At 43.2% G+C, this 57671-nt stretch carries 45 protein-coding genes, 3 tRNA genes and 2 pseudogenes (2 of these 50 only partly in view); 37 read left to right on the forward strand and 13 right to left on the reverse strand.

Translation table 11 applies throughout. From position 1 onward, the window contains the following. Together F973_RS05285 and ompR are read right to left on the reverse strand one after the other, a co-directional pair. On the reverse strand, positions 1 to 181 hold the 5' end (the start) of the coding sequence (locus tag F973_RS05285) for an ATP-binding protein (RefSeq protein ID WP_004760497.1). The gene continues 1271 nt to the left of window position 1, outside the view; 181 of the gene's 1452 nt are visible here — the first part of the coding sequence; it begins with the start codon at positions 179 to 181; its stop codon lies off the left edge, out of view. A 17-nt stretch (positions 182 to 198) separates the two neighbouring features. Next, positions 199 to 963, reverse strand: a complete 765-nt coding sequence (gene ompR / locus F973_RS05290; protein ID WP_004678831.1) for an osmolarity response regulator transcription factor OmpR — start codon at positions 961 to 963, stop codon at positions 199 to 201. A gap of 340 nt (positions 964 to 1303) precedes the next feature. On the opposite strand from ompR, the gene F973_RS05295 reads away from it, so the two are divergent. The 3 genes and pseudogenes from F973_RS05295 to F973_RS14535 all read left to right on the forward strand — a co-directional run. Then, the gene (locus F973_RS05295) at positions 1304 to 3661 is read left to right on the forward strand and encodes a Tex family protein (protein ID WP_004760498.1); all 2358 of its coding nucleotides are present in this window, start codon (positions 1304 to 1306) and stop codon (positions 3659 to 3661) included. A 362-nt stretch (positions 3662 to 4023) separates the two neighbouring features. Next, the gene (locus F973_RS14175; RefSeq protein ID WP_051062106.1) at positions 4024 to 5784 is read left to right on the forward strand and encodes a hypothetical protein; all 1761 of its coding nucleotides are present in this window, start codon (positions 4024 to 4026) and stop codon (positions 5782 to 5784) included. A 92-nt stretch (positions 5785 to 5876) separates the two neighbouring features. Then, positions 5877 to 6076, forward strand: a pseudogene (locus F973_RS14535) (BrnA antitoxin family protein); the annotation flags it as partial. A 125-nt stretch (positions 6077 to 6201) separates the two neighbouring features. Here the strand turns inward: F973_RS14535 and F973_RS05305 are convergent. Both F973_RS05305 and F973_RS05310 read right to left on the reverse strand, forming a co-directional pair. Continuing rightward, the gene (locus tag F973_RS05305; RefSeq protein ID WP_004760502.1) at positions 6202 to 7089 is read right to left on the reverse strand and encodes an SDR family NAD(P)-dependent oxidoreductase; all 888 of its coding nucleotides are present in this window, start codon (positions 7087 to 7089) and stop codon (positions 6202 to 6204) included. 247 nt (positions 7090 to 7336) lie between these two features. Continuing rightward, the gene (locus F973_RS05310) at positions 7337 to 8614 is read right to left on the reverse strand and encodes an O-acetylhomoserine aminocarboxypropyltransferase/cysteine synthase family protein (protein ID WP_004678824.1); all 1278 of its coding nucleotides are present in this window, start codon (positions 8612 to 8614) and stop codon (positions 7337 to 7339) included. 301 nt (positions 8615 to 8915) lie between these two features. On the opposite strand from F973_RS05310, the gene ettA reads away from it, so the two are divergent. The 9 genes from ettA (at position 8916) to F973_RS05350 (ending at position 19905) form a co-directional block, all read left to right on the forward strand. After that, positions 8916 to 10577 carry an energy-dependent translational throttle protein EttA gene (gene ettA, locus F973_RS05315; protein WP_004760504.1) on the forward strand — a complete coding sequence of 554 codons (1662 nt, stop codon included), beginning with the start codon at positions 8916 to 8918 and terminating at the stop codon, positions 10575 to 10577. A 186-nt stretch (positions 10578 to 10763) separates the two neighbouring features. Next, the gene (locus tag F973_RS05320; protein ID WP_367682870.1) at positions 10764 to 11171 is read left to right on the forward strand and encodes a cation efflux protein, CzcI-like; all 408 of its coding nucleotides are present in this window, start codon (positions 10764 to 10766) and stop codon (positions 11169 to 11171) included. Between the two features lie 303 nt (positions 11172 to 11474). Continuing rightward, positions 11475 to 12086, forward strand: a complete 612-nt coding sequence (locus F973_RS05325; RefSeq protein ID WP_004683451.1) for a methyltransferase family protein — start codon at positions 11475 to 11477, stop codon at positions 12084 to 12086. Between the two features lie 140 nt (positions 12087 to 12226). Then, entirely contained in the window at positions 12227 to 12397 is a 171-nt protein-coding gene (locus F973_RS15210) for a hypothetical protein (protein ID WP_004683450.1), read from the forward strand. Between the two features lie 142 nt (positions 12398 to 12539). Then, the gene (locus tag F973_RS05330; RefSeq protein ID WP_004683448.1) at positions 12540 to 12944 is read left to right on the forward strand and encodes a cation efflux protein, CzcI-like; all 405 of its coding nucleotides are present in this window, start codon (positions 12540 to 12542) and stop codon (positions 12942 to 12944) included. A gap of 56 nt (positions 12945 to 13000) precedes the next feature. After that, a complete protein-coding gene (locus F973_RS05335; RefSeq protein WP_004756960.1) occupies positions 13001 to 14428 on the forward strand; it encodes a TolC family protein in 1428 nt (475 codons plus the stop codon). A gap of 3 nt (positions 14429 to 14431) precedes the next feature. Beyond that, the gene (locus F973_RS05340; RefSeq protein WP_004760506.1) at positions 14432 to 15679 is read left to right on the forward strand and encodes an efflux RND transporter periplasmic adaptor subunit; all 1248 of its coding nucleotides are present in this window, start codon (positions 14432 to 14434) and stop codon (positions 15677 to 15679) included. Continuing rightward, positions 15669 to 18833, forward strand: a complete 3165-nt coding sequence (locus F973_RS05345; protein WP_004760508.1) for an efflux RND transporter permease subunit — start codon at positions 15669 to 15671, stop codon at positions 18831 to 18833. The genes F973_RS05340 and F973_RS05345 overlap by 11 nt, the downstream gene beginning before the upstream one ends. 127 nt (positions 18834 to 18960) lie before the next feature. Continuing rightward, positions 18961 to 19905: a cation diffusion facilitator family transporter gene (locus F973_RS05350; RefSeq protein ID WP_004760509.1), complete on the forward strand. Its 945-nt coding sequence runs from the start codon at positions 18961 to 18963 to the stop codon at positions 19903 to 19905. 31 nt (positions 19906 to 19936) lie between these two features. Here F973_RS05350 and F973_RS05355 read toward each other — a convergent pair whose 3' ends face one another. Next, positions 19937 to 20275 carry a hypothetical protein gene (locus F973_RS05355; protein ID WP_004760510.1) on the reverse strand — a complete coding sequence of 113 codons (339 nt, stop codon included), beginning with the start codon at positions 20273 to 20275 and terminating at the stop codon, positions 19937 to 19939. A 65-nt stretch (positions 20276 to 20340) separates the two neighbouring features. Further along, positions 20341 to 20616: pseudogene (locus F973_RS15590) on the reverse strand (helix-turn-helix domain-containing protein); the annotation flags it as partial. A 159-nt stretch (positions 20617 to 20775) separates the two neighbouring features. On the opposite strand from F973_RS15590, the gene F973_RS05365 reads away from it, so the two are divergent. From F973_RS05365 to F973_RS05375, 3 genes are all read left to right on the forward strand, one after another. Continuing rightward, positions 20776 to 21006, forward strand: a complete 231-nt coding sequence (locus tag F973_RS05365; RefSeq protein WP_034432345.1) for a hypothetical protein — start codon at positions 20776 to 20778, stop codon at positions 21004 to 21006. Between the two features lie 267 nt (positions 21007 to 21273). Further along, entirely contained in the window at positions 21274 to 22893 is a 1620-nt protein-coding gene (locus tag F973_RS05370; RefSeq protein ID WP_004760512.1) for a hypothetical protein, read from the forward strand. Positions 22894 to 23069: 176 nt separating this feature from the next. Further along, a complete protein-coding gene (locus F973_RS05375; protein ID WP_004760513.1) occupies positions 23070 to 23996 on the forward strand; it encodes a hypothetical protein in 927 nt (308 codons plus the stop codon). Positions 23997 to 24079: 83 nt separating this feature from the next. Here F973_RS05375 and F973_RS05380 read toward each other — a convergent pair. The 6 genes from F973_RS05380 to F973_RS05405 form a co-directional block, all read right to left on the reverse strand. Then, positions 24080 to 24155, reverse strand: a tRNA-Glu gene (locus F973_RS05380). Between the two features lie 244 nt (positions 24156 to 24399). Then, entirely contained in the window at positions 24400 to 25806 is a 1407-nt protein-coding gene (locus F973_RS05385; RefSeq protein ID WP_004760514.1) for an amino acid permease, read from the reverse strand. Between the two features lie 113 nt (positions 25807 to 25919). Next, positions 25920 to 25995: transfer RNA gene (locus tag F973_RS05390), tRNA-Glu, on the reverse strand. A 55-nt stretch (positions 25996 to 26050) separates the two neighbouring features. Beyond that, a tRNA-Ala gene (locus tag F973_RS05395) sits at positions 26051 to 26126 on the reverse strand. Between the two features lie 58 nt (positions 26127 to 26184). Continuing rightward, positions 26185 to 27693: a glutamate--tRNA ligase gene (gene gltX, locus F973_RS05400; RefSeq protein WP_034432349.1), complete on the reverse strand. Its 1509-nt coding sequence runs from the start codon at positions 27691 to 27693 to the stop codon at positions 26185 to 26187. A gap of 107 nt (positions 27694 to 27800) precedes the next feature. Then, positions 27801 to 28109 (reverse strand): hypothetical protein, encoded by a 309-nt coding sequence (locus F973_RS05405; protein WP_004683432.1) that lies wholly within the window; start codon positions 28107 to 28109, stop codon positions 27801 to 27803. Between the two features lie 409 nt (positions 28110 to 28518). Between F973_RS05405 and F973_RS05410 the strand changes: the two genes are divergently transcribed. From F973_RS05410 to F973_RS05445, 8 genes are all read left to right on the forward strand, one after another. Beyond that, positions 28519 to 29514 (forward strand): sulfate ABC transporter substrate-binding protein, encoded by a 996-nt coding sequence (locus F973_RS05410; RefSeq protein ID WP_004760516.1) that lies wholly within the window; start codon positions 28519 to 28521, stop codon positions 29512 to 29514. A 194-nt stretch (positions 29515 to 29708) separates the two neighbouring features. Continuing rightward, entirely contained in the window at positions 29709 to 30635 is a 927-nt protein-coding gene (gene rsmH / locus F973_RS05415) for a 16S rRNA (cytosine(1402)-N(4))-methyltransferase RsmH (protein ID WP_004678793.1), read from the forward strand. Further along, the gene (gene ftsL, locus F973_RS05420) at positions 30632 to 30970 is read left to right on the forward strand and encodes a cell division protein FtsL (protein WP_004678792.1); all 339 of its coding nucleotides are present in this window, start codon (positions 30632 to 30634) and stop codon (positions 30968 to 30970) included. Before rsmH ends, ftsL begins: the two co-directional genes overlap by 4 nt. Positions 30971 to 30980: 10 nt before the next feature. Next, complete coding sequence (ftsI, locus tag F973_RS05425) at positions 30981 to 32813, forward strand: penicillin-binding protein PBP3 (protein WP_004678791.1); 1833 nt, start codon at positions 30981 to 30983, stop codon at positions 32811 to 32813. A 3-nt stretch (positions 32814 to 32816) separates the two neighbouring features. After that, positions 32817 to 34316: a UDP-N-acetylmuramoyl-L-alanyl-D-glutamate--2,6-diaminopimelate ligase gene (locus tag F973_RS05430; RefSeq protein WP_004760517.1), complete on the forward strand. Its 1500-nt coding sequence runs from the start codon at positions 32817 to 32819 to the stop codon at positions 34314 to 34316. Positions 34317 to 34338: 22 nt separating this feature from the next. Further along, positions 34339 to 35736, forward strand: coding sequence for a UDP-N-acetylmuramoyl-tripeptide--D-alanyl-D-alanine ligase (locus tag F973_RS05435; RefSeq protein ID WP_004760518.1), 1398 nt, complete (start codon positions 34339 to 34341; stop codon positions 35734 to 35736). Beyond that, the gene (gene mraY / locus F973_RS05440; RefSeq protein WP_004678787.1) at positions 35737 to 36855 is read left to right on the forward strand and encodes a phospho-N-acetylmuramoyl-pentapeptide-transferase; all 1119 of its coding nucleotides are present in this window, start codon (positions 35737 to 35739) and stop codon (positions 36853 to 36855) included. A gap of 59 nt (positions 36856 to 36914) precedes the next feature. Then, positions 36915 to 37733 carry a putative RNA methyltransferase gene (locus F973_RS05445; protein WP_004760519.1) on the forward strand — a complete coding sequence of 273 codons (819 nt, stop codon included), beginning with the start codon at positions 36915 to 36917 and terminating at the stop codon, positions 37731 to 37733. Positions 37734 to 37746: 13 nt separating this feature from the next. Here F973_RS05445 and ponA read toward each other — a convergent pair whose 3' ends face one another. After that, entirely contained in the window at positions 37747 to 40329 is a 2583-nt protein-coding gene (ponA, locus tag F973_RS05450; RefSeq protein WP_081399902.1) for a penicillin-binding protein PBP1a, read from the reverse strand. A 162-nt stretch (positions 40330 to 40491) separates the two neighbouring features. Between ponA and F973_RS05455 the strand changes: the two genes are divergently transcribed. From F973_RS05455 to F973_RS05520, 14 genes are all read left to right on the forward strand, one after another. Continuing rightward, positions 40492 to 41550: a pilus assembly protein PilM gene (locus F973_RS05455; protein ID WP_004678784.1), complete on the forward strand. Its 1059-nt coding sequence runs from the start codon at positions 40492 to 40494 to the stop codon at positions 41548 to 41550. Further along, positions 41550 to 42173: a PilN domain-containing protein gene (locus F973_RS05460; protein WP_004683413.1), complete on the forward strand. Its 624-nt coding sequence runs from the start codon at positions 41550 to 41552 to the stop codon at positions 42171 to 42173. The genes F973_RS05455 and F973_RS05460 overlap by 1 nt, the downstream gene beginning before the upstream one ends. Next, positions 42170 to 42898, forward strand: coding sequence for a type IV pilus inner membrane component PilO (locus F973_RS05465; RefSeq protein WP_004760521.1), 729 nt, complete (start codon positions 42170 to 42172; stop codon positions 42896 to 42898). Before F973_RS05460 ends, F973_RS05465 begins: the two co-directional genes overlap by 4 nt. Further along, a complete protein-coding gene (locus F973_RS05470; RefSeq protein ID WP_004760522.1) occupies positions 42898 to 43425 on the forward strand; it encodes a pilus assembly protein PilP in 528 nt (175 codons plus the stop codon). Before F973_RS05465 ends, F973_RS05470 begins: the two co-directional genes overlap by 1 nt. A gap of 60 nt (positions 43426 to 43485) precedes the next feature. Beyond that, the gene (gene pilQ, locus F973_RS05475; RefSeq protein ID WP_171062319.1) at positions 43486 to 45615 is read left to right on the forward strand and encodes a type IV pilus secretin PilQ; all 2130 of its coding nucleotides are present in this window, start codon (positions 43486 to 43488) and stop codon (positions 45613 to 45615) included. A gap of 19 nt (positions 45616 to 45634) precedes the next feature. Continuing rightward, positions 45635 to 46195 (forward strand): shikimate kinase AroK, encoded by a 561-nt coding sequence (gene aroK / locus F973_RS05480; RefSeq protein WP_004678779.1) that lies wholly within the window; start codon positions 45635 to 45637, stop codon positions 46193 to 46195. Positions 46196 to 46216: 21 nt separating this feature from the next. Beyond that, positions 46217 to 47299, forward strand: a complete 1083-nt coding sequence (aroB, locus tag F973_RS05485) for a 3-dehydroquinate synthase (protein WP_004760524.1) — start codon at positions 46217 to 46219, stop codon at positions 47297 to 47299. A 19-nt stretch (positions 47300 to 47318) separates the two neighbouring features. Beyond that, the gene (locus F973_RS05490; protein WP_004760526.1) at positions 47319 to 48197 is read left to right on the forward strand and encodes a hypothetical protein; all 879 of its coding nucleotides are present in this window, start codon (positions 47319 to 47321) and stop codon (positions 48195 to 48197) included. Positions 48198 to 48663: 466 nt separating this feature from the next. After that, complete coding sequence (gene gltB, locus F973_RS05495; protein ID WP_171062308.1) at positions 48664 to 53142, forward strand: glutamate synthase large subunit; 4479 nt, start codon at positions 48664 to 48666, stop codon at positions 53140 to 53142. A gap of 71 nt (positions 53143 to 53213) precedes the next feature. Continuing rightward, entirely contained in the window at positions 53214 to 54635 is a 1422-nt protein-coding gene (locus F973_RS05500) for an FAD-dependent oxidoreductase (RefSeq protein ID WP_004760530.1), read from the forward strand. Positions 54636 to 54991: 356 nt separating this feature from the next. After that, positions 54992 to 55582: a LemA family protein gene (locus F973_RS05505; RefSeq protein WP_004678771.1), complete on the forward strand. Its 591-nt coding sequence runs from the start codon at positions 54992 to 54994 to the stop codon at positions 55580 to 55582. Positions 55583 to 55615: 33 nt separating this feature from the next. Further along, positions 55616 to 56665, forward strand: a complete 1050-nt coding sequence (locus F973_RS05510) for a TPM domain-containing protein (RefSeq protein ID WP_004760531.1) — start codon at positions 55616 to 55618, stop codon at positions 56663 to 56665. Next, positions 56659 to 57219 (forward strand): TPM domain-containing protein, encoded by a 561-nt coding sequence (locus F973_RS05515; RefSeq protein WP_004760532.1) that lies wholly within the window; start codon positions 56659 to 56661, stop codon positions 57217 to 57219. Before F973_RS05510 ends, F973_RS05515 begins: the two co-directional genes overlap by 7 nt. A 58-nt stretch (positions 57220 to 57277) precedes the next feature. Continuing rightward, positions 57278 to 57671 carry the start of an AAA family ATPase gene (locus F973_RS05520; RefSeq protein WP_004678766.1) on the forward strand. It continues 656 nt past the right edge of the window, so only the first 394 of its 1050 coding nucleotides appear in the window; the start codon lies at positions 57278 to 57280; its stop codon lies off the right edge, out of view.

Here is a 57671-nt window from a genome sequence, read left to right on the forward strand (position 1 = left end):
AAAAGAACCACAAGGACATGAATAGGCTAAAGAACACCGTAAACAGTACCAGTACGGTGGTACGCATTGCGGCAGACCGTGGCTTGATCTTGTCTAAAAAACGTTCCCACTGGGTCCGTGGCTTTTCAGAGTAGGTCTCAAAGTCGGTAAATTCTTGTGGATCAATCGGTTCAAGCTTCAAGGTTGAGTTTCCCGCACTTACTCAGCACCATCTGGAACAAAAACGTAGCCCACGCCCCAAACGGTCTGGATGTAGCGGGCACGGGCAGGATTGTCCTCAATTAAGCGGCGTAAACGGGAAACCTGTACGTCAATCGAGCGTTCCATTGCCCCCCATTCACGGCCACGTGCTAAATTCATTAATTTATCACGCGTTAATGGTTCACGTGGATGTTGAACTAAGGCTTTGAGTACAGCAAACTCACCTGTGGTTAATGTGACCACCTGTCCCTCACGGGTTAAAGTACGTGTAGACAAATCCAGTGCCCACGGCCCAAAACTGACCACTTCAACCTGCTGGCTTGGCGCGCCTGGCACCTCGCGAACCTGACGGCGCAGTACCGCACGGATACGGGCCAACAGTTCATTCGGGTTGAATGGCTTTGGCAGATAGTCATCTGCACCTGCTTCCAGACCTGCAATACGGTCAGAGTCACTGCCACGTGCGGTCAGCATGATGATTGGGGTGTCGATATTAGATTGACGTAAACGACGGCAAATACTTAAACCATCTTCAACAGGCAACATAAAATCTAAAACGATAAGCGAAAATAATTCACGTTGTAGCAAACGGTCCATCTGGGTGGCGTCATGTGCGGTTTTTACCACAAAGCCCTTGTCTTCAAGAAAACGTTGTAACAGTGTACGCAAGCGCACATCATCATCGACGACTAGGATGCGTTCGACCCGATCGGTTTCATGGTGTACGGTTTCCGTTGATTCGGCAGGTACAACTAAACTCATGATGTGCTCCTTTTATCGTTTATTGTCATCGTCTTTATGCAATGCGATTGTGAAATGTCAATAGACCCTGAAGTATACGATTCATTGCACAGTTTTGGCTATGTTATAAAGCAACAAATATTGCCAATAAAATCAAGAGATAGATACCAAATATATACAGGCAAAATGATGACAATCAACCTATTTTTTAATATTTAGCCTAAAAAACGCCGTTATTTTAGAAACATTGACGGATTTGCAAAAACTACTGATTAAATATTCAAAAAAACAATAGTGGATTTTATGGCCATGAACTTTATAATCAGTGCTTTTAGACTTAACCCTTGTGGAATCAATCACGATGACTGACTTAGTTCAGCAGTTGGCAAATGAACTTGCCGTACGTCCAAACCAAGTAGAAGCTGCTATTCGTTTAATTGATGAAGGCGCTAGCGTTCCTTTTATTGCACGTTACCGTAAAGAGGTCACGCAAGGCTTGGACGATACCCAATTACGTCAACTTGATACACGTTTGACTTACTTACGTGATTTATACGAACGTCGTGAGAAAGTGATCCAGTCTTTACAAGAACAAGATAAATTAAGTGATGATTTATTGGCGCGTGTCAATGCCGCAGAAACCAAGAACGCACTGGAAGAAATTTACGCACCTTACCGTCCAAAACGGACCAGCAAATCATTTAAGGCGAAAGAGGCGGGTTTAGGACCAATTGCTGAAAAAATTATTGCAGATCAAATTGATCCAACTGAGGCATTGGCTGGTTTTAGCCATGAAGACTATCCAGATGTTGAAAGCCAGCTTGATGCAATCCAGCATATTCTGATTGATGACTGGGCGCAAAACATTGCCTTGACCACTGAGTTAAAGCAAAGCTTTGCCAAAACCGCAGTGTTGAAAAGTGCGGTTGCTTCTGAAGATAAAAAAGAAGTGGGCAAAAAATTCCGTGATTATTTCGAGTTTTCTGAAAACTTGAACAAAGTACCATCACACCGTTTATTGGCGATGTTACGTGGTCGTCAAGAAAATGTATTAGGTTTAAAAGTGGACGGCGAAGATGATACGCCGTTAGCTCGTATTGAAACTGAATATAATCTTGATCAAATTCAGCCTCAAAGCCGTCAAGATTATTTAAAACAAACTGCAAAATTATTTTGGCTTGGTAAGATTCGTCCGCAAATCGAACATTCATTATTGACTGATAAGCGTTTAGCTGCTGAAGCTGAAGCCATGGATGTGTTCGCTGAGAACCTGCGCCATCTACTGCTATCTGCACCAGCAGGCAGCCGTACTACTCTGGGTGTTGACCCTGGTATCCGTACAGGCGTAAAGCTTGCTGTTGTCAGCAATGCAGGCGATGTTCTAGCACATAGCACGATTTACCCGTTTGCACCGAAAGAAGATAAAGAGGGTTCAATTGCTGAGTTAGCTCGTTTATGCAGAGAGTTCCACGTGGAACTTATTGCAATTGGTAATGGTACAGCGAGTCGTGAAACCGAAGCTGTGGTTGCAGAAATGATGGCAGCCAATACCGATCTGAAACTGACACGTATCACAGTGAGTGAGGCAGGTGCATCAGTTTATTCAGCAAGTGAACTCGCTTCGCAAGAATTGCCAGAGCTTGATGTGTCGATTCGTGGTGCAGTGTCGATTGCACGCCGTTTGCAGGACCCGTTGGCCGAACTTGTGAAGATTGATCCAAAATCCATTGGTGTGGGCCAGTACCAGCATGATGTGAACCAGACAGGTTTGGCAAAAACACTGGATGCCGTGGTGGAAGACTGTGTGAACGCGGTGGGTGTTGATGTAAATACCGCTTCTCCAGCAATCCTTGCCTATATTGCAGGTTTAAACAAGGCCATTGCCCAGCAAATTGTTGAATACCGTAAAGAACATGGTCGTTTTGACAACCGTCAGGCATTGAAGAAAGTACCACGTTTGGGCGAACGTACGTTTGAGCAGTCAGCAGGTTTCTTGCGTATTCAGAATGGTTCAGAGCCATTGGATGCATCTGCTGTTCACCCTGAAAGCTATGGTTTGGTGGAAAAAATTGTTGCGGCAAAAGCAACAACGGTAAAAGATATCATTGGCAATACTGAAATCATTCGCCAAGTCAAAGCGGATGAATTTGTGGATGACAAATTCGGCTTACCCACCATTCAGGATGTTTTAGCAGAACTGGAAAAACCAGGCCGTGATCCACGTCCAGAGTTCCGCACTGCCAAATTCCGTGAGGATATCACTGAAGTTGCCCAGCTTACTGAGGGTATGCAGCTTGAGGGTGTGGTGACCAATGTCACCAACTTTGGTGCTTTCGTCGATGTGGGTGTACATCAGGATGGTCTAGTTCATATCTCTGAGCTGGCGAATGAATTTGTTTCTGATCCGCATAAAGTGGTGAAACCAGGTCAAATCGTGCAGGTGCGTGTGATGCAGGTGGATGTGGAACGTAACCGCGTCAACCTGAGTATGCGTGCTGAGGGTTCTGCACCTGCAAAAGCGCCTCGCCAACAGCAGCGTCCACAGCAAGACCGTGCGGAACGTTCAGAACCTAAGCCACAGGGACAGCGTCCACCACGTAAAGAAGGTGACTTTAAGCGTCCACAACAGAGCAAGCCAAAAACTGAAAAACCACAAGAGCAAAAAATTGGTGGTTTAGGTGCCTTGTTGTTGCAAGCGGGTGTGAAAGGCTCGAAGTGATTGTGTAGTCGTTAATACATAAGCCTTCTAAATATGAACTGCACCCTGAAAGTTGGACACATTTGGTCTAATTTGAAGGGTGCTTTTTTTGGGCTTGAAAATCATTAAAAACGCAAGGTTAGCGCTAGTAATGGTAGTTGGCAATTTATGGTTGTAAGTATTAAGGATGTAATGATGGATTGAGATAAATTTAATGCAGAGTTGTGATTAGAGTAAGTTTATACATTGGAGTTGAAATAAACACTTACAAGTAAAGGCAGCAAAAGCGAGCTTTACTGGTTTTGGTATCCCTATTTGTGGATGGTAAAGTCATTCGGCTTTCTATATATTCAAAGCTGTTTGTTTTTTTTGGGGTACCACAAATGAAGAAATTAACCTTGGCGATGCTGTGTGGAAGCTTGATGATGGGGCTTGGCGCTTGTAATTCAAGTGATGATAGCAACGAGAGTAATGCACCAAGTGTACAACAACCATCTACAAAACAAGAAATTTCAGGTACTGCGGCAGCAGGTGCACCCATCGTCGGGAAAGTGACGGTAAAAGATGCCAAAGGAGTGCAAAAAACAGTTGATATTGCAGCCGATGGTAAATACAGCGTAGATGTGTCAGGCATGACAGCGCCTTTTGTTTTTCATGCCTATGGAAAAGTGGGTGGGCGGGATGTCAGTTTAGTCTCAGCGGCAACCAGTGAAGATATCAACAAAACTATTAATATTACGCCATTTACCGATTTAATCGTGGCGAATATTGCTGGGCAAGCTGCGGTTAAATATTTTGATAGCCCTCAATTTGATAAGTTAACGACAGACGAATTAAATCTTGCCAAAACGGCTTTAACCAATCGACTGTTGCCAATACTCAAAGATTTAAATATTGCCGATGGGTTTGATTTATTGCGTTCTGCGTTTAAAGCAGATCACTCTGGTTTTGATGCCGTTATGGATGCTGTGCAGGTATCTGTAGATGAAAATACCAATAAAGCATTAATTAAAGATATGATTAATCAGACTCAAATTGAGGATGATTTGACCAGTAAAGTTGACAATAGTATTTTGCCTAGCCCAGTTGTACCTTTAGCTGGAGCGACCTCCGATTTACAGGCAATCAGCGCACAACTACAAGCATTTACAGCATTATTTGCGCAGGGTATACCTAGTGTTGCTAGTTTAAGCCCATTCTTTTTAGGTGACGGTAGCTTTTTGCACGAAGGTATTGATTTAACGACATTTTTAGAGGTCGAGTTATTAAATCCAACCAATAAAGGGCTGGTTTTATCTTCGCCTGTGATTGTTAAACGTATTAGTGATAACGAACTGAATATCCGGGTGCAAATTGCAGACCAATCTGGATGGACCGATTCGGATGAGTGGATTTTCAAAAAAGAGGGTAATCTTTGGAAGATAAAAGGTAACCAAAGCCCTGTAGAGCAAGATATGGAATCGGTCAATGTACGTACAGTGGCAGGAATGTATGGCAATAATGAAACTATTTATGCGAGAAAATTAGAATCTTGGGTGGGTTATGCACCCAATACTGTTGCGTATATTCAAATTAGTGGACCGGGTTTAACAAGTCCTGTACTTATGGCACGCCAGACCAATAATTGGGTCGGATGGGGTTTTGTGAAAAGTGACAACAGTATTGACCCAACAACATGGTTGAGCGAGTGTGGTGAACAAGCATATTTGTCACCCTGTGTGAATTTTAGTCAGGTCGGCAATAATGCCGTGTATACTTTCCAGCCGTTAAATAGTAATAAACAAACGATTTTAACGAGCTACACTAAAACTTTAGAGCGCCCACCTGTTTCCAATGCCGATGCAAAAACCAATGCGGAAAAATGGTTTGCGAACGTAGTGAAAACCACACCACAAAATTATTTGACCATCCAAAATGGAACCAATATTGCGGTTGAAATTATGAAACCAACAGACAGCCGTTATCACTATAGTTCGATCAACTATGGTGTGAATGATGAAGTGATTCAAGTTGATGGATTGGCAGCAGATGGTAAAACGGCAAATGTGACATGGAGTGGCGGCACGCCGAGCTCTCGACCATTTATTAATGTGTGGTCTTATGGTGAATATGGTCGTGCTTTTGTGACACTTACAGGTCATTAAGACAATAAACTTTAAGCGTTCAAAAATGTGCGGCAATTGCTGCGCATTTTTATTGATCATGCAGATTCTTGAGAGGGTGTTTTTTAAACAAAATATCGGATATTGATCAACTTGATGAAATTTTTTGGAAAAATGCCGTCCAAAACCAGTCCTATAAGTCAAAAAAGTGACGACCATACGTATTAATGCCGACGTGATGCAATAGCTAAAAGCCCAAGATAAAGGCTACCAAACACGTATGAATGAAATTTTACGTGATGCAATGCTAAAAGAATTAAAGAACCATCAATAACAATGGGGGCTCGCGTTCTTTTAACATACATATCCGTCATAACGAAGTACATCGCTCAGTTGCAGAATCAAGACGTAAGCACACAAAAAAGCCAGTCAATCGACTGGCTTAAGTTTGTATAGCGTTTACCAATGTTCACCTGGGAACAGGCGGGCATAGGCACGCTGTATGATCGTTAATTTCTCTTGTTCACCAATAGAGGCAGTTGAACTTGGGAACAAGTTAAAGCCAATTGACATCAGGATGTTGTTAATGTCTGGTGCAATTGTATAAGTAATTGAAGCAATACGACCCAGGTTGGTTGCGATTTTCTTTGGACGTTTTACAATGGCAGTCGCAATTAAATCTGCTGCTTCCTCAGGAGATAAGGTTGGAACATATTTATACATCTTGGTTGGTGCGATCATTGGGGTACGCACTAAAGGCATATAAATTGAAGTAATTGCAATCTTGTGTGAATGCACTTCAGCAGATAAACAACGGCTAAATGCATCCAGTGCCGCTTTAGACGCTACATAAGCTGAGAAGCGAGTTGCATTTGCAAGTACGCCAATTGAGCTGATGTTAATGATTTGACCGTCTTTACGTTGCATCATGTGTGGCAAGATATTCAATACCAAACGTACTGCACCGAAGTAATTTAATTGCATTGTACGTTCGAAATCATGGAAACGGTCAATTGATTCATGTACAGCACGGCGAATTGAACGTCCTGCATTGTTGATCAAAATATCAATGTGATCTACGCTTGCCAAAATTTCTTTTGACACAGCATCAATTGATTCCATATCGTTGAGATCGCATGGAAAGACCGATGCCTTGCCACCCTCTGCCTCAATTTCCGCCTTGACTTCATCCAGTTTATCTTTGGTACGTGCAAGCAACAACACATGAGCGCCAGCTTGAGCAAGATATTTTGAAACCGTTAAACCAATACCACTCGATGCACCAGTGACAATGATTGTTTTACCGTTGACTTTTTGCTGAAAAAGTTTTTTAAGTTTTGCGTTCATGTACGTGTCCTACATTAATCAACATGTTGTTTGCATTGCCGTCATGGTTGTGATTAGGCACTGCATTTTATTTTGTATGTATATTAACCGACATTTTTTGTTTGTCTAGTTCAAATGTTTGAAATTTAATAATTTTTAGAGTAAAAACTCTAAAAAAATAAACCTATAGTTGAAAATGATATTATATTTTTTCGAATTTTGCATATAAAAAAAGCCCTATGTTAAGGGCTCATTGATTTTATTGACTTTAAACCTGAGCAAGCGCCTGTTCAAGGTCGGCAATCAGGTCATCAACATGCTCGATACCAATGGACAAGCGAACCAAGTCTTCACTGACCCCTGCCGATTTAAGTTCCTCCTCATTGAGCTGGCGGTGGGTGGTGGTTGCTGGGTGGCAGGCCAGACTTTTGGCATCCCCAATATTCACCAGACGTGTAAATAGCTGTAATGCATCAATAAAGCGAGTGCCGCCCTCCAGACCATCCTGTACCCCAAAGGAAAGGATCGCAGATGGTTTCCCTTTCACATATTTTTGTGCCAAGTCATGCTGTGGATGGTCTTTCAGACCTGCATAGTTCACCCATTTCACTTTTGGATGTTGTTTTAAGTATTCAGCAATTTTGATGGCATTTTCAGTATGGCGCTCCATGCGCAGGTTGAGGGTTTCCAGTCCCTGCAAGATCAGGAATACGCTGAGTGGGCTAATGGCCGCTCCAGTATTGCGTAAAGGCACCACACGGGCGCGAGCAATATAGGCGGCCGCACCCAATGCCTCAACATAGTTGACACCGTGATAGCTGGGATCAGGGGTATTCAGTGCCTTAAAGCGTTCAGGATACTCACCCCAAGGGAACTTGCCGCTGTCAACAATCACACCACCGATACTGTTGCCATGACCACCAATATATTTGGTGAGGGAATGGATCACAATATCTGCACCAAATTCAAATGGCTTAAGCAGGGCAGGCGTTGCTACGGTATTGTCCACAATCACAGGCACACCATATTCATGGGCAATTTTGGCAATCGCTTCCAGATCAATGATATTGCCAAGTGGATTACCAATCGACTCAACGAAAACTAACTTAGTTTTGTCGTCAATGATTGAACGCAGTGCTTCTGGGTTCTGATAATCAAAAAAACGAACTTCGATGCCTTGCTTAGGCAGAGTATGAGCAAACAGGTTGTAAGTGCCGCCATACAGGGTTGAAACCGAGGCAATGTTGTCGCCAGCTTCAGCAATGGTCTGAATGGCATAGGTAATCGCGGCCATGCCCGATGCCACGGCAAGCGCTCCAATACCACCCTCTAGTGCCGCGATCCGCTGCTCCAGTACCGCCGTGGTTGGGTTCATGATACGGGTATAGATATTACCCTGGACCTTTAGGTCAAACAGGTCTGCACCATGCTGTGTGTTATCAAAGGCATAGGAGGTAGTTTGATAGATTGGCACGGCCACTGACTTGGTGGTGGCTTCTGGTGAATATCCTGCATGAATGGCTAAGGTTTCATCTTTATAGGTCATGGTTACATCATCTACGTGAGTTAAATAATCATCGAGTGTAGCTCAAAAGCTATCCAAAATGGTGCATAAATTATGCGATTTTTAGCATTTTTATTCATATAAATGAAATGGCGAGAACGGTACTTTCATCTTTTCTGGCAGGGTCCTTGCAAAGTTGCAATGTCTTGAAAAAGAAAATCCTTTGATTGGATGAAACAAAGATGATCTTAACTTCAAGTTGATCGGGTTTTCAGCGTATAATACGCCCGATTATTCATTCGCTTTTTTGCGATGTATTGGTTTTTCAATTGAGGAGTCCTGCGTGGCCCAATATATTTATACGATGAACCGAGTGTCGAAAATGGTTCCGCCCAAGCGCGAAATCTTAAAAGACATCTCTTTATCATTTTTCCCAGGCGCAAAAATTGGTGTGCTTGGTTTGAACGGTGCAGGTAAATCGACCTTGCTCCGTATTATGGCTGGCGTAGACAAAGATTTCTCAGGTGAAGCACGTGCACAACCAGGAATCAAGATCGGCTATCTGGAACAGGAACCGCCACTTGACCCAAGCAAGGATGTTCGTGGCAACGTTGAAGATGGCGTACGTGAAGCGCTGGACGCTTTAGAGCGTCTTGATCAGGTATTTGCTGAATATGCTGATCCTGATGCTGACTTTGACAAGCTTGCAAAAGAACAGGAAAAACTGGAAGCAATTATCCAGACCTGGGATGCACATAATTTAGATAACCAGTTGGAAATTGCAGCAAATGCCTTGAACCTGCCTGCATGGGATGCTGACGTGTCTTTGCTTTCAGGTGGTGAGCGTCGTCGTGTGGCATTGTGTCGTTTATTGTTGTCCAAGCCAGACATGCTGCTTCTTGACGAACCGACGAACCATTTAGATGCAGAATCAGTGTCCTGGTTGGAACGTTTCCTGAAAGATTTCCCAGGCACCATCGTTGCGATTACGCATGACCGTTATTTCTTGGATAACGTTGCTGAATGGATTCTTGAGCTTGACCGCGGTATGGGTATTCCGTATCAAGGTAACTATTCTTCTTGGTTAGAACAGAAGAATGCGCGTCTAGAGCAAGAAAACAAACAGGAAGAATCTTTTGCTAAAGCATTGAAAAAAGAACTTGAATGGGTTCGTTCAAATGCCAAAGGTCAGCAAAAGAAAAACAAGGCGCGTATGGAGCGTTTTGAAGAACTTAACTCGCGTGAGTTCCAACAGCGTAACGAAACTTCTGAAATTTATATTCCACCTGGTCCACGTTTGGGCAACAAAGTTGTGGAAGTGGAAGGCATTAGTAAATCATTTGACGGTCGCCTATTGTACGAAAACTTGACTTTTACTGTACCACCTACAGCGATTGTCGGGATTGTGGGTCCAAACGGTGCAGGTAAAACCACACTGTTCCGTATGATGACTGGTGAACAACAGCCAGATACAGGTACGGTGACTTTGGGTGAGTCGGTTAAAGTTGCGTATGTCGGTCAGATTCGTGACACCCTGGATAACAACAAAACTGTATGGGAAGAAGTTTCTGGCGGTTTGGATATCTTAAAAATCGGTGATTATGAAATCGCATCACGTGCTTATATCGGTCGCTTTAACTTTAAAGGCCAAGATCAGCAAAAACGCGTAGGTGAACTGTCTGGTGGTGAGCGCAACCGTTTACAACTTGCGAAAATCCTGCAAATGGGCGCGAACGTGATCCTGCTGGATGAACCATCAAACGATCTTGATATTGAAACTTTACGTGCGCTTGAGGATGCAATTCTTGTATTCCCAGGTACGGTAATGGTTGTATCGCATGACCGTTGGTTCCTTGACCGTATTGCAACGCATATCTTGTCGTTTGAAAATGAACAGCCTGAGTTCTACGAAGGTAACTATGCGGAATATGAAGCATACCGTCAGTCACGTTTAGGTGAAGATGCGGCCCAGAAACGCACCAAATATAAGAAGATTACAGGTTAATTGCCCGTAAACTAAAAGAAACCAGCTTTCGGGCTGGTTTTTTTATTGCTTAGATTATCATTTGAAGGACAAAAAATGGATTTATAAGATTGGTTACGTAATTAAAACAATCTCACTTAATAATGTAATTTTATTACATAAGCTTTCGTTGCTATGCTTCAATAAATTTTGAACAGTTGATCAAACGTGCGACGTTCTGCTGTATTTATGACAGTCTTATTGAGTTTGTTCATATTCCAAAGCATTTGGAATGTGGCTGCAGCTTATTGCACGCACGAAAATCCAACTGAACAAATTATCTCAGATTCGCATTTTGGTCATCATTTTTCTGAAAGCTCAACCAAAAATAGCAGTGATGCTGAGGTTGTTTTAAAGGTTTCAGATACATCGAAATCTATTAATGTCACCGATCATCATGATCATCTGCCAACCTGTACGAATGTAGTCTTTTTAGCTTCAGAACAACAACTAAATGAGCCAATTTTCAGAGCACATGAATTAAAACAAAAGTATTATTGGGCAAATTTCTACCAATCCCCTTATTTATCTGAATTTAATCCACCACCTGAATCAACCCCGCTATTAGTGGGGTAGCCAAAAAATAACCCACTAGAAATATATCTATTTCAAAGGGTTATTCTATGCTTAATTATACTTGTAAATACAGTACAACGATCTTCTCTGTAGATTACTCACGGAAACGTCCACATCCTTATGCTGATAAGACGATGCTATCTACAGTTTTATCAAGATTTTGTAAATCTTTACGGAACGTTTCCTTCATTCATGAATCCAATTTGTTCCAGTATTCATCCTCCATTCCTCATCAGCAAAAATATCATTTTAATGAAGTTCCTATTTCATCTTTAATGATTTGCAGTCATTGAGGTTTATAAAATGAATATTTTATTTTCCCCACGTGTTCGGACTGTGAGTTCAAGAGTTATTGGATTTACATTGGCGATTATTCTTGCATTGAGTTCTAGTGAATGGCATTTCCAGTCTTCATTTATAGAACATATTTTATGGTTCTTCGGATGGCTATTTGTAGGCATTGGTGTGATGGGGAGAATATGGTGCAGTCTTTATATTTCAGGATTTAAGAATGCAAAATTAGTGACCGAAGGTCCATATTCTCTTTGTAGAAATCCACTATATCTATTTAGTTATTTAGGCGGCGTTGGCATCATGTTTCTGACAGAGACGTTTGTCTTCCCAATCTTATTTACGATCTATTTTCTTGGTTATTACCATTATGTTATGCGTCAAGAAGAAGTGTTCTTGAGTAAAAAATATGGAACAAGATATTCAGATTATGTAAGCACAACCCCTCGCTTTTTACCAAGCTTCAAAAACTTTAAAGAGCCTGATTTTTATCAAGTATCTCCAAAAAATTTCCGTATTTTCTTGGTGCAGGTAGTTTGGTTCTTTTGGATTGCAGCACTGGTTCAATTATTTGAAAAGCTTCGGCTTTTAGGTGTAATCCCATCTATTTTTAGGTGGTTTTAAACAACTGTTTTTTTAGTTTCATTTTGGTCTTGGTACGAGTTATCTAAGCTTCAGAGCTTACTCAAACTAGGGCTGTTTATCTGATTTGGTTATTGGCGTTTTTCCAATAATTGATGAATTTTTTGAATAGGGTCTGAATTATGTTATCTAAAGTTAATTTAAAGTTATGTGCCGTAGTTTTCTGTCTTTTTGCTGGTACAGCGCACGCTGATGGTGGCTTGATGTTCTTGGAAAAGAATTTACAAGCGCAAAAGGAAACGAAAAACAAGCAAGTCAATCATGGTGAGCAGTTAAGTGCTCAACAAAAATAAGATTGAACATGAATACAGTCGAACTTAGTAGTTAAAGGTCAGCAATGTTGGTTTTTATTTAAACTGACCGAAATGTAATTTTATTACATCGAACTTACTTGCTATAGTTCATCTGTGCAATTTTTATCTAAAAGAGTAACCTTTGCAGCGTTCTAGTATTTTTATTACCGTCTTGCTCAGTTTGTTCATGTTTCAAAGTCTTTGGAACGTGGCGGCTGCGTATTGTGGACATGAAAATATCAATACGACAAATAGCAGCGTGGTTACGCACTTTGGTCATCATGTTCCAGAAAGTTCTATTGCATCTACTCATTATTCAGTGGTTTCCGATCAGGAAGCCTCTGATTTACCGATGTCTTTGAATTTACAGGATCACCATGATCATTTGCCATCCTGTTTTCATGTTGTGATGATTGAAGCACAGCAGCAACTTGATGAACCTTTGCTTAGAGTCAAAGAATTTAAGCAGAATTATATTTGGTCGAATTCCTACCAATCCCCGCATTTATCTAGATTAAACCCACCGCCGCTTTTTACCCCGCTATAGGTGGGGTAGCCGAAAAATAGCCCACCGCAATTTTCCTTTATTTGCGGGGCTTCATTATGTCTTCCAGTTTTAATCAGCGTAGTAATACGCTTAGGTCGTATGCACTAAAACCAAGTGCTTATGCGTTTTCATCAAAATGTTCAGTACTTTTGCTAACACTGGCAATGGTGATTTCTAATCAATCTGTGCAAGCAGAGTCATTGTTGGATGCCAATCAGTCACCCAATCGTGCTATGCAAAGAAATGCTAGTTTTGATCAGATCCTTGAACAGATTCGTAGCTATCAAGCGAATCAGTCGAGTTGGCAAACACAACAACAGATGGCGAGTGCACAGCTCAAACAAAGTGCTTTATGGGCCAATCCAAGTATTTCAGTGGAACAAACAGGCTTACAAAGTAATAAAGATCAAGAGCTCGCAATTGGTGTTTCACAACCTTTGGATCTTTTTGGTCAGCGTCGCGCAGCACAGAAAGTCGCTCAACTTTCGGCAACTCAAGTTGATTTAGAACAGCAACGTTACAATGCAGAGCTTGATTTGATTGTGCAATACGCATGGTCGCAAGTGGCGTTATTCCAATTAGAAAAGTCATTGATCGCAGAACAGTTGCAAGTGAGTCAGCAAAATTTAGATGCCACTTTAAAACGCTATCAGGCCGGTAGTATTGCTCAAGTTGATGTCGAACGTGTGCGTATGGCTCATTTAGAGAATCAGCGTATTTTTCAGCAGGCTGATTTACAGCTGCAAGTCGCACAGAAACAATTAGCCAGTTTCTGGGGCAGTGATGCGAATCAATTTATGATTGCACCAACTGTCAATGAGCTTTGGGCAAGAGCCACAGCTGTGAAGACTGATGAACAAAACATTGAGAATTTGTTTGAGCGTAGTTTGCAATTAGAAACACAACGTCAACAAGCCAATATCGAGCAGCTCAAAGCAAAATCTCGTCCTCAGCCGATTATGACCTTAGGGGTGAATCGGACTCGATCAGCAGATCAAAACACTGAAAATCAAATTCGTTTAGGCGTTGCGATTCCTCTTAATATTTTTAATCCACAAAAATACGGTATTCAGATTGCAGAGGCCAAACAAACACTGATTCAACAGCAACAGCGTTTCTACCGTCAACAAAACCAGATGGATATCGATGTTCGTCTTGCAGAATTACGTGGCTTACACATGCAATTTAAACAACTGAATGATCAGCAGGTGCCCTTGGCAACCCAAGTTCAGCAAAAAACCTTAGAAGGTTTTCGTCTTGGTAAATTTGCTGTGACTGACGTGCAGCAAGCGACCACCCAATTACAAGATGTTCGCTTGCGTAAAGTACAACTCCTTAAACAAGCATGGCAGTTGAGTGTAGAAGTTCAAAGTGCGCGTATGGGTCTTCCTGTCGAGCAAATCACAGCCAAAGATGCACTGATGCAATTGAATCAACGTGTTTGGCAACAAAGTAACGCTTTCCCAAGCCAAGTCGGAGAATAAGAAATGAATATCAAACAAAAAACACCTTCTCAGTGGCTTTGGATTGTGGTGATTGCCGTACTGACGATACTTTTGGCAGTCGGACTATTGTGGAATAACAAGAGCAAAACTGCTGAAAGTGCTGCACAGGGTGAACAAGAACATGCTCATCAGGAAAGTGAAAAAGCTGAATCTGCTCATGATGAAAATGGCGAGGAACATGAGGCTGAAGAAAGCCTTAGTTTAACCGCAGAGCAAATGCAGCAGCATCGTGTCAAATTGGCACAAGTGACATTGGGTGAAGTGAATCAGGTTCAAACGTTTCCTGCAAAACTGGTGGTGAATACCGATCGTCAGGCGCATGTTTCTCCAAGCTTTGCAGGTCGGGTTGAATCGGTCTACGTTGAGTTGGGTCAGCAAGTGAAACGTGGTCAGGCTTTGGCAAATCTGCTTGTTCCTGATTTGGTGGATCAACAGGCCAATTTACAAATTGCCCAGACCAATCTGGAGCTGGCAAAGCAGGATTATGAGCGTGAACGTAGTTTATGGTCTCAAGGTATTTCTGCCAAACAAGATTATCAACGTGCCTACAATGCTTATCGTCAAGCACAGATTCAGGTGCAGGCAGCCCGTTCGCGTCTTAGCGCCTTTGGTGCAGCTTCTGGTTCAAGTGGTCGCTATACGCTAACTGCACCGATCAGTGGTGTGATTAGTAATAAAGACATTGTCATTGGTGAAAATGTTCAACTTGCAGATCAACTATTTACCATTGATCAGTTAGATCAACTTTGGTTGGAATTTGTGTTGCCGACTATGGCAAATATCAATGTACAGCCCAATCAGCAGATTCGATTTAAATCACTGCAAACAGGCAATCTGTTTAATGCCCAAGTCCAAAGTTTAACGACTGAAGCAGATGCACAAACAGGTCGTTTACAGATTCGTGCCAAAGTGCTGTCAAATGCAACTGAATTACGTCCAAACTTGATGGTGAATGTTGAATTGCAAGCAGGTTCAAAAACATCTGCAATTCGCGTAAGTTCTGAAGCGATTCAGCAGGTGGACGGTAAAGATGTCGTTTTCGTTGCCCAACCGAATCAGAAAAAGGGTTTTGATTTCAAAGCGATTCCTGTTCAGATCGGTCAACGTACCCAAGATGGACAATGGGTCGAAATTACCCAAGGTTTGAGTGCGGGCCAGTCTTATGTAGCAACAGGTAGTTTCTTGTTGAAATCAGAACTTGAAAAAGGGGAGGCTGAACATGGGCATTAACTCTCCTCAATTCCCCAAGCCTGAAGGTTTATTTGATCGATTGATTCAATTTTCGATTCGTAATGCCATTTGGGTGATGCTATTTGTGATGACGTGGATTGCAGTTGGTATTTGGAGCTATCAAAAGCTTCCGATAGATGCAGTTCCTGATATTACCAATACTCAAGTACAAATTAATACCCAAGCGAATGGTTATACTGCCTTAGAGGTAGAACAGCGGATTACCTATCCGATTGAAACCGCCATGGCAGGGATTCCAAACTTAGAGCAAACTCGTTCAATTTCACGTTATGGTTTATCGCAAGTCACTATTATTTTCAAAGATGGCACTGATATTTACTGGGCGAGACAGTTAATTAATCAACGTTTGCAAGAAGCCGATGGGCAGTTGCCAGATGCAGTTGATCCACTCATGTCACCTGTTTCTACGGGCTTGGGCGAAATTTACCAGTGGGTGATTAAAGCTAAACCTGATGCCAAAAAAGAAGATGGTACGCCATATACTGCTATGGATTTGCGCGAGATCCAAGACTGGATTGTGCGTCCGCAATTGCAGCGAGTGAAAGGTGTAGCTGAAATCAATAGTATTGGTGGTTACAACAAAACCTATATCGTTTCTCCTGATTTAAAACGTTTGCAGCAGCTTCAAATTTCACTGACAGAGTTTCAAACAGCTCTACAGGAAAATAATGAAAACCGTGGTGCGGGATTTATTGAGGAAAATGGTCAGCAGCTTACTGTCCGTGTTCCGGGCATGTTGAGCACTGTTGAAGATATCCAAAATATTACCGTAAGTGTCAAAAATGGTTTACCTATACGTGTAGCCGATATTGCAACGGTTGCGATTGGGCATGATTTACGTACAGGTGCTGCAACCTATAATGGCGAAGAAACGGTATTAGGTATCGCCATGATGATGATGGGCGAAAACAGTCGTACCGTTGCCCAAGCGGTAGATGCAAAAATTCAAGAAATTCAGCCGACTTTACCCAAAGGGGTTGAAATTGAAACGGTTTATGATCGTACCAGTTTAGTCAATAAAGCCATCAAAACGGTTCAGAAGAACTTGGTTGAAGGTGCGATCCTCGTCATCGTGATTCTCTTTGTGTTCTTAGGTAATTTTCGTGCAGCTTTAATTACTGCCTGTGTCATTCCGCTTTCGATGTTGTTTACATTAACAGGAATGGCTGAGCAAAATATTAGTGCCAATTTGATGAGTCTAGGCGCATTAGACTTCGGGATTATTGTCGATGGTGCGGTAGTGATTGTCGAAAACTGTATTCGACGGCTCGCAGAAGCCCAACATCATGCAGGGCGATTATTAACAAGACAAGAACGCTTTAAAGAAGTCTTTTTGGCAGCCAAGCAAGCACGTAAACCACTCCTGTTTGGTCAGGCCATTATTATGGTGGTGTATCTACCCATTTTTGCTTTGACAGGTGTAGAAGCGAAAATGTTCCATCCAATGGCAATGACGGTGGTAATGGCATTGCTGGGTGCGATGATTTTGTCGGTGACTTTTGTTCCAGCGGCTGTGGCGTTATTTATTACAGGTGAGGTGAAAGAAAAAGAATCTCGTTGGATGCAAGCGCTAAAAAGAAAATATCAACAAATCCTAGATTGGGCATATCAATTTAAGATGGTGGTTGTGACTTTAGCGGTGAGTATTTTAGTTTTGACTGGTGTATTGACCACGCAAATTGGTAGTGAGTTTGCACCACAATTGAGTGAAGGGGATTTTGCTTTACAGCAAATGCGCTCTCCAAGTACAGGTTTGGAACAATCTTTAAGAATGCAGGAAAACACTGAAAAACTAATCTTAAAGAATTTCTCAGAAGTTAAAGCTGTTTTTGCTCGAACAGGTACGGCTGAAGTTGCAACGGATGTAATGCCACCCAATATTTCCGATGCGGTGATTTTATTAAAACCACGAGATCAGTGGGAAAATCCAAAGGAAACTATTGATGAGTTACGGACACGGATGCAGGCATTTCTGGAAAATATTCCAGGCAACAACAGTGAGTTTTCACAACCGATTGAACTACGTTTTAATGAATTGATCTCAGGTGTACGTAGTGATGTCGGGATCAAAGTCTTTGGCGATGATATGGATGTGCTGAATACTCAAGCACAGACAATTGCGCAACAAGTCCAGAAAATCTCGGGAGCGACTGCAGTTAAGGTTGAGCAAACGACGGGCTTGCCTGTACTCAATGTCGATATCAATAATGCACTTGCAGCGCAATATGGCTTATCTGTGAAATCGATTCAAGATGTTGTTGCAGCGAGTGTCGGTGGTCAGAATGTCGGTCAGATTTTACAAGGTGACCGCCGTTTTGATTTTGAAATCCGTTTACCCGATGAACAACGCACAGCACAGAACTTAGCGCAGTTACCTATTCAATTGCCGAATGGTGGTTTGATCCAGTTGCAAGATATTGCCAAGGTGGAAACCATTTCAGGTATGAATCAGGTCGGACGTGAAAATGGTAAACGTCGTGTCATTGTGACTGCCAATGTGGAAGGGCGTGATTTGGGTTCATTTGTCCAAGAGTTACAAGCAACCCTTAAACAACAACCTTTGCCTGCGGGATATTGGTTGGAATATGGTGGGCAGTTTGAGAATTTGGCTTCTGCTGCAGCACGTATGCAGATCGTGATTCCACTCGCGTTAATTACCATCTTTGTTTTATTGATGGCTGTGTTCCATAACTTTAAAGAAAGTTTATTGGTCTTTAGCGGCGTGCCATTCGCATTGTCTGGTGGTTTGGTTGCACTTTGGCTTCGGGATATTCCACTGTCAATGTCGGCAGGTGTGGGATTCATCGCACTGTCAGGTGTCGCTGTATTGAATGGTCTTGTGATGCTGAGTTTTATTAAAGAACTTCGTGAGCAGTTTGATGTGCATAAAGCCACATGGCAGGGAGCAATCTTAAGATTACGTCCTGTATTAATGACGGCTTTTGTTGCTTCGCTTGGCTTTATTCCAATGGCAATTGCGACTGGTACTGGTGCAGAGGTGCAGCGTCCATTGGCAACGGTAGTGATTGGTGGAATTATTTCATCGACTTTGCTGACCTTGCTGATTTTGCCTGTAGTTTATCGCTGGATGAATGAAGCTAAGGAAGCAAAAAGTCAGGAAACCGCAATCTAATCCATTTATGCTATCTTCTTAGTAAAGCATTTTATTAAGAAGAAACTAAACCAGCCAAAGCATTTCAACTTTGGCTGACTTGTAAAACCCCTATGGGTTTTACGCCGATAATGATAAGGAGTCCAACATGAGTGGACATCAAGGGCATGATCATAGTTATGCTGTAGTTACTGAAGGCAACGCAAAAAAATTGACGATTGCGTTGGTGCTGACAACAACATTTTTAATCGTCGAAGTTATTGCGGGTTTAATTACACAAAGTTTGGCATTGCTGTCCGATGCAGCGCATATGTTTACTGATGCGGCAGCACTCGCGATTGCTTTGGCTGCGATTAAAATCGCTAAACGTCCAGCAGATAATAAACGCACATTTGGTTATCAGCGTTTTGAAATCTTGGCGGCATTGTTTAATGCCTCTATGCTGTTTTTTGTGGCGATGTATATTCTTTATGAGGCCTACCAGCGTTTTACCCAGCCGCCTGAAATTCAGAGTTTGGGGATGCTGATTGTTGCATCAATTGGATTGGTGATTAACCTGATCTCAATGAAAATTTTGATGTCGAGTGCAACTGAAAGTTTGAACATGAAAGGTGCTTATTTAGAAGTGCTCAGTGATGCTTTGGGTTCCCTGGGTGTCATTATTGGTGCGGTGATCATCTATTTCACCAACTGGTATTGGGTCGATACCATTATTGCAGTTGCGATTGGTTTCTGGGTGTTGCCAAGAACATGGATTCTGCTTAAGCAAAGTATTAATATTTTGCTGGAGGGTGTGCCTGAAGAGGTGGATATTGAAAAGCTGCGTAATGACTTACTGGCGCTGGATGGGGTTGAAAGTATCCATCAATTGAAAGTCTGGGCGATCACTTCAAAAAATATTCACCTGACTGTACATCTGTTCGCGCCAAATGCTGACCGAAAACAGCTGCATTATGCCGCAGCAGAGATGCTATCGCACGAGCATGGTATTGCCGAGGTGACCTTACAAATTGAAGATGATGCTGAAATGAATTGTCAGCATACGCATCAACATGATGAAGATGAGGAACATGGTCATTCACATCAGCATTAAGCTGATGTGAAACCTACTTCTTTTATGTGGTTTAATTCTGCCATTGGTGATTGCAGTCACGGCATTTCCAGTGCTTTTGTGCCTGCATAAAGGCCTGCATGGAGATTTTAAAATCTGGCAGATCACGCCAGAACAGAACACCTGCAATTACACAGACACCAAATACCGCAACGGTTGCGATTTGCAGTGTTTGTCCTGCACCATTACCAAAAACCCACATCCCAACACTGATCAGCACCAAAACCAGTAAAATAAAAATGGCGGGAACGAGAAGCACCAGGCTTTTTGGTACGTTGGGACGAGGGCTGTTGGCACCCTGACTGACAGGCATAATTTTCACGCTTAGACATTTAGGGCAACGGTATTGCATAGAGGATTCCTATAGTGTTTTGGCTATTTTAACTAAAATTATGCAAAAGCAGAAATGGGAGAATTTTAATTCCCTAAACTGCGTGCAAAGTTCAAAAGCCGCTGCTGTCTCTCATGATCCTGATGATCAAAGATGTTGGTCAATTCAGCGAATTCTTCGGTATCGGCATAAAAATAAGCTAAGGGTACATCCAGAACCTGAGCAATTCTTTCGGCTGTATTGTACTCAATGGTATGGATGCCATTTTCGTAGCGGCTGATTCTAGCACTGGGACAGGATTCATCTAAACCAATGGTAATGCCTAATTGTTCTTGTGAAATTTTTTTGAATTTACGTGTTGTTTTTAATCTTCTACAAAATCATGCTTTTGTATCTTCAATCATTCCAGCATGCCATACATTGTAAAAGTTACGAAATTCGTATATTTAATGTTGAATGTTTTTACGGTTTACGTAAAATTACGATATTCGTATATTTTGTTCCGATTTATGGGGGTTTTGATGAAGGTAAGTATTTTAGCTATTGGCATGATTTTGGCGATGAGTACATTTGTTGGTTGTTCTTCGGCTCAACCGATGTGGCGAAAAGCAGGCATAACTCCATTTGATATGAATAGCACATTGGCAAAATGCCGTTATGAAGTACGAGCTGCCAAAGTAGAGCAAAATGAGAGAAATGCAATGGTCAGCGATTGTATGGAGTCACAAGGATTTCGTTATACAAATTATTGATTTAAACTGATAAAAAGCTATTACTACTCTAGATGTAATGGCTTTTTTATATTAACTGGTCAAAATATCAGGATGTTTATCAATGATATTCATCAACGCCATTGCTGCATCTGTCGAATAGCGGCAGTCTTTTTCTTAATTTTGTAGGGTACGTGGGCTAATATGTACTTTATTAGCAAATCAGCATGACAGTGATCATAAACTTTTGCTGAACTCAGTCAGCTCGTGATATTTTACTTTTATATAAGTACAAAATGTAACAGAACTATGCTCCCAACGAAGCTGTTAAAATTGCGTTTGTCTCGGATTGCAAAGGGAAAGGAACATCTTTCCACTCAGGACAAGTTGATGCTGGTGAGTATGGAAAGTCCTGATCTCAGTGCCAACTTCTTTTTACGGCTCTTTAAGATGTCTTTGCCAAAAGAGTGGAAATTCAGACATGAGACAGAAGAGGACATTCTGTATTCAACACAACTGATTCAATTGGTTGAGGATGAGTTTATTCCTGCCTATGAAAGCCATGCCAGAAAATATGCCTGGTATGAACAGTGCCTGATGTATCGACTAAACTTCATTACGCCACAACCCACTCAGCAGCAAATCAACCTCTATTTGCGTCAACTCGACCTATGTTTGGACCAGCAGCCTAAACTGGATTTGCTTCATCATTTTCAGCAGAAATATCCAAGTGCCCAGCATGCGGTGGCACTGGCGAAGTCCTATGCAGGTGCAGGGCAATATAGGCAGGCCATCACGCAATATGAATGGGCAGCGCAACAATCCACCCAGCGCAATGAAGTTGCCTTTTATGGCTATATCGACTGCCTGCTTAAGCGGAACCAGCCTGAATATAAGCCACAGCTGAGTGATGTGGAATATGCAGTTGAGTTGTTAAACCAATCTGGCAAAGTGATTGACCAGAAAACCCATGCCATGCTGTTGCAACGGGCAGTGGGCCTGTTGTTACCCGCCAACATCTTGCAGACACGGGCAACTGAAACCAATATTCTGGCGGATGTTGGACGTGGTTTAAATTCACTGGGGAAATCCTTGGGAGGAATACTGGGTGGAAGAGAGTTGCATCTTCCTTATAGTCAGGATGTGATTGCCAGTGCGCCCCAGCTTTTAATGGATCAGATCATTGTTGCGAGCCTGGTTTATTCACATAACATGCAGGCAGCGTTAAAACGTATTTTAAATCCTGAAAATGATTCGACAATCACACAGGATAATGCTGAACAACAACTTGGGCGTTTATGGCTTGCTGTTCAGGCCAATCCTGATATTTTGAAATTATTGAACCAACCCGAGCAATTAACAACAACACTGACCAATACAGAGGCATTGCATGAGAGCTGTTTAAATCTCGGTTCAATCCAGACCATTCTGGAGCATGGCTTAATGGCCTATCTAGGCGATATTCGCCTGGATAAACACCATCCTGAAAGAACGGCCTTATATGAGCAGCGGGATGTGGTGGTTGCAGAAATGACTGCATTTGCCCAGTGGTTCCATCAGGATGTGTTAAAGACTTACCTTGAGCAACAAACTAAACGATTGCAGCAGCTACAAGGTTTGTTAAGTGAACAGACGATTGAGGGAGCACTATCAAGTGGGCTGTTTGCCTATCAGTTTGAACAGCAGCAGCGGGCTCAGGGTCTGTTTAACTGGATGCAGCAAAAACTGGAAAAGGGCAATGATTTTTACAGGATGCAGGCTGCATGGGTGGCGCTGAGGGAAATTGTTTATTTTCAGCTTGAGGAGGCGAAAGAAAAGATCGAGTTACTCCAGCAGGCTTTGGAAAAGTATAAAACCATCCGTCTGGAACAGGTGTGGGTACGACCAGAACAGCCTGAAACCACATCTATCAAAGAAGATGAAAAGTAACGTTTTTTTTATTAGAGATTGTATGTCTGGTGCATTAAATAATTTGAAGTTACGCAACAAAAAGACGCAATTTGCCATGCGTTGCATGCTAATCTAGAAAAAACGTTGAATAAGTTTAGAAAGTAGAGTGTAGCCCATAGAAATGGGCCAGTAAGAAAGGGAAGAGGGAGAACATCTTGAATCGACAAGATGATAAAAAGGCAATGTTTGATATTATGCCAGCAGACTCAGATGAATCGGGTGAAAAACCATCGCTGTCACGTCGGCTGATCAACAAGACCCTGCAACACGCGCAGGATGCGGTTGAGTTTGCCACTGACACATCCCGTAACATAGCAGGTGTCGCAGACGCTGCCCTGGATCATGTGACTCACCATACCAAACGGGGAGTGGAGGGAATGCGTAACTCCGTGCGTGACATGGTTTCCGAGACTAGTGAGGCAGCACGTCAGGTTGCACTGGCAATGGCGAGGGCATCTCTGGGTAAGGGGGCAATTACCCTGTATTTGCCTGAAATGTTATTGAACAGCCAATTGCGTAAACGCATCAATCGGGCGGAAATTGATGATATCAAGGTGGAATGTGGCAATGACCGTTTTCACATTGAACTGGACGGGCATTACCGCCGTTTTCTCTATCGTCTTTCACTTGAGTTCAATGTGCTGGAATGTCGCATTGGTCAGGAAAAGTATCTGCGTTTACGCCAGATTGATGAACATCTGGACCTGCAAATCCGTCATGGTGGCACGCTAACCAACTGGGCGGCACGTCGGGTGGGTAATGTCAGCTTTGAAGTCATTAATTCCTTGCCGATTCCCTTTTTAATTAATCACCTGATCCGTGATGTGCCAGGCATCCAGAAAGAGGGGCATCGTTTATGGTATATCGACCTTGAGGAAGCGGGCTTTATTGACTTCATTAACAACCGTTCATGGATGGTTGATAAACTGCTCAGTCTGTCTGATTTTAGCATCCTGCCTGGTTTGAACATTTTGCAGGAAAGCCGTGAGCTGGTACAGCAACTGGTGGACCAGTTTGAGATCCGTGGCTTACGGGTACAGTCAGGACGGCTGGAAGTACAGGTTGGCATCGGAACAGATTAGGGTAGGGGCGTATTGTATACGCCCTGTAAATTGCATATGTCCAATAAAAAAGCCACTGTCAATGCAGTGGCTTTTTTAGAATTTGGCGTCCCTACGGGGATTCGAACCCCGGTTACCGCCGTGAAAGGGCGATGTCCTAGGCCTCTAGACGATAGGGACGTTTCAGAGGTGGGCGTATATTAGGTTGAATTGCATAGGGTGTCAAACACTTTTCTAAAGAAAATCTAAAAAAATCTTGTGGGTGTCTAAAAATAAAGCGTTGTGCGGAATAAATAAGCAAAAATGGTTTTAAGGTCAGTTGTTTCAGCCAAATCACCTTTTATGGAGATAAAAAATGCAACTTGAGCAAGCCAAAGCGATTGAAGCTTTGGCGAAGTGCAAGTGCATTTTTATTGAGCCAATTTTATGTACGGTCACGATAGAAAATATAATGGCTGAGATAACAGGCTGCAATAAACAGTAAACATCCGATAAAGCCAGCCTGCATTTCAGGATCTGCCGCCATACTTAAACCTGTAATAAAGCAGAAGACAAAACCCAAAATCGGAACAATCGGATAAAGTGGCGCAGCAAACTTGAGGTCTTTTGCGGAGTGACCAGCCTTGTACCATGCACGTCTAAAGTTGAACTGACTCCAGCAGATGCTCATCCACACAATCACCATAGTAAAAGCGGCAATACCGAGTAAATTCTTAAAAATGGTTTCAGGGGCAAAATGCTCTGATAATAGTCCTGGAATTGCACCAAACATAGTGACCACCAGCGCGATTATAGGTGTGCCGCTACTTGACAGGCGTGAGAACACCTGTGGAAGCTGGCGCTGGGCGGACAATGACCACATCATCCGTGATGCTGCATACAGACCAGAATTGGCGGCAGACAACAGTGCGGTAATAATCACGAAGCGCATAATGTCATCGGCATAAGGAATACCAATGTAGTTAAACACAGTCACAAAAGGACTGTTGCTTACACTTTCACCACCCAGGCCTGCAACCTGAAATGGCAATAAGGCACTAATCACCACGATGGTGCCGACAAAGAAAATCAGTAACCGCCAGATTGCGGCGTTGATGGCTTTTGGCACATTCACCGCAGGGTCTTTGGTTTCACCTGCTGCCACTCCAATCAGTTCAGTGCCTGAAAAGGCAAAGTTTACAATCAGCATGGTGGTGAAAATTGGAACCAGTCCCTGAGGAAACCAGCCTTGTGCAGTAAGGTTGTGGAATAAGGGGGCAGACTCGGCACCGTGGAAAGGAATCAGGCTGAAAATTGCCAGCAAACCCAGGATAATAAAGGCAACCACAGTCACCACCTTAACCAGTGCCAGCCAAAATTCAGATTCAGCAAAAATACGGGTTGAGCTGAGGTTTAATGCAAAAATGGTGATGGCAAAGATAATGGTCCAGATCCACATGGAAATATGTGGAAACCACTCCTGCATCAGCAAGGCCGCAGCCGTAAATTCGGTCCCTAGGGTTGCGGTCCATGTCAGCCAGTAGACCCAGGAAATCATGTATCCCGTACCTGGACCAATGTATTTTTGCGCATATGCACCAAAGGAACCCGCTACAGGCATGTGTACCGCCAGTTCACCTAGACAGAGCATGACCATATAGGCGATCAGGCCACCTAAAATATAGGCAATGATGGCAGCTACTGGACCTGTTTGGGCGATGACTTCACCAGAACCAAGAAATAGACCTGTACCAATTGCACCACCTAAAGAAAGCATGACTAAATGGCGGGTACTCATCGCACGTTTCAGTGCCTTGGTTTCTGAATTCGCATTTGAGTTGGAAGATTGCATAGCACAATTTGTCCAGGCATGGAGAAGCGGCTATTTTATGGAAAATTCGGAAATGTGCAATCTGAATAATGGAAAGATTGAGAGAAAAGTATAATTATTGGATAAACAGAATATGGCGTCCCTACGGGGATTCGAACCCCGGTTACCGCCGTGAAAGGGCGATGTCCTAGGCCTCTAGACGATAGGGACAGGTGAGGCAGTCATTTATCTGCATGGCGCAGATGAAAAATACACATAAGAAACTTGGTGGAGTCAAGCGGGATCGAACCGCTGACCTCTACAATGCCATTGTAGCGCTCTACCAACTGAGCTATGACCCCAGTATGTGTGACAGCAATCTTAGGGGGATTGCCATCACACGTCAATGATTAGATTGAATTAATTTTCACTGTTTGCATCATTTTTCGGCAATTTCAGCGTTTCATTCAACTTTTCCCAAACTTTCAGTTCTTTCTTGCTTGGAGAGCCAATAATCTCAAGCGCATGGCGTAGACGGGCAAAGGTCAGGTCAGGCCCAATAGTCACCATGGATTGCATGACAGGCGTGGAGCTGGTTGAACCTGCAATCGCAATAAAGAATGCAGGCATGAAGTCACGCAGCTTCACTTCCATCTGGTTTGCCAGGTCCATCAGGGTCTGGCTGACTGTGTCATTGTTCCAGGTGAACTGGCTTTCCAGACGCCAAATGGCAAACTGTAGACTTTGGCGAACCTGTTCTTCAGACAATTTCTTGCTTTCAAACTGCTCCTTGCTAATTTGAGGCATGTGGTTAAAATAGAAACCTGCCCAGTTTACTGCTTCAGACAACAGGTTAATACGTGGCTGAATGGCGGCGGCAATATCTTCCAGCGTTTGACGGTCATTTTTCCATGCCAGTAAACGGTCCAGCAATTGTCCAGGAGTCAGTGCCTTGATCCATTGACCATTCAGCCAGTTGAGTTTTTCAACATCAAAGATTGGACCACCCAGTGAAACACGCTGTACATCAAAGTTTTCCACCATTTCCCCTAAGGTGAACACCTCACGCTCATCTGGCATTGACCAGCCCATACGGCCTAAATAGTTGAGTAGAGCTTCTGGTAACACGCCAATGTCGCGATAATAGTTGATGGAGGTTGGATTTTTGCGTTTAGACAATTTTGATTTGTCTGGGTTACGCAATAAAGGCATGTGGCACAGGGTTGGCATGTCCCAGCCAAAATATTGATACAGTAACTGGTGCTTTGGTGCGGAAGGTAGCCATTCCTCACCACGCAATACATGGGTGATTTCCATCAGGTGATCGTCAACCACATTGGCAAGGTGGTAGGTCGGCAAGCCATCAGTTTTTAACAATACCTGCATGTCCACCTGTGCCCATGGAATCTCCACTTCACCACGCAACAGGTCATTGATCTTACATACACCGTGTTCAGGGACTTTCATGCGGATCACATGGGGCTCGCCCGCAGCAAGACGACGTTCCACTTCTTGCTGAGATAATTTTAGCCCACGACCATCATATTTTGGTGTTTCGCCACGCGCCTGCTGTTCCGCACGCATCTGGTCAAGTTCTTCCGCGGTTGCAAAACAGTAGAAAGCATGACCTTTTTCAATCAATTCCAGAGCATACTGCTTATAGATTCCCATCCGTTCCGACTGGCGGTAAGGCGCATGCGGCCCGCCAACATCAGGACCTTCCGACCAGTTTAGACCCAGCCAGCGCAAAGAGTCCAGAATCATCTTTTCAGATTCTGGTGTTGAGCGAAGCTGGTCAGTATCCTCAATACGGAGAATGAACTCACCACCATGCTGTTTGGCAAAACACAGGTTGAACAGCGCAATATATGCAGTGCCTACATGCGGAAAGCCTGTAGGAGAAGGAGCAATACGGGTACGAACTTTCATAGAGAAATGAGTTTTTAAAATAAAATTGACACTATTATAACGAAAAAGCCTAGTCACGACATGACTAGGCTCATTTAAACATGCAAGGGGACTACATATTTAAAAAATCAGGAATTTTGCTGCTGGAACAGGCTCTGCACAAAACGTGAAAAACGCTGGTTCTGCGTTGCAAAGAAATTCTGTGTTGGCGTGGTGCGGATGGTGTTCAGCATTTTCAATTCATCATCTGTCGCTGGAATCATACTGATGTTGCGTTTTTGCTGATCCAGCGCCTTGCCGATAAGTGAAGATGAGGTCGATTTATCAATCGTTTTTATGTTACTGCTTTCTTTAATTGCAGCAGCATGCCCGAACTGGACTGAACATGCCAAAAATAGACTTAAGCATAGTGTTTTTTTTAATTTTAATGCTCGCATTGATACGCCCCTACATGATTTCGAGTCTAAAAGACTAACTAAGCAAATATACTATTGCTTTAATGATACAATTTAAACATAAATATTAATGAAAAAGTGGAATGGCATCACATTTTTGCAAAAAAAGATAAAGTTCCATTAATTTTATGTCCAATATTTATAGCTGTGTAGCTACTTTGTGTGCAAGTTAAATTTAGCAGGCAAATATGTAGAAAGCGTGAAGAAGTGTCATTATTCTTTATTTTATTAAACTTTATCAATTTTAGCTTTTTTTTTACTAAGTGTAGGCGGTTTTACTATATCTCTAAAACTGGATAGTAAACAAATTATTGGTATAACCATATGATTGTAAAATAATTATAAAGAAATATAGTGGTCGTCAATGGGGCGAAAAACGAGTAATTGGTCAATGAAAAAATTAATTGCGACTGCTGTATTGGCATTGGGCCTGGGTGGAGTGGCACATGCGGCAACAACTTTCCTGAATGTTTCCTATGATCCAACACGCGAGTTCTATCAGGAATACAACCAGGCATTCGGGCAATACTGGAAACAACGTACAGGTCAGGAAGTTGACTTTAAGCAATCTCATGGCGGCTCTGGCAAACAGGCAAGGTCTGTAGTTGATGGTTTGCAGGCGGATGTGGTGACCTTGGCGCTGGCCAATGATATTGATGAAATTGCCAATGCAGGCCTGATTCGAAAGGACTGGCAAAAACAGTTCAAGGATAATTCCGCACCGTATACCTCAACCGTGGTTTTTTTGGTACGTAAAGGTAATCCTAAAAACATCAAGGACTGGAATGACCTGACCAAAGAGGGTGTGGAAATTATTACCCCCAATCCAAAAACAGGGGGTGCGCCACGCTGGATTTATTTATCTGCCTGGGGCTATGCATTGAAGCAGCCAGGTGGGAATGATGCAAAAGCGCGTGATCTGGTGAAAAAGCTGTATCAAAATGTCAAGGTGCTGGACTCTGGTGCGCGTGGTTCATTAACCACCTTTGCTGAGCGTGGCATTGGTGATGTGCTGTTGTCCTGGGAAAATGAGGCTTTATTGGCGACTCAGGGGCTCGGCAAGGATAAATATGAAATTGTTTATCCCTCCATTTCAATTTTGGCAGAACCCTCGGTTGCCATCGTGGATAAGACCGTGGATAAAAATGGAAACCGCCAGTTGGCGCGTGGCTATTTAAATTTCCTGTACTCACCTTTGGGACAGGAGCTGGCGGCGAAACATTATTTCCGTCCCCGTAATCCTCAGGTTGCGACAAAATATGCAGCACAATTCCCAAAAATTAAGCTGTTTAGCATTAATGATGTGTTCGGTGGATGGGCAAAGGCGCAGAAAACCCATTTTGTAAATGGTGCGATCTTCGACCAGATTTATTCAGAGAAGCAATAAACACTCAGAACAAAAGCAGCGTCAATAAACGTGAAAAGCAAATACACAGCATGTATTTGCTTTTTTTGCAAAAAAGATGAAGAAAACGGTTTTATCTATAGAAATTTAAGAATTCTCTACAAAAAGTCGTTTGGTACTGGCATAAAACAAGGTAATAATGTGCAGTTACATTTTTAGCTATTGATCTATTTCTTATGTCGCATATTTCTGTCTTACTTCATGAAACCGTTGATGGCGTATTGGCAGGTCGCGACACAGGCATTTATGTCGATGCCACCTTTGGTCGTGGCGGACATACCCGACTGTTACTTTCAAAGCTGGATCAGAATGCGCGTGTTTACGCATTTGACAAAGATCCCCAAGCGCTTGAGGTTGCGGCACAACTGGAACAGGAAGATTCCCGTTTCAGGATCATCCATGCCAGTTTTGCCGATATTCAGGCGGAGCTTGCCAGAATCGGCATTACTGAAGTCGATGGCATTATGGCGGATTTGGGCGTGTCATCGCCGCAGCTGGATCAGGCAGAGCGTGGCTTTAGCTTTATGCAGGATGGGCCACTGGATATGCGGATGGATAATTCGCAAGGTCCAACAGCAGCACAATGGCTGCTTGAAATCGAAGAAGAAAAACTGGCCAATATTATCTATCAATATGGTGAGGAGCGTTACAGTCGCCGTATCGCCAGGGCGATTAAGCAGGCGGGTGAAATCACCACCACCGCGCAGCTTGCTGAAATTGTCAAAACCGCACATCCAAAATGGGAAAAGCATAAGCATCCCGCAACCCGTAGCTTTCAGGCCATTCGTATTGCCATTAACAAGGAACTGGATGATATTGAGAAATTCCTGCCGCAGGCGGTAGAATTGCTCAAGGCAACAGGGCAGTTGGCGGTGATCAGCTTCCACTCTCTGGAAGACCGTTTAATCAAGCAGTTTATTCAAAAAGAATCGAGTCTGGCTGAAGATTCAGGCTGGGGCATGCCACAGGCACAGGTGGATACCCGACGTTTAAAAAAAGTTTCACGTGTTCGCGCCAGTGAAGCGGAAATCAAGGCAAATCCCCGTTCGCGGAGCGCATGGCTGCGCGTGGCGGAGCGTTTAGAGCAGAAAGGCAAACAATGAATAACAACAATAATGATGATATTTTATCAAGCGGCAGCAAGGGACTAAAAAAGGTCGTTGTTTACGCTGTACTTGTTGCACTGGTGTTTGTCAGTGCAATGATGGTGGTGTTTCAGGTATTTGAGTATCGCCATGATTATCGTGACTTAAGTGCCTACATGCGAGAAAAGGATGACTTAAACGCAGAGTGGGGCCGTTTGCTGATTGAGCAACAAACCTTTGGTGCCACGGCACAGATTGGTTCCCGTGCGGTCACGCAACTGCGCATGTTTTCACCGCCTGCGGCACAAACGGTTGTGATTTCTTTACCTATGACTTCAAAGCAAGACAAATAAGGCATGCTGTATGGCAGATAAGCGAAGCAAACCAATACGAAAAAAACAGCAGTCCATTTCGGAAAGACCCACCCTTGCGCTGGATATGTGGCGATTTTACTTGCTTTGGGGAACCGTGCTGCTGTGCTTTGTGGTGATTGTGGCGCGCGCTTTTTATGTACAGGTGGTCAATAAGGATTTCTTGCAGAACAAGGCCAATGCCAATATTCTGCGGACTGAACGTTTAGAAGCAATGCGTGGAGTGATCAGCGACCGTCATGGTGTGCCACTGGCGATCAGCACCCCGATTATGAAGATTGTCATCGACCCAAGGGATTATTGGGAAGCCAAACAGCTTTATGATGAAACGATGGCTGAACTTAAAAAAGATCCCACCAGTCGTAAATTAAAACGTCAATTGCCTGATAAAAACCTGAATCTGGATGAGTTGGCAGACGCAGTGGGTATCGATCGTCAAAGCCTGAAAAAGCAGATGAATGATCGTCCACGGTCACGTTATCTAGTACTGCAAAAAGAAATTCCACCGCAACAGGCTGACTTAATTGTTAAGCGTAACTTTCAGGGTGTCTACGCGGAAAAAAGTTATAAACGCTACTATCCGCAACCCCAGCCTAATGCCCAGATTATTGGCCTGACCAATAGTGAGGGAACAGGGATTGAGGGACTGGAAATGCAGTTGAACAAGCAACTGGCAGGGCTGGATGGCGAACAAAAAATTATTCGGGATAAAAAAGGCAACCGTTTAAAAGTTTCAGAAGTCATTAAGGAAGTTGAATCGGGCGAAAATATCACCCTGAGTATTGATTCACGTTTGCAGTACATTATGTACCGTGAACTGACCGCCGCTGGGGTGGCGAACAATGCACGTTCAGCAACCGCGATAGCGGTGGATGTGAAAACGGGTGAAATCTTGGCAATGACCAGTTGGCCATCCTATAACCCGAATGATAAAAATGGGCTTTCCAATAAGGACGCGATGCGTAACCGTGGCGCCATTGATATGTTTGAGCCAGGTTCAACCATGAAGCCGTTTACCGTTGCGGCGGCATTAGAAAGTGGCAAATACACGCCGAACAGCATTGTCAACACCTCACCAGGTTCGATGCGTTTGGGTTCACATACAATTCGCGATACCCATAACTATGGTGCATTGACCCTGACAGGCATTATCGTCAAATCTTCGAATGTGGGGTCAGCCAAACTCGCCTTGTCGTTGCCTAAAGATGCCATACCCTCGTTCTTCCGTCGGGTCGGTTTTGGGCATCGTTCAGATGTTAAATTTCCAGGGGAAAGTGCAGGTCTGCTGTACTCAGGTGATAAGTTGAATCTATCACAATTGGGGACTATGGCTTATGGCTATGGTTTAAATGCAACAATTTTGCAGTTGGCGCAAGGTTATGCCGTGTTGGCAAATCATGGGGTGGAAGTACCATTAAGTCTGCATAAACTGGATCAGCCACCTAAGGGTAAACAGGTGCTTGATCCTAAAATTGCCGATCAAGTGTTGATGATGCTGGAACAGGTTACCATGCCAGGCGGAACAGCGACCCAGGCCAATATTCCTGGCTACCGTGTGGGGGGTAAAACAGGTACGGCACACAAGTTGCGTGCTGACCGTAAAGGCTACTCCAATAATGAGTATCGTGCTTTATTTGCAGGGGTTGCACCGATTAGTGATCCACGTTTGGCCATGATTGTGGTGGTGGAAAATCCGCAAGGCCGTTACTACGGAGGTCTGGTTGCCGCGCCTGTGTTTGCACGAATAATGCAGGAGTCTTTACGTCTGCTCAATGTTCCACTGGATAAGCCACTCGATACCCCACAAAACCCAATCCGTAGGTAAATTATGTCGATTAGTTTTCAACAGATACATCAAATCAGCATAGATGCGGCTTGGTATACACAACCGTTTAAAGGCTTCTGTCTGGATAGCCGTAAGCTTGAAGCGGGGCAAATCTTTATTGCCTTAAACAGTTATAGCCAACCTGAAAAAACACGTCTATTTGCTGAGAATGCCTTGAATGCGGGTGCATTGGCGGTGATAAGTGAAACAGATCTAGGTCTTGCAAATGAATGGGTTTGTCCCGAAGTCCGTTATTTAATGGGTGAATGGCAGAAGCAATATTTACAGGTAGTCGATCCTGTAACAGCGCTGCGTGGCATTGCAGTCACAGGAACCAATGGTAAAACCACCATATCACGCCTGATTGCTGAACTGATTAGCTCGCAGCGCCAAGGCTGTGCAGTGATGGGAACAACAGGCAATGGCATTCTGCCAAACCTTACGCCATCAACACATACCACTTTGGACGCCTTACAGTTGCAGAACGCATTGCATGACTATGCCAAACAGGGTGCCAGTTTTGTTGCACTTGAGGCCAGTTCACATGGTCTGGAGCAAGGCCGTTTGAATGGTTGTGAGATTGAAATTGCGGTTTATAGTAATTTAAGCCGTGACCATCTGGATTATCATGGCACACTTGAAGCCTATGCTGCGGCAAAGGCCTTACTGTTCAGGTTTACAAGCTTAAAAGCCGTCATCATTAATCTGGATGATACCCATTCCAGTCTCATGCTGGATGCAGCCAAAGCCAATCCATCCCAGCCAAAAATTTTGACTTATTCCCTGACCCAGACAAATGCCGATTATCATATCGCCGATTTGCAATACCGTTTGAGTGGGGCAAGTTTTACGCTTATTAGCCCAGCGGGTCGTTATACAGTTCAAAGTCCACTCCTTGGGCATTTTAATGTTGAAAACCTATTGGCGAGCCTGATTGCAGCAGAATATGCAGGTTTTGCCCTGGCTGATCTGGTGCAGTTTGTACCACAGCTCAAGGGTGCACCAGGGCGGATGCAGGTGATACAGGATGCCGAGCGTTTATTTGTGGTAGATTATGCGCATACCCCTGATGCCTTGATTCAGGTTTTAACCACTTTAAAACGGCATGTCACTGGACAGCTTTGGGCAGTATTTGGCTGTGGTGGTGATCGTGATCGAGGCAAGCGACCCCTCATGACTCAGGCCGCACTGGATCATGCCAATCCTGTGATTTTAACGTCTGATAATCCACGTACTGAAAATCCTGAACAGATTTTTACAGATATGAAGCAGGGAATTGATTTTGCTGATCATATTGTGCATGAAATCCATGACCGTCGTGAAGCGATTAAATTTGCGGTGGCACATGCACAGGCAGGAGATATTGTGGTGATTGCAGGCAAGGGGCATGAAAACTATCAGGAAATTGATGGGGTTCGTCACTGGTTTGATGATGTGGTGGAAGTACAGTCAGCGCTTGCTGCACAGTCACATTCTGTAGATTCGGCTTATCCTGCACAATAGGGTCAAAAGGTAAATAAAAACCATGCATACCTCAACCACCAGTACCGTTCCACTCACTCCCTGGACCGCAGAGCAACTTCAACAGGCAACTCAGGGTGAATGGCATCAGCATAAGATTCCTCAAGGGGAAATTAAGCGAATTTTGACTGACTCACGTCATGCGGAAGAGGGTGATGTATTTCTTGCGCTGAAAGGTGAGCGTTTTGATGCTCATGATTTTGTGGCTCAGGTTGCGACTCAAGGCTGTCAAATTGCGATTGTAGAACGTCCTATAGATGTTGATATTGCGCAATTGGTTGTAAAAGATACCCGTGTGGCCTTGGGGCAGCTTGGCGCCTATCGCCGTCAGCAGAATCCACAGCTCAAGGTGATTGCCCTCACAGGCAGTAGTGGTAAAACCACCACCAAGGAAATGCTGGGCAGTATCCTATCTCGTTTGGCGCCCACCCTGATCACGCGGGGTAACCTGAATAATGATTTAGGTGTGCCGATGATGTTGCTGGAACTGCGTCCAGAACATCAGTATGCAGTGATGGAGTTGGGAGCCAGTCATCAGGGTGAGATTGATTACACCTCAAATTTGGTACAACCGCATGTGGCTGGGATTCTGAATATTGGAACAGCACATTTGGGTGAGTTTGGTGGACGTGATGGAATTTGCCGTGCCAAGTCAGAAATCTACACACATATCTTGCCAAATGGTAGCGCAGTTGTCCCTGCACATGATGATTTCACGGCCACCATTCGCCAAAATGCAGATAATCACCCCATCCTGAGTTTTGGCGAGGGCGGTGATGTGTATGCAAGCGAAATTCAACTTAATCCACAGTCTGCGCAATTTAACCTGCATACCCCGCAAGGTAGCCGAGCAGTGAGCCTGCCATTTGCAGGGGCGCATAATGTGCAGAATGCAGCGGCGGCAACGGCTTTTGCCTTGGCGATTGGTATCGAACTGGATGATATTGTTCAGGGTTTGGAGCAGGCGCAGGGAGCGAAAGGCCGTCTGAATTTCATTCAGCAGCAACATTGTTTATTTATTGATGACACCTATAATGCCAATCCAACTTCAATGCGTGCCGCAGCACAGGTGTTGTTGCAGCAGCAGGGCTTAAAAGTCATGGTGATGGGAGATATTGGCGAATTGGGTGACAGCAGTTGGCAGGAGCATCATGATCTGGGTCGTGATCTGTCAGCGTTGCCACTCGACCATTTGGTTGTTGTGGGTGAGTTTGCCACGGCAGCCCAGCAGGGTTCGGCGCATTCAGAAAAGTTATGTGCATGTGCAACACAGGCAGAGGCTTTAGCATTTTTAGTTAATTTAGTTCAAACACATCAACACCAGCCGATCAGTTTCCTGTTCAAGGGGTCGCGCTATACCCATATGGAAACGTTGATGGCGGATTTGATGGAGAAAATTTAAATGTTGTTATGGTTATTTGAGCAATTGGCGGACTATAACAGTTCCTTTCAAGTTGTTCGTTATTTAACATTGCGCTCTTTATTGAGCTTACTGACAGCCTTAACAATTGGGCTGGTATTAGGCCCAGTGATGATTCGTAAATTGCAGGCATTAAAATATGGTCAGGCAGTAAGTTCCTTCGCACCTGAAAACCATGCCAAGAAAATGGGTACGCCAACTATGGGGGGAATTTTGATCCTGCTCTCAATTGGCATTAGTACACTGCTTTGGGCAGATTTATCCAATCCTTATGTCTGGATTGTTCTTGGTGTGATGGTGGTATTTGGTGCGGTTGGCTGGGCAGATGACTGGATTAAAGTTCGTTATAAAGACAATGCGGGCTTACCTGCACGTAAAAAGTTCTTTTGGACTTCAGTTGCTTCGCTTGGTGCAGGTATTGCCCTATATATGATTGCCAAACAACAGGATAATCCTGTTTATACTGCGAATATGCTGGACTTGTTGATCCCTTTCTTTAAAAACCTTTCCATCCCACTTTCGGCTGTTCCATTAGGGTTGGCATTTATTGGCTTTACCTATTTGGTGATTAACGGAGCATCCAATGCGGTGAATCTCACCGATGGTCTGGATGGTCTGGCGATTATGCCAATTGTCATGGTTGCGGCAGGTCTGGGTGTGTTTGCCTATCTGTCAGGTGACATCCGTTTTGCCAACTATCTGCATATTCCTTATGTAAAATATACATCGGAACTGGTGGTGATCTGTTCTGCCATGGTGGGTGCTGGTCTGGCATTCCTTTGGTACAATGCACATCCTGCACAGGTATTTATGGGTGATGTGGGGGCATTGGCACTCGGTGCAATGCTGGGAACGATTGCGGTGATGGTTCGCCAGGAAATCGTATTTGCGATTATGGGCGGTGTATTTGTGATGGAAGCGGTTTCGGTGTTCCTGCAAATTGGTTCATTGCGGATGCGGAACAAGCGTGTATTTCTCATGGCGCCTTTGCATCACCATTATGAAAAACAGGGCTGGAAAGAAACCCAGGTGGTGATCCGTTTCTGGATTATTACCATTTTCCTGGTTGTGTTGGGATTAATGACCTTAAAATTACGTTAAGCCATGATTCAAGAGAGAAGCTGGTGAATACCAGCTTTTTTTATGTTTGGAGAAAATAGATGAGTGTATTGATGTGTCCTGTTTGTCGCGAAGCATTGAATTTGGCCGCAAATTCTTGGCAATGTGAAAAAGGGCATCATTATGATGTGGCCAAACAAGGCTATGTCAATCTGCATGTGGTCCAGCATAAACACAGTAAAACACCGGGGGATACGCCAGAGTCGGTACTGGCACGCCGAGAATTTTTACAGGCTGGTTTTTATCAGCCCTTACAGCAGGTGATGGTGGAGTTGCTGCAACAACTCAAGCCAAAAGCGGTTCTGGATATTGGCTGTGGCGAGGGCTACTATACCCATGCCATGCAGCCTTGGACAAAACACTGTGTTGGTGTTGATATTGCCAAAACCGCAGTGCAAAGGGCAGCAAAACTCAATTCACGGGTAGTCTGGGTGGTGGGTACAGGGGCAATATTGCCTGTACAGGATCATTCAATTGATGTCTGTACCAGCCTATTTAGTCCCATTCCTCAGCAGGAAATTACAAGGGTATTGAAAGATGAGGGTTATCTAATCATTGCCACACCTGCACCAAGACATCTTTATGCATTGCGTGAGGCATTATTTGAACAGGTCAAACTGCATGAGCCGCAGAAATTTGTTGAGCAACTGAATGCTGAATTTGAAGTGAAACATGAACAGCTTGTTGAAGCACCCTTGTCATTGGATCAGCAGGCATTAAAGAACCTGATTGCCATGACCCCTTATGCATATAAAGCCAATCCAGAACGGCGAAAGGCGATTGAGCAACAACAGTATTTTGCAGTGACAGCCGCATTTCAAATTTATGTTTTCCAGAAAACAAACAGGCCATCAATTTGATGGCCTGTTTGTTTTACTGAATTTCATTGATGAGGTTTTCAATCTGATCCCTTTGTGGGGGATTCTGTTGAGAGGAACCCATTGTTGGTGGCTGTTTTTGGGTTGGCAGCATGATTTGCTCCTCACCTGAGGTTGAATCAGGTAGGTCTGAGAAGTCATTTTGTGCTGAGCGATCAGGTACTGGTGGTGCTGGACGGTACAATGGACGTGCCAACGGTGGAGAGGCGCGATATTCCTTTTTGTCGTCGCCTTGCTGTAGCTTATCGCGGGAAATAGGCTCTTTTGCCTCCTTATCCAGACGTACCCAGGCAGATGGCGTATCCTTGAGTGAATTGGCCATAAAGTTGGTCCAGATAGGCAAGGCTGCGACACCACCATATTCACGGCGGCCCAGAGTCCGTGGCTGATCAAATCCAACCCAGGCAATTGCAACCAGTTTTCCATTAAACCCAGCGAACCAGGCATCCTTGGCATCATTGGTGGTTCCTGTCTTGCCACCCAGATCATCACGACCAATTTTGAGTGCGGCACGACCTGTACCATGCTGAATCACGTCACGTAAGATATTTGCCATGTCATAGGCCGAGCTTGATTTTAAAATACGTTGTGCCTGACGATAGTCACTGTTGGTTTTGCTTGCTTTATCAGAGTCTGTAGCTGTAATTTGGGTTTCAGAAGCAGCAGTTGCATCATCTAGAGTTTGATTGGTGATTTCCTTAACGTCCCCATCTTGCTGTTTTTCAGCTTCTTCGGGTTGTGGCTCATTATGCGCATTGGGATCATTAATACATGGAATACAGGCATACTCAGGCTTGGTCTCGTAAATCACCTTGCCCGATGCATCTTCAATCCGCTTGATGAAATGGGGCTGGATTCGGTAGCCACCATTGGCAAAGGTGGCATAACCTGTCGCCATTTGTACAGGCAGTACTTGTGGGGTTCCCAGCGCAATGGTGTAGTTACGGGGAATCTGTTCCTCTTCCAGACCAAAATCCATAAACAGTTGGCGTGCACGCTCAATACCCACATTTTGCAACAGTCGGACTGATACGGTATTTCGTGATAAATAGAGTGCACGACGGAGTGGAATCATCCCCAAATAACGTCCATCGGAGTTTTTGGGGGACCACTTGCCAATGGTGATTGGACTATCGTTCACCATGGTGTACGGGGTCATGCCACGTTCTATTGCGAGTGCATAAACGAAAGGTTTAATGGTTGAACCAGGCTGTCTCCAGCCCTGTACAGCACGGTTAAACTTGGATTGATAGAAGTTATAACCGCCAACCACCGCTTCAATTGCCCCGTCATTTGGATTGAGGGCAATCAATTGTCCCTGAACTTTAGGCACTTGAACCAAAGACCAGACGCTCTTGTTCTCATTTGGGCGCAGGCGAATGATATCTTTTACTTTTACAATTTGTGAGGCATTTGAAGGACCGCCACCAACACTGTTGGCATTACGATAAGGTCTTACCCAGGACATGCCTGACCAATTCACCGTAACTGTGGACCCATCCTGCATTAATGCATCAAAGGAATTATTATTGACCTTAATTACTTCTGCTGGATAAGTATTGGCATAGGCCATAAACTGGTTGAGTGGTTTATCATGCGCTTCAGGACCGCGCCAGCCATGACGGCGGTCATATGCTTCCAGACCCTCCTGAACAGCTTCCTCTGCATAACGCTGGCGATTACTGTCAATGGTGGTATAGACCTTATAGCCAGAATCAATTGCCTGTTCACCAAAATGCTCAACCAGCTCGGCCCGTACCATTTCCCCCACATAAGGAAAGACGTTGCTTACGGAACGGTCAATCATGTTGAGGTTAATCGGTTCGGCAACAGCTTTCTGGTATTGGGCTTGATTGATATAACCCAATTGCAGCATGCGACCAAGAATCCAGTTTCTCCGCTCAAGCGCACGTTCTGGGTTGACCACAGGATTGTATTTGGAAGGTGCTTTTGGCAAGCCCGCAATCATTGCCATTTGTGCTGTAGTTAATTCATTAATATTTTTGTTGTAATAGATTCTTGCCGCCGCCGCGATGCCGTAAGCATTTTTGCCTAAAAAGATTTTATTGACATAGGAACTTAAGATTTCCTGCTTGGTCAGGTTTTGCTCTATTTTGCGAGCAAGAAAAACTTCAGTCAGTTTGCGTCTCAGCGTTCTTTCAGGACTTAAATAATAATTTTTTGCCACCTGCATGGTAATGGTTGAACCGCCTGTTTGCACATCCGAACCTGTCACGGATTCAGTTAAGGCTCGGCCCAAGCCCTTGAAGCTAATACCGTTGTGTTCAAAAAAAGAGGAATCCTCAGCAGCCAGAAAAGCATGGATAAAGGTGGTAGGAATTTCCTCATACTTTACGGGAATGGAGAGTTTGCCACCATACTCAGCAATGAGCTTGTTATCCGCCGTATAGACTTGCAATGGTTTTAATAAAGGTGCCTTTTTTAATGAACTCATATCTGGCAATGAGGGTGCTAGATAGAGATACATGCCATAAAATCCCATTGGAAGTGAGACTAAGATAATAATAAGGATCAAAAAAAATGGCCGAACAATACCAGAACTGGATAGCTTTTTCATAATAAGTAAGTTTTAATAAGAGCGAATGGCAAACTAATTGTGGTCAGTATATCCTTTAGACATACGGATTGTTAGATGAGATATTGTATCCGTATCAATTAAAGACCAAAACAGATTAGTGAGTTGTACTTTTGGGGATAAAAAAATAAATAGGAAAGAACTGTGCTCAGGTTATATCGTAAACCAAGTAAGGGGTTAGTAGGGGTCGATATTAGTTCGACAACTGTTAAGTTATTAGAGCTCTCTGTAAAGAACGGTAGATATTGGGTTGAAAGTTATGCCGTGATGCCACTGCCTGAAAATAGTGTGGTGGAAAAAAGCATTCTCAATCCAGAAGCAGTGGCTGACGCACTTGAAAGAGTCGTTAACCTTGCGAACCCTCACACTACTCATGTGGCAATTGCGGTGCCTACCTCAATGGTGATTCATAAAATCATTGAAATGGATGCTGATATGTCGGATGAGGAGCGCGAAGTTCAAATCCGTATGGACGCTGAGCAATATATTCCGTTCCCTTTAGATGAAGTCAGCCTTGATTTTGAGGTTCTGCCCGACCGTCTGGCAAACCCTAACCGAGTTAATGTGCTTTTGGTGGCAACACGAACTGAAAATGTGGATACCCGTGTTGAAGTTTTAGAGCTTGCTGGTCTAGTCGCTAAAGTGGCCGATGTCGAAAGCTATGCTATGGAACGTGCTTTTAGCGTATTTGCCGATACATTGCCAATGGGCGCAAATACCGTTGGTATCTTGGATATTGGTCATACCATGACGACCTTGTCTGTTATGCAGAAAGGCAAGATTATTTATACTCGTGAACAAGTGTTTGGTGGTCGACAATTAACTCAGGATGTTCAGAGTCGCTACGGTTTGTCTTTCGAAGAGGCAGGCCGTGCGAAAAAAGAAAGAACATTGCCAGATGACTATGACACTGAAGTGCTGGAACCATTCCTTGATGCAGTAGTTCAACAGGCCGCTCGTTCACTTCAATTCTTTTTCTCTTCTTCTCAATTCAATGAAATTGATCATATTTTGCTTGCTGGCGGGAATGCGAATATCCCAGGTCTGGCAAAATTACTACAACAAAAACTAGGTTATCGCGTCACGATTGCCAACCCGTTTTTACAAATGGGCTTTTCTCCCCAGATTGACATTAAAAAAATTGAAAATGATGCTTCCTCATTAATGGTGGCATGTGGTCTAGCATTGAGGAGTTTTGATTAATGGCAAAGATTAACCTACTCCCTTGGCGTGATGAGCTAAGAGAACAACGAAAGAAAAAATTTGTTGCATTTTGTGTTGGGGTTGCTGCATTAGGGGTCGCATCAGTCTTTTCTGGTTGGGTGTATTTTGATCAGAAGCTGGATGATCAGGAACAGGCCAACCAATTGATTGTCAGTACCAACCAAAATCTGGATGCCCAGTTAAAATCACTAGACGGTCTGCAAGAGCGCCGTAATGCAATTATCGAGCGTATGAAGCTGATTCAGGGATTGCAGGGGCAACGTCCAATTACCGTGCGTCTGGTTGATGAACTGGTACGTGTGACACCGCCAACCATGTATCTTACTAAATTTACCCGTACAGGGGATAAGTTCACCATTGAAGGAAAGGCGGAAAGTCCAAATACAGTGGCTGAACTGTTGCGTAATCTTGAGGCATCACCTTGGTATCGCAATGCCTTTATGAATTCATTTCTGGCAGCTGAAGAGAAAAAAGATAAAACAGCAGCATCTCTTGTGCCACGTGTTGAAGAAAACTATGGAAGCTTTGTTGTAACCGTGGATTTAGGGGAAATAGGGACAACTGCGGAAGCTGATCCAGCAGCATCAGGAGTGGCGCAATGAACTTAGAGAAGTCAGATGATTTAAATCAAGAGACGGTGGCTATAAAGAAAAAGAAGATGACTGTAGAGCAGTTCTTCCAACAATTTAATACGTTGGATATGAATAATTACGGCAGTTGGCCCCTATCTGTTAAGATTACTTGCTGGATTTTTATCTTCTTGGCTGTACTGGCACTTGGTTATTTTGTGGTCATTAAGTCACAGTTAGAAGCCATTGCAAATGCACAGGCAAAAGAACAAAGTCTATTAAATGAATTTAAGGAAAAAGACTCAAAATTACGTAATCTGCAACAATATCAAACACAATTACAAGAAATGGAAGCAAACTTTAATCAGCAATTAGAACAGTTACCTAAAGAGACTGAAATTCCAAGTCTGGTTGAAGACATTAACTTAACTGGTGTGAACTCTGGCTTGAAGTTTAAAAATATTCGTCTGGAAAATGAAGTTAAGCAAGAGTTTTTCATTGAGCAGCCCATTAGTATTGAAGCTACGGGGGATTATCATGCTTTTGGTGCATTTGCGACAGGTATTGCCGCCCTGCCACGTATTGTGACCCTGCATGATTTTACGGTTGAAGCAAAACAAGATACTGAGAAAAAATCTGATATTCCAGTCATTAATTATACGGTAAAAGCAAAAACTTATCGCTATGTCGGTGCGGATGAGCAAGCAGATGCCAATCCATCTACAAGTACTCCACCTGCACAAGGGGGGCAACATTAATGAATAATTATAAAATTTTCCTGGGATTGATATTCGCTGTTGGATTGATCGGATGTGATTCCCGTATTGATGCAGTCAATCAACAGATGGCAGAAATTCGCAATCAGCCACCTTTACCGATTGAACCTGCACCTATATTTATACCTGTACCATTATTTAACTATGCAGCACATCAGTTAAAAAGCCCGTTTATGCCAAGTTCTCTGGCTGCTGAACTTAAGATTATGGCAGGTAAGCGTGTTTATCCTAATTTTAATCGTCAGCCACAGCCATTAGAGAGTTATGCTTTGGAATCGCTGAATATGAAAGGCAGTATGCGCGGTAAATCCAATAATACAATTGCCTTAATCCAAACGCCTGATGGACAGATTGAGCGTGTTCAGGTAGGTAGTTATCTGGGTATGAATCAGGGACGTATTATTAAAATTAGTCCAACTCAGATTGATTTGGTGGAGATTGTGCCAGATGGGCGAGAGGGTTATGTGGAAAGGCCTAGAACACTCGTTTTAATTGGACCAGCACAGTAGATTAAGGGAATAACAATGAAAAAACAGTTTAAAGATTCTTTATTTGGGGAAGCGAAGACCATGAATCATGCATTCCGTCAGTTTTCTATGGGTGCTGTTGCTATTGCAATCATGCAGGTTGCATCAGCACAAGTGAGTATGACCAATATTGTGCCAATGAATTTGGCCGATCAGGGTACAGAAATTCGTGTCATGTTTAATGGTTTGCCGCCTCAGCCACAGGCCTATCAGCTTGAGCAACCTTCCCGTTTGATCCTTGATTTTGATAAGGCACAACAAAGTTTAAAACAGACCTCGATACCAGTTTCAACCAGCGAGGCAAGTTCCATTGAGGTTGCTGCGGATGATCAACGTTCCCGTGTGATTGTGAATTTAAAAGATGCGGGTGCTTTTACTACACGTATAGAAGGGAATACTTTTGTCCTCAAAATTAATTCAGTTCGACCATCGGCAACGAATACGCCTGCGGTAGCACGTCAGCCTCAACAAGGCGTATCTAATATTGGATTTCAACGAGGCAAGGATGGCGAGGGCTTGGTTGTCATTGACCTTTTGGGAGGTAATACCCCTGTTGATGTGCAGCAACAAGGCAGTAAAATTGTTGTGCGTACAATGGGCAATAAAATTCCAGCTCACTTGGCACGTCGTTTAAATACCAATGACTTTGCTACCCCTGTTGCCAGTGTGGATGCTTATAATGATAAAGGTAATGGTGTTATTACCATTCAGTCTGCAGGCAGTTATGAGTATATGGCTTACCAAGCAGAAAATAAATTAACGATTAGTTTAAAACGTCCAGAGGATAAATCTCCAGCAAAAGCAAAATCACAAATCTATACAGGTAATAAGATTTCTTTAGATTTCCAAGATATTGAAGTACGCCGTGTATTGCAGCTCCTTGCAGACTTTACTGGTATCAATATGGTAGCGGCTGATACTGTACAAGGTAATATTACTCTGCGTTTAAAAGATGTACCTTGGGACCAAGCTTTAGATATCGTACTGAAAACTAAAAATTTGGATAAACGTCGTAATGGAAATGTGATCTGGATTGCACCTGTTTCTGAGTTAATTAAGGCAGAAGAAGAAGAAGCCAAAGCGATTGCACAAAGTGTTAAATTGGCACCTCTTCAAACTGAATATATTCGCTTGAGCTATGCAAAAGCGGCTGATATTGAAAAACTGATTACGCAAGGTAAAAATAGTAGCAATAACAACAATTCATCAGGTATGGCGAATAATGATACTTTGGTAGATGGTCTGTTAAGTCCACGTGGTACAGTATCAACTGATCCGCGTACCAATACTGTCATTATCAATGATACTTCGCAGAAAATTGATCAAATTCGTAAAATGGTCGATTTGCTTGATGTCTCCATCAAACAAGTGATGGTAGAGGCTCGTATTGTGCGTGCAAGTACCGATTTTAGTAAAGAGATGGGGGTGAAGTGGGGCATCTTGTCACAAGGGATCACCCGAAATAATGACTTGCTAGTAGGTGGTAGTGATACTACCTTATGGAACTTACGTAAGCCTGAAAAGAATTCCGAAACAGGTGGTTATAAATATGAAATTGAACGTCCACAAAACTTAAATGTGGATTTAGGTGTCACTAGTCAAGGTGCGAGCCGTATTGCCTTTGGTTTAATTAGCTTGTCTGACTTTATGCTGGATTTGGAACTCTCTGCATTACAAGCAGATGGTTATGGTGAAGTGATTTCTACGCCTAAAGTCCTCACTGCAGATAAGCAAAAAGCAAGTGTGCAATCTGGTGTTGAAGTTCCTTACCAGTCTGCTGAAGGTGGTGGCGCAAATGCTGTATCTAAAACTGAGTTCAAAGAAATTGTATTAAAATTAGATGTAACACCAAGTATTACCCCTGATGGCAAAGTGCAGATGCAACTCGATATTAAAAACGACAGTATTGCGGGGGTAACTCAGCAAGGAGAGTTCTACTTAAATAAAAATATGCTCAATACTAATGTTTTGGTGGATAATGGAGAAACGGTGGTATTGGGTGGTATTTTTGAAGAAGAAAATGTAAACAAACAAACCAAAGTACCTTTCCTTGGGGATTTACCATATGTGGGTAAATTATTCCGTCGTGATTCGAAAACTGAAAATAAACGTGAACTACTTATTTTTGTGACCCCGAGAATTGTTAATGACACCTTGACCAGAAATCATTAATATATTTTCAATAGTTGCAATGAATATAGGTGGCGCGTTGCCAAGCAAAGCGTTTGAAACCCTGCCAAATATTTATTTGGTGGGGCCAATGGGGGCGGGAAAAACAACAGTTGGCCGACATTTAGCCGAGTTATTAGGGCGAGACTTTCTTGACAGTGATCATGAAATTGAGCGGAAAACTGGTGCGACCATTCCCTGGATTTTTGAGAAAGAAGGGGAAGCTGGATTTCGACTACGTGAAACCAATGTCTTGAATGAATTAACGGCTCGCTCCGCACTGGTTTTAGCTACGGGTGGTGGAGCGGTTACTCAATCTGCGAATCGAGAGTTTCTTAAACAACGTGGTATTGTTGTCTATCTTTATACACCTGTAGAACTTCAGCTACAGCGAACCTATCGTGATAAAAACCGTCCATTATTACAAGTCGAAAATCCAGAACAAAAACTACGAGAGTTATTGACTGCGCGTGATCCTTTATATCGTGAAGTTGCACATCATATTATTGAGACAAATCAGGGTGCTGCACGTGATTTAGCACAACGGATTCTCCAAATTATTTTATCGCGTTCCGTCAAGTGATTCTTTTAGTGGTTTAATTATATGCAAACATTATATGTTGAGTTAGGTGAGCGTCGTTATCCGATTTTTATTGGCAGTCATTTAGATCCTGAAAAATTACTTAAACCTTACCTGCATGGTCGACAAGTGATGCTGGTTTCAAATACAACAGTGTCGCCTCTATATATGCAGCATTATGTGGACGCATTGAGTGCTCTGGATAAACAGGTTGCACAATGTATATTGCCTGATGGTGAGCAATATAAAGATATTCAGCATCTAAACCTGATTTTTGATGGATTGCTTGAAGCTGGCTTTAACCGAGATTGCACCGTATTGGCTTTGGGTGGTGGTGTGATTGGAGATATGGCTGGTTTTGCATCGGCCTGTTTCCAGCGTGGGGTAAATTTCGTTCAGGTACCGACCACCTTATTGTCCCAGGTGGATTCCAGTGTAGGCGGTAAGACAGGAATTAATCATCCACTTGGCAAGAATATGTTGGGCGCTTTTCAACAGCCTCAAGTCGTATTGGCAGATATGGCCCAATTGGATACTTTGCCTGACCGTGAACTGTCTGCAGGTTTAGCTGAGGTGATTAAGTATGCCTTGCTGGGTGATGTGGATTTTCTGGTCTGGTTGGAGCAGAACATGGATGCATTGGTAGGACGTGATGCCAACCTGCTGGCGGAGGCGGTATATCGTTCATGCGCCCATAAAGCCAGGATTGTCGCCAATGATGAAAAAGAACAGGGTGAGCGGGCACTATTAAATCTGGGTCATACCTTTGGTCATGCGATTGAGTCCTATCTAGGCTATGGAACCTGGTTGCATGGTGAGGCCGTTGCAACAGGTATGGTGATGGCGGCAGATTTGTCCCATCGCCTGGGCTGGATTTCAGCTGAAGATGTGCAGCGTACAAAAAAAATCATTCAACGTGCCAATTTGCCGATATCATGTCCGAAAATTCCATTAGATGAGTTTCTGGCTTATATGTCACATGATAAAAAAGTCTTAAATGGTCAGTTGCGCCTGGTTTTACTTAAGAAATTGGGGCAGGCTGTCATCACCAAGGACTTTGATATTGAGCTCATGAAGCAATCCATTCTTGCGAATCAATCTGCATAATTAAACATTTGGGAAAAGCATGGCTGTGTCACGATCAATCTGGCAAAATATTCAACAGTACAGTTGGCTGGTTTTTGCGCTGGTTTGTTTAATTGCCGCATTGGTTTTTTGGGCGATTACAGATAATAAAGCGTTGGTAGAGGTTGAGCAGCCAGCTAAAACTGAAGCGCAGGTGCAGATTCAGCCAGAGAAAGTTGCTGCGACCGCCCATTTGGGAGCCTTTTCTGATGAGGTAAAACCATTGGACTTAACCACACGGGTGGTGGTGTCTAATGAGCATGCGCCTGAATTTCGTGGCACAAAGTTTATCAAGGAAAATCAGCGTCAATGGACCATGGAAATTTTCCGTAGTTCAGATGAGGCGATTGTGAAAAACTTCCTGTTAAACCGTGCTGATCGGAAAAAGTTTATCTATTTCCGTTTAAGTGGTCAGGATCAGGCTGAGCAGTATGTTTTGGCTTATGGGGTCTTCTCAAATTCAGAAGAAGCAAACCGCCAGTTTTCACAGTTGAATCTGGTTTTACCCGAATCCATTCAACCCAAAGCACAGCAGTTATCGGCCTACGCCGATTTTGTAAATGATTTGGGTTCTGATGAGTTAAAATCTGCTGCAAACCAATTATATGCAATTCAATTAAAACCAGTAGCCCTTCCAAAAGTTGATGAAACTCTGCTGATTGGTGCCAACACATTACAAAAAACAGTGTTGGCTGGGGGGGAGCGGACATTAAGCGACCCAACGACAACCGTGAAAACGACAGTGATACAACGTGATGCGCAGGGGAATGTTGTAAATGTAAAACAGAGTCAGTCTGCAGCTCAACCTATTTCCAGTTCTGAAAAATTAAAAGAAAATTCAGATTCCGAGAGAAGAGAGGTCAGTGATCCATTCAACTAATTTTGCACCAATATGAAACAATATTGATTCTTTTTATGGCACTGTGATTTTTTTTGGTGCAATTTCATTTCTTGGTGTTTAGGGCTTAGTTTCTATAATTTAAAGTTATTTTAATTTTTTTAATGATTTAGTAAATTTTTATTTTTTTGGCATATTTTTTGCTTTCTTATGATGCTAATTTGTCTACTCATTACCCTTTTTTGTGCGAAAAGATTCATTAATTGAGTGAAATAGAAAGTTTTTTATACTTTACAAGTATTTGTTAAAGTGTAATAACTGAAAACACTTTATATAGTGAAATACGCTGATTCTTGCATAAGAAAGACGTATATTTGCAAATCCGCCAGTGAAAATGTTTTTTTGCGAAGCATTGAACTTTAAATGAGTTAATCGACAATATCGCAGAAAATGAATTGATTGTTTGTTGCTCGAAAGAGCCATGTTGAAAGAAGGGTACGCTATGCACATGCCATCGCCTAATACTGTAGCTCCCGCTCAAGGTCTATATCAGCCTGATGAGTTTAAGGATAACTGTGGTTTTGGTCTGATTGCCCATATGAAGGGTGAATCAAGCCATCATCTGGTCGAAACCGCGATTCACAGTTTAAGTTGCATGACGCACCGTGGTGGTATTGCCGCAGATGGTAAAACGGGAGATGGGTGCGGATTGTTATTAGCAATGCCAAAACAATTTTTCCGTGAAGAAGCTCAGAAGCTAGGCAGTAATCTAACTGAGATTTTTGCTGCGGGTACAGTATTTCTGAATATTGACCCTGCTTTAGCTCAAAATGCAAAGAACATTTTAGATAAAGAAATTGCAGCAGAAGGTTTAACGGTTGCGGCATGGCGTGTTGTACCCACAAATAATGATGCTCTAGGTGAGATTGCTCTGCAATCATTGCCTGCATTTGAACAAATTCTTGTGAATTGCCCAATGGGCTTAACTGAGGTTGAGTTTAACCGTAAACTTTTCCTGGCACGCCGCCGTGCTGAACAACAATTACAAAATGATCCTTTGTTCTATGTCACCACTTTGGCGACCACAGTCATCAGCTATAAAGGCTTGATGATGCCAGCAGCGATTGCTGACTTCTATACCGACTTGGCTGATGAGCGCTTAAAATCACATATCGTGGTATTCCATCAGCGTTTCTCGACCAATACTTTGCCACGCTGGCCATTGGCACAACCATTCCGTTACCTTGCCCATAATGGTGAAATTAATACCATTACAGCAAACCGTAACTGGGCTTTGGCACGTACGCCTAAATTTGAAAACCCATTATTGCCAGGTTTAACTGAGCTTAATCCGATCGTAAACCGTACTGGTTCGGATTCATCAAGCCTAGACAATATGCTTGAAATTCTTGTGGGTGGCGGAATGGACTTATTCCGTGCGCTACGTATGTTGGTTCCACCAGCATGGCAGAATGTTGAAACTTTAGATGCTGATCTACGTGCATTCTATGAATTCAACTCTAAGCACATGGAAGCTTGGGATGGTCCAGCAGGTTTGGTGATTCAAGATGGTCGTCATGCGATCTGTATGCTAGACCGTAATGGCTTGCGTCCAGCGCGTTGGGTCATCACTAAAAATGACTACATCACTTTGGCATCTGAAATCGGCGTGTGGGGTTATGAGCCAGAAGATGTGGTGTCTAAAGGTCGTGTTGGTCCTGGTCAAATCCTAGTGGTTGATACATTGACTGGCAAAGTGCTAGATACCAAAGATGTCAGCAATCATCTTAAGAACATGCGTCCATACCGTGAATGGTTGCGTGATCATGCGATTCGCTTACAGGCCAATCCCCAGCTTGAAGAACAACTTTTGGATCAAGGCCTTACAGGGGATAAGTTAAAAGCAGCACAAAAAATGTTTATGGTAACATTTGAAGAGCGCGATCAACTGTTACGTCCTATCGCAGAAAGCGGTCAGGAAGCTGTCGGCTCAATGGGTGATGATACCCCAATGGCAGTATTGTCTCGTCAAGTGCGCCATGTTTCTGACTATTTCCGTCAGCAGTTTGCTCAGGTCACCAACCCGCCAATCGATCCATTACGTGAATCGATTGTGATGTCATTGGAAACTTGTTTAGGTCGTGAACAGAACGTGTTCGAGCAAGGTCCAGAGCATGCCGACCGCATCATTATTTCCAGTCCTGTATTGTCTAATTCAAAAATGCAGCAGCTTCGCGATGTTGAAAAAGAGCGCGAAGGCTATGGCGTTGTTGATATTGACCTGAACTATGCTGAAGCTGAAGGCTTACAAGCAGCGATTGCCCGTATTTGTGAAGAAACTGCGCAAGCGGTTCGTGATGGCAAAACGCTGATTGTATTAACAGATAAGAACTTCCGTGAAGGTTTCTTGCCTGCAAACTCTGCATTGGCAACAGGTGCGGTACATCATCACTTAATCAAAACGGGTTTGCGTACTGATGCGAACATTTTGGTTGAAACAGGTTTTGCCCGTGATCCGCACCAATTTGCAGTATTACTTGGCTTTGGTGCGACAGCAGTTTATCCCTACTTGGCATACGATGTGATCAATGACCTAGTTGCCAAAGGTGAGTTATTGGGTGACCCAATCCATGCACAAGCGAATTTCCGTAAAGGCATTGAGAAAGGCTTATTGAAAGTACTTTCTAAAATGGGGATCTCAACAGTTGCCTCTTATCGTGGTGGTCAGTTGTTCGAAGCGGTCGGTTTGTCATCTGAAGTGGTTGATAAATGTTTCCTTGGCGTGCCAAGCCGTATCCAAGGGGCTACTTTTGCTGACCTGGAAAATGACCAGAAAAAATTGGCAAGCACAGCTTGGTCAAATCGTAAACCAATTGATCAGGGTGGTTTGCTCAAATTCGTATTCGGTAAAGAGTATCATGCGTTCAACCCTGATGTGATTAACTCATTGCATAAGGCGGTTCGTTCAGGTCAATATCAAGACTTTAAAGAATACGCTGAGCTAGTAAACAACCGTCCAGTTGCTACGATTCGTGACTTATTCAAGTTAAAAACAACCGATTCGATTGCGATTGATCAAGTTGAAACGATTGAAGAGATTCTACCTCGTTTTGACTCTGCGGGCATGTCTTTGGGTGCATTATCTCCAGAAGCACATGAAGCAATTGCAATTGCGATGAATACGATTGGTGGTCGTTCGAACTCTGGTGAGGGCGGTGAAGATCCTGCACGTTACGGCACGATTCGTAACTCAAAAATCAAGCAGATTGCATCGGGTCGTTTTGGTGTAACACCAGCGTACTTAACTTCTGCTGAAGTTTTGCAGATTAAAGTGGCACAAGGTGCAAAACCAGGTGAGGGTGGTCAGTTACCAGGTGGTAAAGTGAATGGCTTAATTGCACGTTTACGTTACTCGGTGCCAGGTGTGACTTTGATTTCACCACCGCCACATCATGACATTTACTCAATTGAAGATTTGTCTCAGTTGATCTTTGACTTGAAGCAAGTCAATCCTCAAGCAATGGTTTCAGTAAAACTAGTATCTGAACCAGGTGTAGGAACAATTGCGGCAGGTGTGGCAAAAGCTTATGCTGACTTCATTACCATTTCTGGTTATGACGGTGGTACAGCAGCATCACCACTTTCATCGATTCACCATGCGGGTTCACCATGGGAATTAGGTTTAAGTGAAGCGCATCAAGCACTTCGTGTAAATGATTTGCGTGGTAAGGTTCGTGTACAAACTGATGGTGGTCTGAAAACTGGTTTAGACGTGATTAAGGCAGCTATTTTAGGTGCGGAAAGCTTTGGTTTCGGTTCTACACCAATGATCGCCTTAGGTTGTAAATATCTTCGTATTTGCCACTTGAATAACTGTGCAACTGGTGTTGCAACTCAGCAAGATCATTTACGTCAAGAACACTATATTGGCGAACCAGAAATGTTGATTAACTTCTTCAAGTTTATTGCTGAAGAAACACGTGAATGGTTGGCTGCTCTAGGTGTGGCATCACTCAAAGATTTGATTGGTCGCGTTGATTTGCTTGAAGTTTTACCAGGAGAAACTGAAAAGCATGCGCATCTTGATCTTAGTGCTTTATTGACTTCACATCCATCTGCTGAAGGTAAAGCTCAGTATTGCCAAGTTCAAGGTAATGCGCCATTTGATAAAGGTGTATTGGCTGAGAAAATGGTTGCTGAAATGCTACCAGCTATTGAAGCAGGTACAGGCGGTTCATTTAATTTCACTGTGGGTAACTGTGACCGTTCGATTGGTGCACGTATTTCAGGTGAAATTGCTCGTCGTTACGGCAACTTGGGTATGGAAAACAGCCCAGTGGTGATGAATCTTGTTGGTACAGCGGGTCAGTCACTTGGTGTTTGGAACGCTGGTGGTCTGCATATCAAACTTGAAGGTGATGCAAACGATTACGTGGGTAAAGGCATGGCGGGTGGTCGTGTGTCGATCTTCCCACCAAAAGGTTCGCCATTCCAAACGCAAAATACTGCAATCATCGGTAACACTTGTTTGTATGGTGCGACTGGCGGTAAGTTATTTGCTGCGGGTACTGCGGGTGAGCGTTTCGCTGTTCGTAACTCAGGTGCTTTTGCGGTAATTGAAGGTGCTGGCGATCACTGCTGTGAATATATGACAGGTGGTGTGGTAACTGTCTTAGGTAAAGTTGGTCATAACTTCGGTGCGGGTATGACAGGCGGTTTCGCTTATGTACTTGACCTTGATAATGATTTTGTAGACTACTACAACCATGAGCTGATTGACCTCAATCGTATCTCTACCGAGTCGATGGAAGATCACAAAGAAAATCTACTGCGTATCCTTGATGAACATATCAAAGAAACAGGTAGTGCTTGGGCATATAAAATCCGTAATGAGTTCGACTTCTATAGTCGTAAGTTCTGGCTTGTAAAACCAAAAGCTGCTAATTTGCAAACGCTTTTGAAAACAACCCAAGCTGATCCACAATAATTCCACGACTGCAAAGACATAGGCAGGTGCAGAGATGAGAGACATCGCTGCGCCTACCCACGGAGAGAGACATGGCAGAACGCCTCAATAATGACTTTCAATTTCTGGATGTACCACGTCAAGATCCAGAGAAAAAAGATATTACTGTCCGCAAAGCAGAGTTTGTGGAAATTTATAAACCTTTTACAGCGGAAGTGGCTGCAAACCAGGCTCACCGCTGTTTAGGGTGTGGTAACCCGTATTGTGAATGGAAATGCCCAGTACATAACTACATTCCAAACTGGTTAAAGCTGATTGCAGAAGGTCAAATTTTCCAAGCGGCTGAACTTTGTCATCAAACCAATACCTTGCCAGAAGTTTGTGGTCGTGTATGTCCACAAGACCGTTTGTGTGAAGGTGCTTGTACTTTAAATGACGGCTTTGGTGCAGTAACGATTGGTAATGCTGAAAAATATATCAATGATACAGCGTTCGCTTTAGGCTGGCGCCCAGATATGTCTGGCGTTAAATGGACCAATAAAAAAGTTGCCATCATTGGTGCGGGTCCAGCAGGTTTAGGCTGTGCTGATATTCTTGCCCGTGGCGGTGTGAAACCAGTGGTATTCGATAAACGCCCTGAAATTGGTGGTTTACTTACATTTGGTATTCCAGAATTTAAAATGGAAAAAGACGTAATGAAACGTCGTCGTGAAATCTTCACGGGGATGGGTATCGAATTCCGCTTAAATACTGAAATTGGTGTTGATGTCACGATTGAACAACTCCTTGCTGAATACGATGCCGTATTTATGGGGATGGGAACTTATACCTACATGAAAGGTGGTTTCCCTGGTGAAGATCTTGATGGTGTTTACGATGCATTAGATTTCTTAATTGCGAATGTAAATCGTTGCCAAGGCTGGGAAAAAGATCCAAGTGAATACATCAGTGTAGATGGCAAAAAGGTGATTGTTCTGGGTGGTGGTGATACTGCGATGGACTGTAACCGTACTTCATTACGCCAAGGTGCACATGACGTGACCTGTGCTTACCGTCGTGACGAAACCAACATGCCGGGTTCTGCGCGCGAAGTGAAAAATGCCTATGAAGAGGGCGTGAAATTCCTGTTCAACCGTCAGCCAATTGAGGTTGTTGGTGAAAATGGTAAGGTGACTGGTGTTAAAGTGGTGACTACACAAATGGGTGAGCCTGATAGCCGTGGTCGTCGTAGCCCTGAGCCAATTCCTGGTTCTGAAGAGGTTTTACCAGCTGATGCAGTATTGCTTGCTTTCGGTTTCCGTCCAAGTCCAGCGGACTGGTTTGGTTCAGCCAATGTAAGTTTAGATGGTTCAGGTCGTGTGATTGCGGCAGAACAGCAAGAATTTAAATTCCAGACCTCTAATCCAAAAATCTTCGCAGGTGGAGATATGGTGCGTGGTTCTGATCTTGTGGTAACTGCTATCTGGGAAGGTCGCCAAGCAGCAGAAGGTATTTTAGATTACTTAGGTGTCTAATTCATCTTTTTGGTTTGATTGCGATAAAGCCTGCTTATGCAGGCTTTATCTTTTTGGTAGTTTTGGCAAACCTTATAAGCTTTTTCGCCTTGTCCCTGATCATTTTTCAGCATGATAATCGAAAACCAATCAGGAAATTGTGTAGGCAATAAAAATGGCTCTTGTAAATGTAAATTCAGAGAAAATTATTTAAATCGCCTCAAGGCATTGGGGATTACCGTACGACGGTTACAGTTCTCCGATGATTCTATGCAATGATATAAAGATTCCAACAAATAAATGTTACACAGCGAACAAAAAATCACATTACAATGAATTATTGAAAAATATAAACAAAAACCTGAGGATAAATTTTTATGAAAGTGATCAAACAAACTGCGCTCGCAACTGTATTGGCAAGCACCTTATTGTTCACAGGCTGTGGCTATAACACCTTGCAGGTGAAAGATGAGGCGGTCAATGCTTCCTGGTCTGAAGTACAAAACCAGTATCAACGCCGTGCTGACCTTGTGCCTAATCTTGTCAATGTAGTGAAAGGCTATGCCAAACATGAAGAGCAAGTCCTTACAGAGGTGACGCAAGCTCGTTCGAATGTTGCGGGTTTAAAAGTAGATAAAGAAGTTTTAGAAGACCCAGCGCTATTTGAAAAATATCAACAAGCACAAAGTCAATTGACAAGTGCATTATCTCGTTTGATTGCTGTTTCTGAAAATTATCCAGATTTAAAAGCCAATGAACAATTCCGTGATTTACAAGCACAATTGGAAGGTACAGAAAATCGAATCGCGGTTGCTCGTAACCGTTATATTACGACAGTGCAAGATTACAATTCATATGTGCGTCAGTTCCCACAAGCAATGACAGCAAAAGTGATTGGGATGAAAACCAAGGAAAACTTTAAGGCAGACTCATCTGCACAACAGGCGCCAACAGTTTCATTTAATTAATCATTGAAATTGTTTTCGGCTTAGGAGGGGCGTATGTTGATCAAGTTAAAGCAAAAATTAAAATATGTTTTAACCATCATTTTTGCAATGCTTTGTTTTCAATATACAACCTGGGCTGAGACCGCCACTGCGACAGATCAAGGTGATCTAGTGGTTGCTGGAAAAATTATTCAGCAACAGCAGCAACAAAATAAGTCATCGACAACCACAGAACAGCCTCCCGTACTAGCTACAGTTGCCAATGATATGGCGGATGGGGAATCTATACGTGGTTTACCCACTTTAAACCAACCTGTGATTGATCAAGCTAAGATATTGAACGAGGCTGAAATACAGCAACTCAATCAAAAAATTCTAACGCTTTATCAACAGGGTAAAGCTCAAATTGGTGTCATTATTGTACCCACCACAGGTCAGGAAGCGATTTTCGATTTTGCTTTAAGGACAGGTGAAAAATGGCAATTAGGTTCTGCTAAACGTGATAATGGTTTGTTAATGGCGATTGCGATCAACGATCGTAAAATCCAGATATTGACAGGTTATGGCTTGGAGGGTGTATTACCTGATGTAGTACTCAGCCGTATTATTCGTGATCAAATTACACCTTATTTTAAACAAGGTCAGTATGCTCAAGGAATTTCAGCTGGGTTGGATGAAATTAGCCGTATCGTTAATCTTGATCCAGAGATCGCTCAGCAATCTGCTCAAGAGCTCAAAGAGCGACATGAGCAGGCAATTCAAGCACAACAAGCCAAAGATAATACGCTTACGATGGCGCTATTTATTTTAATTGCGGGTGTCATAGGATCGTTCATTGTGGGTAAACGATTAAGTGCATCTACTGCGGCTGTCGCAGCAACGGTTGCGGGACTGGTTAATGGTGCTGGTCTGATGATGAGTCTATTGCTTGGTGTGGGAATTTTCTTTCTATTGATTACTTCATTGGCACAGCTTATTTTTCAAGCCTTTTTGTCAGGTGGTGGACGAGGGGGCAGAGGTGGAGGCTTTGGCGGTGGCAGCGGCGGTGGTTATAGTGGCGGTGGCGGCAGTTTTGGCGGGGGAGGAGCATCGGGCTCATGGTAACAAAAACAGATACAACACAGATTATTACCCAGCCTAAACTGGATGAGCATGTTCAACCAAGTTTAAAACGCTGGTTTAAACACTTCCTTTATATATCTTCCACGCATCGTTATTTCAATAAGCAAGATAGAATGCAGATCGCCAACGCTGTGCAACAGGCTGAAAAAGGTCATGTCGGTGAAATTCAGGTAGTGATAGAGGGGCATATTCCTTGTTCACAGGCTTATCATCAAAATACCAGATTACGTGCTCAGCAGCTATTTGCCGAATTAGGGGTATGGGATACTGAATTGAATAGTGGAGTTTTGCTTTACTTAAACCTTTGTGAGCGCAAAGTTGAGATTGTGATTGACCGCGGTTTAAAAAATGCCACACAAACTGAGACGTGGAATAAAATTTGCCAAAATATCGTTGTTACCTTGGCTCAAAAAGAATATGTGCGAGCTGTGACTGAGGGGGTGAATGAAATTGGTCTAGTACTGGATCAATACTATGTAGAAACAGATTTACATGATCAAAATGAACTGCCGAATGAACCTATTATTTTAAATTAAATGCTTATGTTAAAGTATAGAAAAATCCACTATCCCCCTATATTTGAGTAGGTTGAGCATGTTAAAGCACCTAACAGTCAGAAATTTAACGGTATTTCCTGAGGCAAACTTTGATTTTGCACGGGGTTTGAATATTATTATTGGGGAAAATGGTTGTGGAAAGTCGCATTTACTTAAAAGTATGTATGCAGTACTTGCAACAGGTTACCAAAGCAAACAGCATTTAAATGAACGTCCAACACAGGTATTTTTGCAAAAAAGTTATGCCGATAAATTATTGACAGTATTACGTCCTGAAACTTTAGGGCGATTGGCTCGACGTAAACAAGGCGCAGAGCGTTGCGAACTGAGCTTTAATTTTGATAATAAAAGCCTGGATACAAGTTTTGTATTTTCAACACGCAGTAAATCTGAAGTACAGATGGAGAAAGCACCTGAGCAATGGTTAGTAA

Source organism: Acinetobacter sp. CIP 102129, assembly GCF_000368305.1.
GTDB lineage: Bacteria > Pseudomonadota > Gammaproteobacteria > Pseudomonadales > Moraxellaceae > Acinetobacter > Acinetobacter parvus.

Coding starts and splice junctions, on each gene's coding strand:
- ompR (WP_004678831.1), bottom strand. CDS start 963: ATGAGTTTAGTTGTACCTGCCGAATCAACGGAAACCGTACACCATGAA.
- F973_RS05295 (WP_004760498.1), top strand. CDS start 1,304: ATGACTGACTTAGTTCAGCAGTTGGCAAATGAACTTGCCGTACGTCCA.
- F973_RS14175 (WP_051062106.1), top strand. CDS start 4,024: ATGAAGAAATTAACCTTGGCGATGCTGTGTGGAAGCTTGATGATGGGG.
- F973_RS05305 (WP_004760502.1), bottom strand. CDS start 7,089: ATGAACGCAAAACTTAAAAAACTTTTTCAGCAAAAAGTCAACGGTAAA.
- F973_RS05310 (WP_004678824.1), bottom strand. CDS start 8,614: ATGACCTATAAAGATGAAACCTTAGCCATTCATGCAGGATATTCACCA.
- F973_RS05325 (WP_004683451.1), top strand. CDS start 11,475: ATGAATATTTTATTTTCCCCACGTGTTCGGACTGTGAGTTCAAGAGTT.
- F973_RS15210 (WP_004683450.1), top strand. CDS start 12,227: ATGTTATCTAAAGTTAATTTAAAGTTATGTGCCGTAGTTTTCTGTCTT.
- F973_RS05335 (WP_004756960.1), top strand. CDS start 13,001: ATGTCTTCCAGTTTTAATCAGCGTAGTAATACGCTTAGGTCGTATGCA.
- F973_RS05340 (WP_004760506.1), top strand. CDS start 14,432: ATGAATATCAAACAAAAAACACCTTCTCAGTGGCTTTGGATTGTGGTG.
- F973_RS05345 (WP_004760508.1), top strand. CDS start 15,669: ATGGGCATTAACTCTCCTCAATTCCCCAAGCCTGAAGGTTTATTTGAT.
- F973_RS05350 (WP_004760509.1), top strand. CDS start 18,961: ATGAGTGGACATCAAGGGCATGATCATAGTTATGCTGTAGTTACTGAA.
- F973_RS05355 (WP_004760510.1), bottom strand. CDS start 20,275: ATGCAATACCGTTGCCCTAAATGTCTAAGCGTGAAAATTATGCCTGTC.
- F973_RS05365 (WP_034432345.1), top strand. CDS start 20,776: ATGAAGGTAAGTATTTTAGCTATTGGCATGATTTTGGCGATGAGTACA.
- F973_RS05370 (WP_004760512.1), top strand. CDS start 21,274: ATGCTCCCAACGAAGCTGTTAAAATTGCGTTTGTCTCGGATTGCAAAG.
- F973_RS05385 (WP_004760514.1), bottom strand. CDS start 25,806: ATGCAATCTTCCAACTCAAATGCGAATTCAGAAACCAAGGCACTGAAA.
- gltX (WP_034432349.1), bottom strand. CDS start 27,693: ATGAAAGTTCGTACCCGTATTGCTCCTTCTCCTACAGGCTTTCCGCAT.
- F973_RS05405 (WP_004683432.1), bottom strand. CDS start 28,109: ATGCGAGCATTAAAATTAAAAAAAACACTATGCTTAAGTCTATTTTTG.
- F973_RS05410 (WP_004760516.1), top strand. CDS start 28,519: ATGAAAAAATTAATTGCGACTGCTGTATTGGCATTGGGCCTGGGTGGA.
- rsmH (WP_004678793.1), top strand. CDS start 29,709: ATGTCGCATATTTCTGTCTTACTTCATGAAACCGTTGATGGCGTATTG.
- ftsL (WP_004678792.1), top strand. CDS start 30,632: ATGAATAACAACAATAATGATGATATTTTATCAAGCGGCAGCAAGGGA.
- ftsI (WP_004678791.1), top strand. CDS start 30,981: ATGGCAGATAAGCGAAGCAAACCAATACGAAAAAAACAGCAGTCCATT.
- F973_RS05430 (WP_004760517.1), top strand. CDS start 32,817: ATGTCGATTAGTTTTCAACAGATACATCAAATCAGCATAGATGCGGCT.
- F973_RS05435 (WP_004760518.1), top strand. CDS start 34,339: ATGCATACCTCAACCACCAGTACCGTTCCACTCACTCCCTGGACCGCA.
- mraY (WP_004678787.1), top strand. CDS start 35,737: ATGTTGTTATGGTTATTTGAGCAATTGGCGGACTATAACAGTTCCTTT.
- F973_RS05445 (WP_004760519.1), top strand. CDS start 36,915: ATGAGTGTATTGATGTGTCCTGTTTGTCGCGAAGCATTGAATTTGGCC.
- ponA (WP_081399902.1), bottom strand. CDS start 40,329: ATGAAAAAGCTATCCAGTTCTGGTATTGTTCGGCCATTTTTTTTGATC.
- F973_RS05460 (WP_004683413.1), top strand. CDS start 41,550: ATGGCAAAGATTAACCTACTCCCTTGGCGTGATGAGCTAAGAGAACAA.
- F973_RS05465 (WP_004760521.1), top strand. CDS start 42,170: ATGAACTTAGAGAAGTCAGATGATTTAAATCAAGAGACGGTGGCTATA.
- F973_RS05470 (WP_004760522.1), top strand. CDS start 42,898: ATGAATAATTATAAAATTTTCCTGGGATTGATATTCGCTGTTGGATTG.
- pilQ (WP_171062319.1), top strand. CDS start 43,486: ATGAATCATGCATTCCGTCAGTTTTCTATGGGTGCTGTTGCTATTGCA.
- aroK (WP_004678779.1), top strand. CDS start 45,635: ATGAATATAGGTGGCGCGTTGCCAAGCAAAGCGTTTGAAACCCTGCCA.
- aroB (WP_004760524.1), top strand. CDS start 46,217: ATGCAAACATTATATGTTGAGTTAGGTGAGCGTCGTTATCCGATTTTT.
- F973_RS05490 (WP_004760526.1), top strand. CDS start 47,319: ATGGCTGTGTCACGATCAATCTGGCAAAATATTCAACAGTACAGTTGG.
- gltB (WP_171062308.1), top strand. CDS start 48,664: ATGCCATCGCCTAATACTGTAGCTCCCGCTCAAGGTCTATATCAGCCT.
- F973_RS05500 (WP_004760530.1), top strand. CDS start 53,214: ATGGCAGAACGCCTCAATAATGACTTTCAATTTCTGGATGTACCACGT.
- F973_RS05505 (WP_004678771.1), top strand. CDS start 54,992: ATGAAAGTGATCAAACAAACTGCGCTCGCAACTGTATTGGCAAGCACC.
- F973_RS05510 (WP_004760531.1), top strand. CDS start 55,616: ATGTTGATCAAGTTAAAGCAAAAATTAAAATATGTTTTAACCATCATT.
- F973_RS05515 (WP_004760532.1), top strand. CDS start 56,659: ATGGTAACAAAAACAGATACAACACAGATTATTACCCAGCCTAAACTG.